The organism is Deinococcus aetherius, from assembly GCF_025997855.1.
GTDB lineage: Bacteria > Deinococcota > Deinococci > Deinococcales > Deinococcaceae > Deinococcus > Deinococcus aetherius.
The window spans coordinates 344,606-400,999 of the sequence record NZ_AP026561.1; the positions used below are offsets into that span (position 1 = coordinate 344,606).

The 56,394-nt window shown below is 69.8% G+C and carries 52 protein-coding genes (2 of these 52 only partly in view); 17 read left to right on the top strand and 35 right to left on the bottom strand.

Annotated elements, in window-relative coordinates; translation table 11 throughout:
* Positions 1-1,632: the 5' portion of an SARP family transcriptional regulator gene (locus DAETH_RS17745; protein WP_264778044.1), read on the bottom strand. The gene continues 246 nt to the left of window position 1, outside the view; only the first 1,632 of its 1,878 coding nucleotides appear in the window; it begins with the start codon at positions 1,630-1,632; its stop codon lies off the left edge, out of view.
* 46 nt (positions 1,633-1,678) lie between these two features.
* On the opposite strand from DAETH_RS17745, the gene DAETH_RS17750 reads away from it, so the two are divergent.
* A complete protein-coding gene (locus DAETH_RS17750) occupies positions 1,679-1,846 on the top strand; it encodes a hypothetical protein (protein WP_264778045.1) in 168 nt (55 codons plus the stop codon).
* 505 nt (positions 1,847-2,351) lie between these two features.
* Complete coding sequence (locus tag DAETH_RS17755) at positions 2,352-4,523, top strand: family 1 glycosylhydrolase (protein WP_264778046.1); 2,172 nt, start codon at positions 2,352-2,354, stop codon at positions 4,521-4,523.
* 69 nt (positions 4,524-4,592) lie between these two features.
* On the opposite strand, the gene DAETH_RS17760 is transcribed toward DAETH_RS17755, so the two are convergent.
* Genes DAETH_RS17760 through DAETH_RS17780 form a run of 5 tightly spaced genes read right to left on the bottom strand, consistent with a single transcriptional unit; the run spans position 4,593 to position 8,863 of the window.
* Positions 4,593-6,116: an ABC transporter substrate-binding protein gene (locus DAETH_RS17760; protein ID WP_264778047.1), complete on the bottom strand. Its 1,524-nt coding sequence runs from the start codon at positions 6,114-6,116 to the stop codon at positions 4,593-4,595.
* Between the two features lie 53 nt (positions 6,117-6,169).
* On the bottom strand, positions 6,170-7,039 hold the full coding sequence (locus tag DAETH_RS17765) for an ABC transporter permease (protein ID WP_264778048.1): 870 nt from the start codon (positions 7,037-7,039) through the stop codon (positions 6,170-6,172).
* The gene (locus DAETH_RS17770; RefSeq protein WP_264778049.1) at positions 7,036-7,989 is read right to left on the bottom strand and encodes an ABC transporter permease; all 954 of its coding nucleotides are present in this window, start codon (positions 7,987-7,989) and stop codon (positions 7,036-7,038) included. Before DAETH_RS17770 ends, DAETH_RS17765 begins: the two co-directional genes overlap by 4 nt.
* Positions 7,986-8,264: a cupin domain-containing protein gene (locus tag DAETH_RS17775; protein ID WP_264778050.1), complete on the bottom strand. Its 279-nt coding sequence runs from the start codon at positions 8,262-8,264 to the stop codon at positions 7,986-7,988. Before DAETH_RS17775 ends, DAETH_RS17770 begins: the two co-directional genes overlap by 4 nt.
* Before the next feature lie 11 nt (positions 8,265-8,275).
* A complete protein-coding gene (locus DAETH_RS17780) occupies positions 8,276-8,863 on the bottom strand; it encodes a helix-turn-helix domain-containing protein (RefSeq protein ID WP_264778051.1) in 588 nt (195 codons plus the stop codon).
* A 196-nt stretch (positions 8,864-9,059) separates the two neighbouring features.
* Between DAETH_RS17780 and DAETH_RS17785 the strand changes: the two genes are divergently transcribed.
* From DAETH_RS17785 to DAETH_RS17795, 3 genes are read left to right on the top strand one after another with little or no spacing between them, the layout of a single operon-like run.
* A complete protein-coding gene (locus DAETH_RS17785) occupies positions 9,060-9,533 on the top strand; it encodes a MarR family winged helix-turn-helix transcriptional regulator (RefSeq protein ID WP_264778052.1) in 474 nt (157 codons plus the stop codon).
* Entirely contained in the window at positions 9,530-10,813 is a 1,284-nt protein-coding gene (locus DAETH_RS17790) for a cytochrome P450 (protein WP_264778053.1), read from the top strand. Before DAETH_RS17785 ends, DAETH_RS17790 begins: the two co-directional genes overlap by 4 nt.
* Before the next feature lie 25 nt (positions 10,814-10,838).
* Complete coding sequence (locus DAETH_RS17795; RefSeq protein ID WP_264778054.1) at positions 10,839-11,849, top strand: alpha/beta fold hydrolase; 1,011 nt, start codon at positions 10,839-10,841, stop codon at positions 11,847-11,849.
* Between the two features lie 288 nt (positions 11,850-12,137).
* Here DAETH_RS17795 and DAETH_RS17805 read toward each other — a convergent pair whose 3' ends face one another.
* From DAETH_RS17805 to DAETH_RS17875, 15 genes are all read right to left on the bottom strand, one after another.
* A complete protein-coding gene (locus DAETH_RS17805; protein ID WP_264778055.1) occupies positions 12,138-13,055 on the bottom strand; it encodes an NAD-dependent epimerase/dehydratase family protein in 918 nt (305 codons plus the stop codon).
* Positions 13,052-13,828: an SDR family NAD(P)-dependent oxidoreductase gene (locus DAETH_RS17810; RefSeq protein WP_264778056.1), complete on the bottom strand. Its 777-nt coding sequence runs from the start codon at positions 13,826-13,828 to the stop codon at positions 13,052-13,054. Before DAETH_RS17810 ends, DAETH_RS17805 begins: the two co-directional genes overlap by 4 nt.
* Positions 13,821-14,840, bottom strand: coding sequence for an SMP-30/gluconolactonase/LRE family protein (locus tag DAETH_RS17815; RefSeq protein ID WP_264777460.1), 1,020 nt, complete (start codon positions 14,838-14,840; stop codon positions 13,821-13,823). Before DAETH_RS17815 ends, DAETH_RS17810 begins: the two co-directional genes overlap by 8 nt.
* The gene (locus DAETH_RS17820; RefSeq protein ID WP_264777461.1) at positions 14,837-15,964 is read right to left on the bottom strand and encodes an FAD-dependent oxidoreductase; all 1,128 of its coding nucleotides are present in this window, start codon (positions 15,962-15,964) and stop codon (positions 14,837-14,839) included. Before DAETH_RS17820 ends, DAETH_RS17815 begins: the two co-directional genes overlap by 4 nt.
* A gap of 11 nt (positions 15,965-15,975) precedes the next feature.
* Entirely contained in the window at positions 15,976-17,175 is a 1,200-nt protein-coding gene (locus tag DAETH_RS17825; RefSeq protein WP_264777462.1) for an FAD-dependent oxidoreductase, read from the bottom strand.
* A gap of 11 nt (positions 17,176-17,186) precedes the next feature.
* The gene (locus tag DAETH_RS17830) at positions 17,187-18,344 is read right to left on the bottom strand and encodes an alpha/beta hydrolase family protein (protein ID WP_264777463.1); all 1,158 of its coding nucleotides are present in this window, start codon (positions 18,342-18,344) and stop codon (positions 17,187-17,189) included.
* A 33-nt stretch (positions 18,345-18,377) separates the two neighbouring features.
* Complete coding sequence (locus DAETH_RS17835; protein WP_264777464.1) at positions 18,378-19,379, bottom strand: fumarylacetoacetate hydrolase family protein; 1,002 nt, start codon at positions 19,377-19,379, stop codon at positions 18,378-18,380.
* Positions 19,380-19,450: 71 nt separating this feature from the next.
* Complete coding sequence (locus tag DAETH_RS17840; protein WP_264777465.1) at positions 19,451-20,209, bottom strand: cyclase family protein; 759 nt, start codon at positions 20,207-20,209, stop codon at positions 19,451-19,453.
* 14 nt (positions 20,210-20,223) lie between these two features.
* Positions 20,224-21,255, bottom strand: coding sequence for a VOC family protein (locus DAETH_RS17845; protein WP_264777466.1), 1,032 nt, complete (start codon positions 21,253-21,255; stop codon positions 20,224-20,226).
* A 134-nt stretch (positions 21,256-21,389) separates the two neighbouring features.
* Positions 21,390-22,934: a GMC oxidoreductase gene (locus tag DAETH_RS17850; RefSeq protein WP_264777467.1), complete on the bottom strand. Its 1,545-nt coding sequence runs from the start codon at positions 22,932-22,934 to the stop codon at positions 21,390-21,392.
* Positions 22,934-23,311 carry a C-glycoside deglycosidase beta subunit domain-containing protein gene (locus DAETH_RS17855; RefSeq protein WP_264777468.1) on the bottom strand — a complete coding sequence of 126 codons (378 nt, stop codon included), beginning with the start codon at positions 23,309-23,311 and terminating at the stop codon, positions 22,934-22,936. The genes DAETH_RS17850 and DAETH_RS17855 overlap by 1 nt, the downstream gene beginning before the upstream one ends.
* Positions 23,304-24,308, bottom strand: coding sequence for a sugar phosphate isomerase/epimerase family protein (locus tag DAETH_RS17860; protein WP_264777469.1), 1,005 nt, complete (start codon positions 24,306-24,308; stop codon positions 23,304-23,306). Before DAETH_RS17860 ends, DAETH_RS17855 begins: the two co-directional genes overlap by 8 nt.
* Before the next feature lie 237 nt (positions 24,309-24,545).
* On the bottom strand, positions 24,546-25,370 hold the full coding sequence (locus tag DAETH_RS17865) for a carbohydrate ABC transporter permease (protein WP_264777470.1): 825 nt from the start codon (positions 25,368-25,370) through the stop codon (positions 24,546-24,548).
* A complete protein-coding gene (locus DAETH_RS17870) occupies positions 25,367-26,308 on the bottom strand; it encodes a carbohydrate ABC transporter permease (protein WP_264777471.1) in 942 nt (313 codons plus the stop codon). Before DAETH_RS17870 ends, DAETH_RS17865 begins: the two co-directional genes overlap by 4 nt.
* A 77-nt stretch (positions 26,309-26,385) precedes the next feature.
* Positions 26,386-27,633 carry an ABC transporter substrate-binding protein gene (locus tag DAETH_RS17875; RefSeq protein ID WP_264777472.1) on the bottom strand — a complete coding sequence of 416 codons (1,248 nt, stop codon included), beginning with the start codon at positions 27,631-27,633 and terminating at the stop codon, positions 26,386-26,388.
* 472 nt (positions 27,634-28,105) lie between these two features.
* Here DAETH_RS17875 and DAETH_RS17880 point away from each other — a divergent pair, with 472 nt between their 5' ends.
* Positions 28,106-28,792, top strand: a complete 687-nt coding sequence (locus DAETH_RS17880) for a GntR family transcriptional regulator (RefSeq protein ID WP_264777473.1) — start codon at positions 28,106-28,108, stop codon at positions 28,790-28,792.
* Between the two features lie 16 nt (positions 28,793-28,808).
* Here the strand turns inward: DAETH_RS17880 and DAETH_RS17885 are convergent, their stop codons facing one another.
* The 7 genes from DAETH_RS17885 to DAETH_RS17915 form a co-directional block, all read right to left on the bottom strand.
* Positions 28,809-31,211, bottom strand: coding sequence for a beta-glucosidase (locus DAETH_RS17885; protein WP_264777474.1), 2,403 nt, complete (start codon positions 31,209-31,211; stop codon positions 28,809-28,811).
* The gene (locus tag DAETH_RS17890; protein WP_264777475.1) at positions 31,208-31,816 is read right to left on the bottom strand and encodes an NADPH-dependent FMN reductase; all 609 of its coding nucleotides are present in this window, start codon (positions 31,814-31,816) and stop codon (positions 31,208-31,210) included. The genes DAETH_RS17885 and DAETH_RS17890 overlap by 4 nt, the downstream gene beginning before the upstream one ends.
* Positions 31,813-32,928 carry an LLM class flavin-dependent oxidoreductase gene (locus tag DAETH_RS17895; RefSeq protein WP_264777476.1) on the bottom strand — a complete coding sequence of 372 codons (1,116 nt, stop codon included), beginning with the start codon at positions 32,926-32,928 and terminating at the stop codon, positions 31,813-31,815. Before DAETH_RS17895 ends, DAETH_RS17890 begins: the two co-directional genes overlap by 4 nt.
* A 137-nt stretch (positions 32,929-33,065) precedes the next feature.
* Entirely contained in the window at positions 33,066-33,710 is a 645-nt protein-coding gene (locus tag DAETH_RS17900; protein ID WP_264777477.1) for a TetR/AcrR family transcriptional regulator, read from the bottom strand.
* A gap of 85 nt (positions 33,711-33,795) precedes the next feature.
* The gene (locus tag DAETH_RS17905) at positions 33,796-34,644 is read right to left on the bottom strand and encodes an SMP-30/gluconolactonase/LRE family protein (protein WP_264777478.1); all 849 of its coding nucleotides are present in this window, start codon (positions 34,642-34,644) and stop codon (positions 33,796-33,798) included.
* A 177-nt stretch (positions 34,645-34,821) separates the two neighbouring features.
* A complete protein-coding gene (locus tag DAETH_RS17910) occupies positions 34,822-36,846 on the bottom strand; it encodes a hypothetical protein (RefSeq protein WP_264777479.1) in 2,025 nt (674 codons plus the stop codon).
* 647 nt (positions 36,847-37,493) lie between these two features.
* Positions 37,494-38,675, bottom strand: coding sequence for a hypothetical protein (locus tag DAETH_RS17915; protein ID WP_264777480.1), 1,182 nt, complete (start codon positions 38,673-38,675; stop codon positions 37,494-37,496).
* Positions 38,676-38,845: 170 nt separating this feature from the next.
* Here DAETH_RS17915 and DAETH_RS17920 point away from each other — a divergent pair, with 170 nt between their 5' ends.
* The 5 genes from DAETH_RS17920 (at position 38,846) to DAETH_RS17940 (ending at position 43,977) form a co-directional block, all read left to right on the top strand.
* On the top strand, positions 38,846-39,295 hold the full coding sequence (locus DAETH_RS17920; RefSeq protein ID WP_264777481.1) for a helix-turn-helix transcriptional regulator: 450 nt from the start codon (positions 38,846-38,848) through the stop codon (positions 39,293-39,295).
* A gap of 4 nt (positions 39,296-39,299) precedes the next feature.
* Positions 39,300-39,710, top strand: coding sequence for a VOC family protein (locus tag DAETH_RS17925; RefSeq protein ID WP_264777482.1), 411 nt, complete (start codon positions 39,300-39,302; stop codon positions 39,708-39,710).
* A gap of 112 nt (positions 39,711-39,822) precedes the next feature.
* A complete protein-coding gene (locus DAETH_RS17930; protein ID WP_319993747.1) occupies positions 39,823-40,308 on the top strand; it encodes an iron chaperone in 486 nt (161 codons plus the stop codon).
* Between the two features lie 61 nt (positions 40,309-40,369).
* Positions 40,370-41,482: a transposase gene (locus DAETH_RS17935; RefSeq protein ID WP_264774679.1), complete on the top strand. Its 1,113-nt coding sequence runs from the start codon at positions 40,370-40,372 to the stop codon at positions 41,480-41,482.
* 269 nt (positions 41,483-41,751) lie between these two features.
* Positions 41,752-43,977 carry an esterase-like activity of phytase family protein gene (locus DAETH_RS17940; protein ID WP_406585122.1) on the top strand — a complete coding sequence of 742 codons (2,226 nt, stop codon included), beginning with the start codon at positions 41,752-41,754 and terminating at the stop codon, positions 43,975-43,977.
* Between the two features lie 291 nt (positions 43,978-44,268).
* Here DAETH_RS17940 and DAETH_RS17945 read toward each other — a convergent pair whose 3' ends face one another.
* Entirely contained in the window at positions 44,269-44,721 is a 453-nt protein-coding gene (locus DAETH_RS17945; RefSeq protein WP_264777484.1) for a DUF1772 domain-containing protein, read from the bottom strand.
* A gap of 98 nt (positions 44,722-44,819) precedes the next feature.
* Here DAETH_RS17945 and DAETH_RS17950 point away from each other — a divergent pair, with 98 nt between their 5' ends.
* The 3 genes from DAETH_RS17950 to DAETH_RS17960 all read left to right on the top strand — a co-directional run bounded on the left by DAETH_RS17950 (position 44,820) and on the right by DAETH_RS17960 (position 47,663).
* The gene (locus DAETH_RS17950; protein ID WP_264777485.1) at positions 44,820-45,401 is read left to right on the top strand and encodes a TetR/AcrR family transcriptional regulator; all 582 of its coding nucleotides are present in this window, start codon (positions 44,820-44,822) and stop codon (positions 45,399-45,401) included.
* Between the two features lie 189 nt (positions 45,402-45,590).
* On the top strand, positions 45,591-46,721 hold the full coding sequence (locus DAETH_RS17955) for an IS701 family transposase (protein WP_406585111.1): 1,131 nt from the start codon (positions 45,591-45,593) through the stop codon (positions 46,719-46,721).
* 228 nt (positions 46,722-46,949) lie between these two features.
* Complete coding sequence (locus tag DAETH_RS17960) at positions 46,950-47,663, top strand: IS6 family transposase (RefSeq protein ID WP_264777486.1); 714 nt, start codon at positions 46,950-46,952, stop codon at positions 47,661-47,663.
* A gap of 175 nt (positions 47,664-47,838) precedes the next feature.
* Here DAETH_RS17960 and DAETH_RS17965 read toward each other — a convergent pair whose 3' ends face one another.
* From DAETH_RS17965 to DAETH_RS17990, 6 genes are all read right to left on the bottom strand, one after another.
* The gene (locus DAETH_RS17965) at positions 47,839-49,437 is read right to left on the bottom strand and encodes an alkaline phosphatase D family protein (RefSeq protein WP_264777487.1); all 1,599 of its coding nucleotides are present in this window, start codon (positions 49,435-49,437) and stop codon (positions 47,839-47,841) included.
* Positions 49,438-49,482: 45 nt separating this feature from the next.
* Positions 49,483-50,613 (bottom strand): glycerophosphodiester phosphodiesterase family protein, encoded by a 1,131-nt coding sequence (locus tag DAETH_RS17970; RefSeq protein WP_264777488.1) that lies wholly within the window; start codon positions 50,611-50,613, stop codon positions 49,483-49,485.
* Positions 50,614-50,917: 304 nt separating this feature from the next.
* Positions 50,918-51,997: an NmrA family NAD(P)-binding protein gene (locus DAETH_RS17975; RefSeq protein WP_264777489.1), complete on the bottom strand. Its 1,080-nt coding sequence runs from the start codon at positions 51,995-51,997 to the stop codon at positions 50,918-50,920.
* Positions 51,998-52,032: 35 nt separating this feature from the next.
* On the bottom strand, positions 52,033-52,566 hold the full coding sequence (locus tag DAETH_RS17980) for a carbonic anhydrase (protein WP_264777490.1): 534 nt from the start codon (positions 52,564-52,566) through the stop codon (positions 52,033-52,035).
* Between the two features lie 92 nt (positions 52,567-52,658).
* Complete coding sequence (locus DAETH_RS17985) at positions 52,659-53,504, bottom strand: MerR family transcriptional regulator (RefSeq protein WP_264777491.1); 846 nt, start codon at positions 53,502-53,504, stop codon at positions 52,659-52,661.
* Between the two features lie 124 nt (positions 53,505-53,628).
* Positions 53,629-55,167 (bottom strand): Ppx/GppA phosphatase family protein, encoded by a 1,539-nt coding sequence (locus DAETH_RS17990; protein ID WP_264777492.1) that lies wholly within the window; start codon positions 55,165-55,167, stop codon positions 53,629-53,631.
* Positions 55,168-55,318: 151 nt separating this feature from the next.
* On the opposite strand from DAETH_RS17990, the gene DAETH_RS17995 reads away from it, so the two are divergent.
* The 3 genes from DAETH_RS17995 to DAETH_RS18005 all read left to right on the top strand — a co-directional run.
* The gene (locus DAETH_RS17995; protein ID WP_264777493.1) at positions 55,319-55,618 is read left to right on the top strand and encodes a hypothetical protein; all 300 of its coding nucleotides are present in this window, start codon (positions 55,319-55,321) and stop codon (positions 55,616-55,618) included.
* Complete coding sequence (locus tag DAETH_RS18000; RefSeq protein ID WP_319993748.1) at positions 55,615-56,160, top strand: polyphosphate kinase; 546 nt, start codon at positions 55,615-55,617, stop codon at positions 56,158-56,160. The genes DAETH_RS17995 and DAETH_RS18000 overlap by 4 nt, the downstream gene beginning before the upstream one ends.
* Before the next feature lie 108 nt (positions 56,161-56,268).
* Positions 56,269-56,394 carry the beginning of an HAD family hydrolase gene (locus tag DAETH_RS18005; protein ID WP_264777494.1) on the top strand. Its footprint extends 681 nt past the window's final position, so the window shows 126 of its 807 coding nt (coding positions 1-126); the start codon lies at positions 56,269-56,271; its stop codon lies beyond the right edge, outside the window.

Consider the following 56,394-nt stretch of genomic DNA (forward strand, 5'->3'; position numbering starts at 1 on the left):
GTCCTCCAGGTCGGGAAGGAAGGGGCCCCGGTACAGCGCCAGGGCGCGGGCCGTCTCCCCCCGCGTCAATGCCTCCCGCAGGGCGTGCAGGTCGAGGTCCACGTGGACGTCGCGGCCCAGGAAGTAGCGCGGCGCCTGGTGGGGCCCCTCGAAGCGGACGATCTCGGCACCCAGCCGGTCGCGCAGCTCCTTGAGGCACTGGCGCATGTACGCCGCCCCGCTCTTGGGGTCTTTCTCGGGAAAGAGGTCGAGCTGCATCTCCGCCCGGGTCCGCCCCGGACTCAGCGTGATGTACACGAGGAGGGGCACCGTGCCCCCGTACGTGAAGCGCACCTCCTCGCCGTCCTTGTGGACCGCCTGCCCCCCGAGGGTCTGCACCTGTACCGTGATCACGCCGTCCTCGGGCAGCGTGGGCGCCCCGGCCAGGTGCGCGAGGCGGTCGAGGAGCGGCTCCATGTACGGCGCGATCTCGGGTTCCAGGACCGCGTAGTGCAGCAGCTCGTTCAGCTCCTCCAGGTCGGGGCGGAACTCGCCCAATTGCCGCAGCCGCAGCATGTGGGTGAGGGCCTCCTTGAGGGCCGACGCGACCGCCCCCTCCTGCCGCAGCTGCAGGGCCGCCGCCGCGTGGTGAAGCTGCACCCGGACGAGTTCGGGCAGCCGGGCGGCGTTGCGGAACATCTGCGCGGCCCGTTCCAGGTCCGCCGCCGCGCTCGTAGGATCACCCCGTCGCCGGGCAAGCACACCGCTCGTTGCCCACATCTGGGCGGGCCACTCGGCGGGCACGCTGCCAAAGCTCAGCAGAGTATCCACGGCCTTTCCGTGCTGTCCGACCAGACTTTGATGCTCGGCCAGACGCGAGATGACCCAGACCCGGAGGTTGTGGTCCTGCAAGCTCTCAGCAAGAGGGCGAAGCTCCTCCAACACATGAACGTAAGAGGGATAGTCGCCATTGAGGCGTAACAACTCGGCCTCGCTGGTCATGAGCAGGGCTTGCAAGCGTGGCGAATTGGCATGGTGCAGTGTTCGTTTGGCCTCGGTCAATGTCGCGCGTGCCTCGGCGAGTTCGCCATGCGAAATTTGCAGTTCCAGGAGATTGCGTAAAGCGCTGAAGCGGGGAGCGGGATCGGGCAGGGAGGGCAACACGCTCACGGCTTCGGAAAGCAGGAGTTTGGCGCGGCGCGGATTCCCGAGAAGGGTGTACATCAGTGCCAGGGAGACGGTGACGCGAGCGGTCCACTCGTCGTTCCCCAGGGCAACATAACCATGCCAAGCGCGTTCCACACGCTTCAGGCCCTCGGCGGTCTGCCCAGACTGGAACTCCGCCACGCCCCACCAGCGCAGGCAACGTAACTGGAGTTCCCCTGTAAGATTTGGCACGATGGCTTGGAGACGCGCGGCCGCCTCATCGAACCGACCAAGGAGCCGAAGCACGTTTCCAAGCTCGACTTGCCCTTCGGGATCACCGAGCAGACTTGCCTTGGTGAGTGCGATTTCAGCTTCCTCCAACCGCCCTGTATTCAGCAGCGAGAGGCCCAACAAAGTATAGTCGCGCGCCGTCCTCGCATTTCCGGAGAGGAGCGTGACGACTGCCTCAAATCGCCCGGCCTCGAATTGTCCCTCGACGTCGCTCATACCACGTCCCCCAATTTTTATACGACTCTGCCTCTATCGTGGCGCTATGAAAAGCAACACCGGACGCAAAGTTCGCGCCATCCTGCTCACCGCCTTGACGGCTGTCCTGACGCTGGCACAGGCGGGTGGCGCTCATGATTTCGGCCAACGCGCCCCTGCTCAGACAGAACGTACGGTGCAACCTGGCGGTGGTGCCCACGACTTCGGGCAGTAACCATGCCGCGACCTCATCCCCCCCAGCCGAAGGACAAAGCCGTCCCGCCGGTGCCGCCCGTGCGGACAGCCCCTCGTCCGACCCTCCCCGTCATTCTGGGCGGTGCCGTGGACTTCGGTCAGCGTTAGGTCACACAGCTTCGGAACCCTCCCGGTGCCCCAGCGCCCGGGAGGGTTCTTCTGATGCCCCCCCGGGCGCCGAGGGCCGCTCATGCCCGGCGACCTTTCCCATGAGACACCTTCGTCAGGAATATTAAGTTTTTCGTTCGCCTCCCGTGTCCTATGGGGGGGCCCCGCACGGCACAATGCCCGACAGGTCCTCGCCCGGGAGGGATGGGGTCTAGGCCACCCGTGCCCGGTCTCCCTCCCGGCAACGCCGTCGAAACCTTTGGGGAGAGCCCCCAGGGAACGCTCGTTGCAACTCCGGTCCGGTATTCAGCCGGAGGGGACCGCGTTGCACATGCATTCAACCAGCAGGTCACGCGAAGAGGGCAGGGGGAAGTTCGATGGACAACTTGGAACTGTGGGTGGGCGTCGAACCCACCGTCAGCCGCGTGGGGGACGAGACGCTCGATCAGCTCGTTCTCAGCGGCTTCGACCGCCGTCTCGACGATATCGACCGCCTCGCCTCGACGGGGGCGAAGGCCGTCCGTTTTCCGCTGCTGTGGGAGCGCACCGCGCCGGGGAACCTCGCGGACGCGGACTGGCGCTGGGGGGACGAGCGCCTCGCCCGCCTCGCCGGGCACGGGCTGGACCCCATCGTGGGGCTCGTCCACCACGGGAGCGGGCCGTTTCACACGCACCTCCTCGACCCTGGCTTCGCGGACGGGGTGGCCGCCTACACCCGGGCGGTGGCCGAGCGGTACCCGCACCTGGGGATGTACACGCCCGTCAACGAGCCGCTGACGACCGCCCGCTTCGCGGCGTTGTACGGCCACTGGTACCCTCACGCGCGGGACGAGGCGAGCTTCTGGCGGGCGCTGCTCCACCAGCTCCGGGCGACGGTGCTGGCGATGGCCGAGATCAGGAAGGTGAACCCGGCGGCCCGCCTCGTGCAGACCGAGGACCTCGGCCACACGTCGAGCACGCCCGCCCTGCGGTATCAGGCAGACTTCGAGAACGAGCGGCGCTGGCTCAGCCTCGACCTGCTCATGGGCCGGGTGGACGAGCGGCATCCGCTGTGGGGCTACCTGCGCTGGGCCGGGGTGATTGAACGCGACCTGCGCTGGTTCGCCGAGCACCCCTGCCCGCCCGACGTCTTGGGTCTGAACGTGTACGTGACGAGCGAGCGTTTTCTCGACGAGCGGCTCCACCGCTACCCGCCCCACACCCACGGGGGCAACGGGCGACACCGCTACGCCGACGTGGAGGCCGTGCGGGTGCGCGGCGAGGGGCTGGGCGGCGCGGGCGAGCGGCTGCGCGAGGCCCACGCGCGCTACGGCCTGCCCCTGGCGATCACCGAGGCTCACCTGGGCTGCACCCGCGAGGAGCAGCTCCGCTGGCTGCACGACACCTGGCGGGCGGCGCAGGCCGTGCGGGAGGAGGGGGCCGACGTGCGCGCCGTGACCGTCTGGGCCGCCCTGGGTGCTTTCGAGTGGAACAGCCTCCTGACCCGCCGCAGCGGCCACTACGAGAGCGGCTTGTGGGACGTGCGGGCGCCTGAGCCGCGCCCGACCGCCCTGCTGGGCCTCGCCCGCGACCTGGCCGCCGGTCGGGAGCCCGCCCACCCGGTCCTGGCGGGCCCCGGCTGGTGGCGGCGCGGGGAGCGCCTCATGTTCCCGCCCCACGGCCCGGTGCGCGCGGAGAGCCCCGACGGTCCCCCGCTCCTGATCACCGGGGCGAGTGGCACCCTGGGCCGGGCCCTCGCACACGCGTGCGAGGGGCGCGGCCTGCCCTACCGGCTGCTCTCGCGCCGCGACCTCGACATCGCCGACCCGGCCTCGGTGGAGCGGGCGCTGGGGGAGCACCGCCCCTGGGCGGTCGTGAACACCGCCGGGGACGTGCGGGTGGACGACGCGGAGGGGGACCCCCGCGTGGAGCGTGAGAACGCCCTCGGTCCGCGACTGCTCGCCCGCGCCTGTGCGGAGAGCGGCGTGCGGCTGCTGACCTTTTCCTCCGACCTCGTGTTCGACGGGCGCAAGGGGGCGCCCTACGTGGAGTCGGACACACCGCACCCGCTCAACGCCTACGGCCGGAGCAAGCTCGCCGCCGAGGAGGCCGTGCTGGGTCTGCTCCCGGACGCCCTCGTCGTGCGGACGAGCGCCCTCTTCGGCCCCTGGGACGAGCACGACTTCGCCGCCCACGTCCGGCGGGAGCTGCGTGCCGGGCGCGTCGTGCGGGCGGCGGGCGATCAGGTCGTGTCGCCGACCTTCGTGCCCGACCTCTCCCACGCGGTCCTCGACCTCCTCCTCGACGGGGAGGGCGGCGTGTGGCACCTCGCCAACGCGGGCGCCGTGAGCCCGGCCGATTTCGCCCGGATGGTCGCCCGCGCGTCGGGCCTCGACCCCGAGCCCGTGGAGGAGGTGCCCACCGCCCGCCTCGGCCTCCCGGCGGCACGGCCCCCCTACAGCGCCCTGGCGAGCGAGCGCGGCTGGTTCATGCCGGACCTCGCCTCGGCCTTGGAGCGCTGGAGCGCGCATATGGAGAGCGCCGAGCGGGAGATGTTCGCCGCAGACTGACGGCGGGGGAGGCGGGGCAGGGGAGAGGTCGCCCCTGCCTGCCCGCCGGGCCGCTCACCAGTCGGAGCCCTACCTGAGCCAGGTCGTGCGGAAGCCCAGGTAACTCGTGTTAGGGAAGTGCTGGTAGCCCTGCACCCGCCTCGTCGCCGCCTCGTACTGGGTGCTGGAGTACAGGAAGACCATCGGGCTGAGGTCGACCAGCCGCCTTTGCACCTGGGCGTAGATCGTCTTGCGGGCCGCCGCCGCGCTCGTCTGCCGCCCCTGGTCGAGCAGGCGGTCGAGCGCGGCGTCCTTGAAGTTCGTCAGGTTCCCGCCGCTGTCGGACGCGAAGGGGGTGTAGAGGTAGTCGTCGGGGTCCCCCTGCCCGCTCTCGCCGAGGATGGTCGCCGTGTAGTTCTTCTTCAGGATGTCCGGGAGGTACACGCTCCACTCCAGCGCGGTGATGTTCACCTTGATCCCCAGGGGCGCGAGCTGCGCCTGGATGATCTCGGCGGGCGTGCGCAGGAAGTCGTACGTGCTCGTGACCTTGAGGTCGAGCGGGAAGCCGTTCGGGTAGCCCGCCTCACGCAGCAGGGCGCGGGCCCGCTCCAGGTTGGGCTTGCCGTAGTTCGGGTCCGGGGCCGCGTAGTAGTTGCCGTTCGGCAGGGTGGTGCCCCGCGCGGGCAGGCCGCCCGTGCCCAGAAGCGCGACGTCCACGATCTCCTGGTTGTTGATGGCGTAGGCGATGGCCCGGCGCACCCGGGGGTCGTCCAGGGGCTTTTTCGCCACGTTGAAGAAGATCGCCCGGTAGTTCGCGCTCGGCCCACCCAGCACGGTGACCTGCGGGTTGGCCTGGAGCGTCTTGATGTCGGTCGCGGGCACGTACTCGATCCAGTCCACGGTGTTCGTCCGCAGGGCCGTGACGCGCGCCGTGGGGTCCGGCAGGTACGTGAAGGTGATGCCGTCGAGGTACGGGAGCCGGTTCCCCCTCGCGTCCCGCCCCCAGAAGTTCGGGTTCTTGCGCAGTACCATGCGGGTCTGCGGCACGTACTCGACGAAGGTGAAGGGTCCCGTGCCGACCGGTTTCGTGTTCAGCGTGGCCGCCGCCTCGCGGGGCACGATCACGTTCAGGCTGAAGGCGAGTTTGCTCAGCAGCGGGGAGAACGGCTTGCTCAGCGTCATGACGACCGTCGTCTTGTTCGGCGCGGTCACCGACTTCACCAGCTCGAAGTCCCCACTGCGGGGCGACTTGGTGGCCGGGTTCTTGATGCGGCCTATGGAATAGACCACGTCGCTCGCCTCCAGCGCGCGGCCGTTGTGGAAGCGCACGCCGGGCCGCAACGTGAAGGTCCAGGTCAGCCCGTTCGGGCTCGCGGTCCAGCGGGTCGCCAGGGCGGGCACGATCCGGCCGCTGTTGTCGAAGGCGACGAGCGTGTCGTACACGTTCTCCAGTTGGTTGCGGGTGGAGGTGGCCTCGGTGACGTGCGGGTCGAGGCCCACTGGGTCGGCCTGCATCCCTGCGCGCAGGACGCCGCCGGGGGTCTGGGCCGCCGCGCCGCAGGCCAAACCGAGGGCGAGGAGCAGCGAGGTCGTCTGGACGTGGCGCTTGTTCATGGTGCCTCCTGGGCGCCCGGCGTGGGCGCGAAGACGGGGAAACAGGGGAAGGGTCAGCGGCCCAGCCGGGGGTCGAGGGCGTCCCGCAGGGCGTCGCCGAAGAGGTTGAAGCCCAGGACGACCAGCATGATCGCCAGCCCCGGGGCGATGGAAATCCAGGGATTCGTCTCCAGGAAGGGCCGCCCGTCCGCGATCATCTGCCCCCAGGCGGGGGCGGGCGGTTGGGTGCCCAGGCCCAGAAAGCTCAGGGCCGCCTCCGCCAGGATCGCGTAGGCGAGGCGCAGGGTGATCTCGACCAGGATGGGCCCGGCGGCGTTGGGCAGGACGTGCCGCCACAGCAGCCGCGCGTCGGTGGCGCCCAGGGCCCCGCTCGCCTCCACGAACATCGCGTGGCGGGTGCGCAACACGGCGGCGCGCACCACCCGGGCGAACGGCGCGGTGAACGCGACCGCAATCGCCAGCGTCAGGTTCCAGAAGCCGCCGCCCAGGAACGCGAGCAGCGCGATGGCGAGCAGCACGGCGGGAAAGGCCAGGAACACGTCTGTCACCCGCATGACCAGCGTGTCCACCCAGCCCAGGAAGTACCCCGCGAGCGCCCCGAAGCAGCCCCCCACCAGCAGGGACAGCCCCACGCTGATCGCGCTCACCGACAGGCTGATGCGGCTCCCGTAGATCACCCGGGAGAGCAGGTCGCGGCCGTACAGGTCGGTGCCCAGGAGGTGCCGCAGGCTGGGGCCCTGCATCCGGTCGGCGGGCAGGTACGCCACCGGGTCGTAGGGGGCCAGGAGGGGGGCCAACAGCGCGGACAGCACGGCGAGCACCGTCAGGGCGAGCCCGATCACCCCGGCGGGCGAGCGGAAGAACAACCGGGCGGCGCGCCGGGCGGGCGACTGGACCACGGGCGCCACCGGCACGGCCGTCACCCGTACACCACCCGGCGGTCGATCAGCCCGTACAGCACGTCCACGACCACGTTCACGAGCACGTAGCTCACCGCGATCAGCAGCACCGCCCCCTGCACGACCGGGTAGTCCCGCAGGTTGATGCCCTCCAGCGCGTACCGCCCCACGCCCGGCAGCCCGAAGATCTGCTCGATGATCACCGCGCCGCCGAGCAGGCTCCCCGCCTGGAGGCCAATCACCGTGACGACGGGGATCAGGGCGTTGCGCATCGCGTGGCGGTACACCACCGTCCGCTCCCGCAGCCCCTTGGCGCGGGCAGTGCGGACGTAGTCCTGCCCCAGCACGTCGAGCAGGCTCGCCCGCACGATCCGCGTGACGGCGGCGGCCAGCCCCAGGCTGAGTGCCAGCGAGGGCAAGAACACCGAGCGGAGATTGCCCCAGACGGACTCGTGGGGCGGCACGAAGCCGTTGGGGGGGAAAAGAGGCCACTTCAGGCTGAACAGCAGGATCAGCAGCAGGGCCATCCAGAACTCCGGCGCGGCGAGCCCGACGAGTACGAAGCCGCTCGACAGCACGTCCGCGAGCTTCCCGCGCGAGAGCGCCGCCGTCACCCCGAGCGGCACGCCGATGAGGAGGGCGATCAGCAGGGCGAGCACGGTGAGTTCCAGCGTCACCGGGAAGCGCAGCAGCAGGTCGCCGAAGACGGAACGCTCGGTCCGCAGGCTGACCCCGAGGTCCCCCCGCAACAGGGCGCCGAACCACGTGAGGAACTGCTGCCAGATCGGCTGGTCGAGCCCGAAGAGCCGCCGCATCTCCGCCTGCTGCTCGGGGCTGACGTTGCCCTCCAGCCCGATCAGGTTGGTCACCACGTCGCCCGGCACCAGCCGCAGCAGGGCGAAGACGAGCACGCAGACCCCGAAGGCCGCAAAGAGGGCCAGCCCCACCCGGCGCGCCAGCCACCCGGCGGTCACGGGCGCTCCAGCAGCACGTAACTCAAGGTAACGTCCTCCAGCACCTCCGCCCGGTGCCGCTCCCCGGCGGGGATGAAGGTGACGTCCCCGGCCCGGATCAGGTACTCGCGGCCCCCGCTCACCGCCCGCATCAGCCCGCTGTGGATAAAGGACACCTCGTCCTCCTCGTGCTGAGTCTCGGGCAGGACGGTCCCGGCGGGAAAGTGGAGGTGCCCGACCGTGGCGGGCAGGGCCTGAAAGCGGCGTCGGTCGCCCTGGATGCTCAGCCTCTCCATGAAGTCTCCGGTCACAGCAGTTTCGGGGTGCCGACCCACAGGATCAGGGCCTCCGCCGCGCCCGGGTTCTCCCAGGCGTGCGGGGTGGTGCTCGCGTGCTGGGCGCTGTCCCCGGCCCCCAGCAGGTAACACTCCTCCCCGACCCGCAGTCGAAGCTCCCCGCTCAGGACGTACAGGAATTCCTCGCCGAGGTGCGTGCTCGGCGGCGACGAGAAGTGGGGCTCGACGTGGATGAGCAGCGGCTCCATCTGAAGGCTGCCGCCCCGCCCGGCGAGGCTCTTGATCCGGAAGGGAATTTCACGGACGCTGAGGTAACCGTCCTCCCCGGCGCGCACGACCACCGCGCTCCGCTCCTGCCCGGGGATGAAGAAGTTCAGGCTGACGCCCAGGGCCCGGGCAATGCCCGCCAGGGACGTGACGGTGGGGTTGGCCTGGTTGCGTTCCAATTGCGAGAGATACGGGACCGACAGGCCGCTGTGCTCGCTGACCGTTTTCAACGTGAGCGAGAGTTGACGGCGACGGGCGCGAATGCGGGAGCCGAGTTGCAGGCGCACCTCCGTTCCCCTGCCGGGCGCGTGCGGACAGAAGGAATGGCTCACTCTAAGAAACTAAGTTTGAAATGTCAAAAAAATTATGATCGCGCTGATGTTGGCTCCCCTCCGCGCGTCGGAGCCCTCACCCAGTCCTCGTGACGAGCCGTATGCCCTCGTGTGGGGAAGAGCCCGGATCATGGGCGGCACGGACACTTAATTGCATTTTACAACGACTCACAGGCCGGTGCGGCATGGTGGGGCGGTGGACGCGGCCCCCTCCTCCCCGGCACCGGAACTGGCGTTTCTGACGGCGTTCTGGGAGGCCTGGCAGGCGCTGACCACCCTGGGCGAGGCCGAGTTGCGCGCCCGGCATGGCCTGGACCTGCGGGCTTTCATCGTCCTGGCCTATGTCCACGGCGGAACCGATCAGCCTGCGGCACTTGCCCACGAACTCGGCGTGCCCCGCTACGAGGTGAGCCGCGTGCTGCACGCCCTGGAGGCCCGGGGCGCCGTCACCCGCAGTCCCGCGCGGCCGGACGCCCGCCGCGTCACCGTGACCGTCACCCCGCAGGGGGCGGCGCTGTGGGAGGCAGCCCTGGACACCGTGCGCGCGGTCACCGGGCCCCCGCTCGCCACCCTGGGACCCCGGGTGGACCTCCTCACCCGCGACCTGCACGACCTGGCGCGGGCCGCCCGTTCCCTTCCCCGCCCCTCGTCCCCCCTGGAGTCCGAATGACCTCCTCCTCCGACACGCCCCGCTGCCCGTTCACCGGACGAACCGCCTCGCTGACCCGCCGCGACGACCCCTCCCCCGGGACCCGCCCGGGAGTCGAGGTGGATGACCGGGGGGTCTACCGCGTTCACGCCTTCGGGGCGGCGCAGGGCATCCTGCGCTCGGAGGCGGTGCGGCAGGCGGGCTTCATGGCCGAGGCCGCCCGGGAGATGGGGGGGCTGGGCCGTCCCCCCGTCCTGTTCGAGGAGGGGGAGACCCACCACGAGATGCGGCGCGGGGTCGCCCGGTACTTCACCCCCACCCAGGTTGCCGGGTACGGCCGGGCCATCGCGGCGCTCGCCGACGATCTCATCGCCGAACTCGCGCGCCGGGGCGAGATGAATCTCGACGACCTCAGCCTACGGCTCGCCGTGGGGGTCGCGGCGCAGGTCGTCGGGTTGACGGACAGCCGCCTCCCGGGTCTGGAACGCCGCGTCATCGCCTTCGTGGAGGGCGGGGGTGACAGCGAGCCCGGAAGTGCGCCGGACCGGGGCCGACTCCAGGGCCTGCGGCAACAGGCGCAGATGGCCCTCTTTTTCCTCCTCGACGTGAAGCCCGCCATCGAGGCGAGGCGCAGGGAGCGCCGGGACGACCTGATCGGCCACCTGCTCGACCGGGGGTACGGCGACGTGGAAATCCTGACCGAGTGCCTGACCTACGGCACGGCGGGCATGGTCACCACCCGCGAGTTCATCAGCGCCGCCGCGTGGCACCTGCTGCGCGACCCCGGGTTGCGCGCCGACTACGTCCACGGCACCGAGCGGGAACGCCACGCCATCCTGCACGAGGTCCTGCGTCTGGAGCCGGTCGTGACCACCCTCTACCGCCGCGCGACAGGGGAGATCACGGTGGAGGGCCGCACCATCCCGCCGGGGAGCCTGCTCGCCCTGAACATCCAGGAGGCCAACCTGGACCCGGAGGTAATCGGCGAGGACTCCGCGCGGCTGTGCCCGGCCCGCCCCCTGCCGCGCGGGGTCCAGCCCCAGGGGCTCGCTTTCGGCGACGGTGACCACCGCTGCCCCGGCGCGTTCCTGGCGATCAAGGAGTCGGACGTGTTCCTGCGCAGGCTGCTCATGTGGCGCGACCTGGAAGTCGTCTCCGAGCCCCGGGTCGGCTACAACGAGGTCGTGAAGGGCTACGAGCTGCGCGGCTTCCGGATTCGCCTGGGCCGGGGAGACGCGCGGCAGCGTGCCGCAGCCCGGCCAAATCCTGGGCACCGGCTCAAGGAACGCGCAGCCCTCTGATCCCCGGGGTCGTTTAGGCTCAGCCATGACCCCTTCCCGCCCTTCAGGACTCCGGCCCACGCCCGGCCGCGCCGCGTGGGTGTTCGGGCTGCCCCTGGTCGCCGGGCTGGGCTGGACCCTCTTCAGCCGCCTGCGCGTCCCCCACGACCTGACCCCGCCCCCGGCCCTGGACGCCGAGCGGCGCACGTTGAACGGACGGGCGGGGCCGGTCAACGTTTACGTGGCGGGGTCGGGCGCCCCCCTGCTGCTGATTCACAGCGTCAACGCCGCCGCGAGCGCCTACGAGGTCCGCCCCCTCTTCGAGCAGTACCGCACCTCCCGCCGCGTGTACGCCCTCGACCTCCCGGGCTTCGGTTTCTCCGACCGCTCCGACCGCGACTACACCCCCCGCCTGATGACCGACGCCGTCCACGACGTTCTCGACGAGATCGCTCTGGAGAGCGGGGAGAGTGTGGACGCCCTGGCCGTGTCGCTGGGCGGCGAGTTCCTGGCCCGCGCCGCCGCCGAGCGCCCCGACCGCTTCCGCTCGGTCGCCCTGGTGACGACCACCGGCTTCGGGAGGAACGAGCAGTTCTACGGAGGCCTGGGCAGCACCCGGGGGCGTCCGGGGATCAAGCGGGCGTACGAGAACCCGCTGTGGGCCCAGCCCTTCTACGACCTGCTGGCGAGCGCGCCCAGCCTGCGCTTCTTCCTGGCCCAGACCTTCGGCTCCTACGCGGCCGTCGACGAGGGGCTGCTGCGCTACGACTACCCGACCTCACACGTGCCCGGCGCCCGGCACGCCCCCTTCGCCTTCATCGGCGGGCTGCTCTTCGGCGCAGACATCGACCGGGTGTACGAGGCCCTGACCGTGCCGGTGTGGCTGGCCTACGGGACGCGCGACCGCTTCACGGACTTCGGTGACCTGAGCAACGTGGAGAGGAGGCCCAACTGGAGCCTGACGCCCTTCGACACGGGCGCGCTCGTGTACTTCGAGGAGCCCGCACGCTTCACCGCCGCTTACGACGCCTTTCTCGCCGGGGCCGGAGCGGGCTGAGGCCGCCCCCGGCGACGACCGGAGACCGGCGGTGAATCCCGGCAATCCGGGAGGACCGCTGCTCGACAGCCGTGGTGAGGTGATCGGGGGGAACACGCAGGGGCTCTTCCCGGCGGCGTCGCTCCGGGCGTGTGGATCGACTCATCAACCTCGTCGGGGGTCGGCTGCCACGTCTGCGGGCGAGAGAAGCACCGTGACCCTCACCTGATCCCGGCGGCGCGCGAGGTCCCGGGCCTGCCCAACAGAGGCCTCCCGGTGCTGGTGCTGGCCGCCTTCCGGTCCGCGTAGTCACCTGGCCGTCAAGGCTGCCCGAACGAGCCGCCGCGCGCTGCCGTCGTGGGTGAAGCCGAGCGCCTCCGCCTCGGGGGTGTGCAGGGGTGGATACCGGCCGAAGAGGGCCTCAATGCGCTCGTCCGGCTGGTAGGTCACGAGTGCCCCCCGGTCGTCCCCGAACAGCGTGCTCAGGGCCGTGACGACCTGCCCCACGGACAGGTGCAGGGCGGGCAGCGTCCACGTTCCCGGCGTCCCCAGCTCCCCCGCGTGCAGGAGGTTCCGGGCCGCGCAGGGGGCCGACATCCACCACGCCGCCCCGCCCGGCGAGACCGGGCAGGTGTACGGCTTCCCGGCCGCGAGGGAGCGAATCACGTCACTCATGAACGCCGAGCCGAAGCCCGAACTCTCGCCCGGCCGCGCCACGATCCCGGGCAGCCGCAGGGCCACGCCCCGCAGTTCCCCCCGCCGGGAAAAGTCCTCCAGCGCCAGTTCCATCATGCGCTTGTGGGTGCCGTAGCTGAGCTGCGGGTGCAGGGGGGTCCGGGCGTCCACGGGCGCTGTTCCGAGAGCACTGTAGACGGCCACGCTGCTGGCGTAGACCAGCGTGGGAGGCCGCGCCGCGTCCGCCAGCCCCTCGAACAGGTTCAACGTGGCGTCCACGTTCACCCTCCGCCCCAGCGCGTACTCCCGCTCGGCCAGGGCCCCCGGCACGCTGGCGAGGTGGAACACCACGTCCGGACGCGCGGCGAGGGCCGCCTCCAGCACCGCTCCCTCGCCGAGGTCCCCCTCGACCGCCCGCGCCCGGGGGTGGGGCGACGCCACCTCCCGGTCGAGCAGGGTCAACTCATCCCCCGGCGTCATCCGGTCCAGGAGGGCGCCCGCCAGATTCCGGCCCACGAAGCCCCCGGCTCCCGTGATCAGATACCGCGTCATGGGGTCCCGTCCGAGACGGTCGTGCCGCCGTCCACGACGAGGTTCTGCCCGGTGATAAAGGCCCCGGCGGGGGAGGCGAGCATCACCGCGACGCCCGCCACCTCGTGCGCTTCTCCCACCCGCCGCAGGGGTGTCAGGGCCAGGCGACGTTCCATCACGTCGGGCTGGCTCAGCATGTCGCGCGCAAAGGCGGTGCGGATCAGCCCCGGCGAGACGCTGTTCACCCGGATGTTGTGCGGGCCCCACTCCACGGCGAGGTTGCGGGCGAGTTGTGTCAGCCCCGCCTTGGACACGCCGTACACGCCCAGCGAGCGGTTGCCGCGCACCCCCGCGATGCTGGAGATGAAGGTGACGCTGCCCCCACCCCGGACGAACAGATGCCCCCGGGCCAGGGTGCAGAGGTGCCACGCCGCCTCCAGGTTGACCCCCATGGTCAGCCTCCACTCGTCCTCGGTGGCTTCCGCCATCGGCCCGAAGTGTGGGGCGACACCGGCGGCGTGAACGACGGCGTCGAGCCCCCCGAAGTGACGGACCGTCCCGGCGACCAGCATTGCCAATCCGCCCCGGTCCCGCACGTCACAGGGAACGGCAAGGGCCTGGATGCCCTGATCCTGAAGTTCCCGCGCCGTGTCCCGGCAGGCCGCCTCGTTCTCGGAGGACACCACGACGGAGGCCCCCGCTTCTCCCATCGCCCGCGCGGTGGCCCGGCCGATCCCGCTCGACCCCCCCGTGATCAGCGCGACCTGACCCCGCAGGCTGAAGAGGTCAGACACGCTCGCCCCAGTGGATCATCGGCGCCCCGGGAACCGGGCTGCGGAAGAAGGGAACCGTGGTGCCCCGCAGACTGCCCAGATACACCGTGCGGAGATCGGGGCCGCCGAAGGTCAGGCTCGCCATCCAGGGGCAGAGGGTGCCGCAGTTGGCCGCCATCACCCCGGGGGTGACGTGGCGGGCCGCGAAAGCCTGTTCGTAGGCGGCGTTCGCCTCCGCATTCCCGTCGTCCAGCAGCGTGAGGAGTTCGCCCTCCGGGGTGAGGGCCACCAGCCGGTCCGCGAAGATCAGCGTGATCCACAGGTTGCCGTGGGCGTCGAAGGCGAAGCCGTCGGGGTGACCGCCGAGGTCGGAGGGGCCGTACACCTCCCGGTCGGTCAGCGATCCGTCGGCCTGAGCCCGTAGACGCGAGATGCGCCGCCCGGTGCTCTCCACCACGTACAGCCATTCCTCGTTCGCGTCGAAACGAATCTCGTTGGTGCCGCAGAAGCCGTCGGCGACGATGCGGGCGCCGCGCTCGTCGATGAGCGCCACGTATCCGTCGTTGGCACGAGAGTTGAGCTGGTTCGTCCACGGCTGCTCGCGGGTGGTCACGCTGAACCAGATGCGTCCCTTGGAGTCCAGCAGCGGGAAATTCGCCTTGCCCAGCGGCTGCCCGTCGATCTCCGAGCAGACCGTCCGCACCTCCCCGGAGCGCGACATGATCTCGACGGCGTCCGTGCCCCAGTTGGCGATGATGAAGTCTCCCTCCCGGGTGAAGGCCAGCCCGTTCGGGAGGGAGCCCTGGGCCTGCACGTACCGGGTCTCGAAATCCTGGGAGGTCGTACTCGCTGTCCTGGGCACGATGAGTTGCTGGTCCCCGTCCGTCCCCAGCCGCATCACGCCGCCTCGCCCATCCGCCGTCCAGACCGTGCCGTCCCTTTCCGCCAGGATGCACTCGGGGCGTTGCAGGTCATGCCCCAGGAAGGCGATGTCCTCGCGCCGCACCTGCCAGCCCTTCAGGGGGTTGCTCATATCGGTTGCGCGGTGTAGTGCAGCATCTCCCCGATGACCCTGGGGTGGTTGAAGGTCGGGTCGTTCTCCATCTCGGCCCGGCAGATCAGCAGCGACTGATCCTGCACGTACTTCGCCCGGGCGAAGCGGCGGTCCATGAACTCCCGCAGCGTCTGCGCGAGCGGCTGGTCCTTTTCCAGCAGGGTACTCAGCACCACCGCGTCCTCAATCGCCATGCCCGCCCCCTGACCCATGTGCGGCGTGGTGGTATGCGCGGCGTCCCCGATCAACAGCACCCGGCCCCTGAACCAGTCCCCGTCGATGAAGGTCACCTCCATCGGGCGGTAGACCACCTCCGAGGGGTCGGTGATCTGCCCCCGCAACTCGGCGATACGTCCGACGAAGTGCTGGAGGCGGTCGCGCATCAGGTTCGCCAGTTCCTCCTTCGGGTGGAAGGGGTTGCCCGGCTCCTTGGTGGTCACGTACAGGTACATCAGGTTCTCGGAGAGCGGCACCAGGCCCGCCGAGTTGCCCCGGGTGTCCCGGAAGGTCTGCAAGGCGTCGTTGTCCGGCGTTCGCGGGAAGTTGTGCCGCCACACCGACTGACCCACGAAGTGAGGACGGTACCCGTCCCCGAACAGCAGCTTCCTGACCTTGGAGTACGCCCCGTCGGCCCCGATCACGAGGTCGTAAGGCCCGGTCGAGCCGTCGGTGAAGGTCACGTCCACATGCCCCTCGTGCTGGTCGAAGTCCTCCACCGTCACGCCCAGCCGCACGTTCGTCCCCTTTTCCAGCGCGGCCTCCTTCAGCGTCTCGTGCAGGGTGGAGCGGCGCACGCCCATGTTGGCGGGGTACTCGGCCCCGGCCAGGCGCTCGCCGGGGATGCGGGCCCGCCTCACCCCGTCGGGGCTGTAGAACTCCACGTCCTCGAAGGGGAAGCCCGCGCCCAGGTAGCGGTCGAGCAGGCCCGCCTGCGCCATCGCCCGCACCACGTTGCCCTGCTGGATGATGCCCACCCCGTAGGCGTTCCAGGCCCGGTTCATCTCCACCATGTCCACGCCGATGCCCCGGTCACGCAGCATGGAGGCCGCGACCAGCCCGGCGATGCCCCCGCCCACGATCAGGACCTTACTGACCTGTTGCATTGCGTTCTCCTTTACACCTTGCGGACGTGCGCTTCCGTATCCCGCAGGTAGCCGTCCCGAATGACCTTCCCCGGCACGCGGCTGTGGTCGAAGACGAAATCCCGCACCCTGCGGACGAGGGGTGGGGCGTGATGGAACAGGTTCCCCATGTTCTGCGCGTTCTTGATGACGCCGTACGTGTACGCCTCGCGCTGGGCCTCGTACCCCTCCAACAGGTCGTCGAGACGAATCCGGTCGGTCAGGTCACGCCCTCCCAGCGTCTTCGCCAGGAAGTACCCGTCCTCGATGGCGAGACCGGCGCCGTAAGCCGCATAGGGCGAGGCGGGGTGCACCGCGTCCCCCAGCAGCGTCGCGCGGCCCTTCGACCACTTCTTCAGGCGGGGCCGGTTCCAGATTTCCCAGCGGTAGATGTCGTCGTCCCCCGCGCAGGACTCCACAATTCGGGGGACGGGATCGGCAAAGCCCCGTGTCAGGTCGCGGATGTGCTCCTTGCGGCTGCCCTCGAAGGGTTTCCCGGCGGGCCACGCCTCCACGCACCACCACTCGAAGGCGTCCACGCCGTCCCGCTTCATGGGGTGGTAGCCGAACTGCACCCGGTCGGAGAAGAACATCCTGCCCACCGAGCGGTCGATCCCCTGCACGGCGGTGAAGCCCAGATTGACGGTGAGGTTCAGCGGGAAGAGTTCGGGGTCCCCCCACAGCTTCCGGGAAACCACCGAGCGGATGCCGTCGGCCCCCACGATGAGATCGGCGGCGGCATGGGTTCCGTCCGTGAAGATCAGTCGCACCTCGTTGTCCACGAAATCGAGGTCCTGCAACTCGTGGCCGGGGACGAGGAGTTCGGGGGGGATGTGCGCCAGCATGCGCTCGTAGAGCTGGGCGCGGAACAGGCCGTAGTTCCAGCCGGGGATGCCGGAGTAGTGCTCGACCTCCGGGCTGAAGGGCATGTCCACCCGCAGCCTGCCGTCCTTGTTGCACATCTCGGTCCTGGCCGTCACGCCGAGGTCGGTGATGTCCACGCCCATATTCCTCAGGCACATCAGCACGGACGTGTTCAGCAGGATTGCCCCGCCCATCGGCTTGATGACCGGGTTGCGCTCGAACACCCGGACCTCGTACCCGGCGTTGTGGAGGGCCAGCCCGGCGGAGAGGCCGCCCGGCCCGGCACCGATCACCGCGACCCGCTTGCCCCTGTTCTCCTCGTTGAACATACGTTCTCCTTTCAGGCGGTATGTCCGCCCAGCCGCTCGGCCACCCAGTCCGAGATGTAGTCCAGCCCGTACGCGCTGTTGTCCACGCTGCTGTGCTGGACGCCGCCTTCCTTCTCGGTGAAGATTTTCAGCTCCCGGTCCGGGCTGTTCACCAATTGCTCGTAGGTCTGGTAGGCGTACTTCAGCGGAATCTGGCGGTCCTGCTCCCCGTGCGTGACGAGGAAGGGGACCTGGATGCGGTCCAGCACCCCGTCGAGCGTAATCTTGGGAATCAATTCCATGAATTCGTCCATGCTGCCCGTGCCCCACACCCACTGCACATGCTCCCAGTAGTGCGGCACCGGACGCTCGCCCTCGCGGTTGAGGCGGGCGAGTTGCACCTCGCCCCAGTTGTGGTTCGCCCCCCACACGGCCCCGAGGGCGAAACGGGGCTCGAAGGCCACGGCGCGCGGCGCGTAGTACCCGCCCAGTGAGACGCCCTGCAACCCGATCCGTCTGGGGTCGATGTCGTCCCGCGTTTCCAGATAGTCCACGACCTTGCTCGCCCACGCCTCCGAGTCGTAGCGGGCGGTCAGGCCGTGCAGGCGCAGGGCTTCCCCGGTGCCGGGCTGGTCGATACACAGGGAGGAAATGCCCCGCTTGGCGAGGTGCTGCGGCAAACCGACGCGGTACAGCATCTCCTTGGTACTGTCCAGGCCGTTGATCTGCACGAGAATGGGCGCGGGGCCGTCCACGCCTTCCGCCCGGACGTACAGCCCCGCGAGGTGCGCCCCCTCATAAGGAATCTCGATGCGTTCGCAGTTTTCGTGAGCCAGCCGCACGCCGCGCTGGAAGCAGTCCTGGAACTTGGCGTAGAGCGCCTTGCGGGGCTCGTAGTCCCTGGCCTGCATCCGCTCGGCAGTCAGCAGATAGATGGCGGCGCGGCCCAGCTTGGTCCCGGCACTGATCAGGCGACCCCGCGCCTCGTCCTCCCACGCCTGACCGATCAGCTTGTCGCCCATCCGTTCCCAGGACTGGAGGAACATCCGCGTGCCCTCGTCGTCGCCGCGCTGCGAGACTTCGAGGAGGGGGCGGCACATCTCGTCGAGTTCGCCGATTTTGGCGCCCATCTCCATCGCCAGGTTGATGGCGAGGTTCCAGACGTAGTTCTTGGGGAAGTATTCGAACATGGGGCTCCTTCGGGGGGCGCGGGGCGGGTGGGGTCAGTCCCCGGTCAGGACGGCCTGCCGGGGCGTGGGCGTCCAGCCCTGCCCGTCCGGGTGGCCGATGCGGTTTCGCAGCACCCCGATGCCCTCGATGTCGAGTTCCACCACGTCGCCGGGCCTGACCTCGCGCCCGAGTTCCATGCCGCACCCGCGCCCCACCGTGCCGCTGCCCAGCAGGGACCCGGCCACGAGCGGCTCGCTCGCGCTGGCCCACGCGACCATCTCCTGCACCCTCCACATCAGGGTGGCGGTGCTCCCCTGCGACCAGACCTCGCCGTTCACCCGGGCGGTCATGCGCAGGCTGTGCGGGTCGAGTTCGTCGGGCGTGACGATGACCGGGCCGCAGGCCGAGGCGAAATGCTTGCCCTTCGACGGGCCGAGGCGGCCCTTCATCTCCCGGAACTGGATGTCACGCGCGGAGAAATCGTTCAGGACGGTGAAGCCCAGGATGTGCGCGTCCGCCTCCCCGGGGAGGATGTTGCGCCCACCACGAGCAATGACAATGCCCAGTTCGAGTTCGTAGTCCATCCGGGACCGCGCGTACGTCGGCCAGGGCATCTCGTCCTCCGGCCCGATGAAGGCGGGGGCGCTGCCGAGGTAGGAGATGGGGAGTTCGTACACCACCGGATCGACCGTACCGCCGCTGCGGCTGGAGGCGTTGACGATGTGCTCCTCGAAGGCGAGGAAGTCCCGAAAGGTGGCAGGGTCGATGGGGGCGAGCAGGGCTCCCTCCCCAGCCACGGCGTCCCCACTCGTATCGTGGGCGGCGGCGTGCAGGATGTCGAGGAAGAGGTCACCGTGGGTCAGGGCGGCGGCGAGGCTCCCCGGCACGACCTGACCGGCCAGAGCGAGGGCGGCCTGTGGGGTGGCGCCCCGGCGCTGCAAGGCGAGGCCGTAGTGGCGGCGCACGTCGACGAGGGGGGACTCGCGGGTCGCCTGGACGACGATCCGTGCCTGGGGCCCGTCGGGCGTTGGGATGGAGATTCGGGCGATGCGCATGGGGACTCCAGGGGGAGGGGAGGGGCCGCCGCGTCCGGGCAGACGGCCAGCGGCCCCGCAGGTGGCGGAGATCAGTTCAGGATGGCGACGACGCGGGCGGGCGCGGCGCTCCCGCCGACCAGCCGCAGGGGGAAGCAGGCCACCTGGAACCCGGTGGGCGGCAGGGCGCCGAGGTTGGCGAGGCGCTCGATCTGCGAGTAGGGAAGGTCCACCTGATGGGCGGCCCAGAAGACGCCGGGGGCGTTGTGCTCGCGGGCCTCGGCCGCCTGCCGGTCGAGCGGACGGTCCCAGCCCCAGGCGTCGATGCCCATGACCCGCACGCCCTGCCCGAAGAGCCAGCGGGTCGCCTCGGCGCTCACCCCGGGACCACGCAGCCAGTAGTCGGGCTGGCCGTAGAACTCGTCGCGCCCGGTGTGGATCAGCACGATGTCCCGTTCCTGCAGCGTGTGGACGACGCGCTCCAGTTCCGCCTGCACCTCCTCCGCCGTGATCGCGTCCCCGTCCGCCTTGTGCCGGAAGTCGAGCACCACGCCGGGCGCGAAGAACCACTCCAGCGGAAGCTGGTCGATGCTCTGGGCGGGCTTACCCCCAATGGTGGAGTTGTAGTGCAGCGGCGCGTCCACGTGGGTGCTCGAGTGGGTGCCGAAGTTGGTGAAGGTCTCGGTGGCCCAGCCCTCGCCGTCTCGCAGCAGCTCGCGGGACACGCCGAACATCTTCTCGATCTCGGCGCCGCCCTGCGCGTTGCCGCTGTAGGTGATGCTCACCCGCTGGAACTCGGGCACGCCGGGCGGGGACTCCTGGATGGGGACGGACAGGTCAACGATACGCATGGGCGAAGGGGGCCTCAGCCGCGTCCCTGTTTGGCGTAGGGGTTCTGGATCACGGCGGCGAGTTCGTCCTCGGTGCCGCGCAGGGCGCCTTCCTCGGTGGCGCTGATCCCGGGGGCGGGCGGGAAGCTCTCGGTCATGGAGTGCGGCATGGAGGCGTTCTTGTAGAAGCTGGCCGAGCCGTGGGAGGGTTTCCAATCGTAGGGCTCCCAGTCGGGCACGTAGTTGCGGTAACCCCCGGTGTTCAACTCGATCCGCAGGCCGCTCGGCTCGCGGAAGTACAGGTAGGTCTGCTCCCCGATGCCGTGGATCGAGGGGCCGTACTCGATGGGCGTGCCGCTCTCCAGCAGCACGTCGGCGGCGACGAGGTGTTCTTCGCGCGTGTCCACCCAGAAGGCGATGTGGTTAACACGGCCCGGCACGCCCGAACCGTCGAGCACCACGCCGAGGTCGTGCGACTTCTCGTTGGTAGTCAGGACGGCGAACACTGTGACGGGCGCCTCGTCCAGCGAGGTGTAGGCCATGATGCGGAAGCCCAGCGTCTCGCTGTACCACTTCGCAAATCCCTTCACGTCGCTGGCGCTGACGGTCACATGGTCGAGGAAGCGCGGGGCGACGCCGTGGTTGGTGCGCCGCGACGGACGGTCGGGGTACTGGGACTGATGCTGGCCTTCGGCCCTGTGCTTCTCGACCTCCCAGAACAGTTCCATGACGTGCCCGTAGGGGCCGGTGAAGCGGTAGGCGCGGCCGTGGCGGTGCTGCGCCTCACGCCACTCGCCCCGCACGCCGCTCGCCTCCACATGGCGGACGGCCTCCTCCAGCGCCTCGGGGCTGCTCGTGCGCCACGCCATGTGGGCGAGACCGGGCCCCTCGCCCCGGGTCACGACCAGGCTGTAGGTGTAATAGTCGCCCCAGCAGCGCAGGAACACGGAATTGCCGTCGCGCTCGACTTCCCGCATCCCCATTCTCTCCTCGTAGAAGCGCACGGAGGCGTCGAGGTCGGGGGTGGTGACTTCCAGGTGGGCAAGGTGGGACAGCAACTGGATCATAAACGTCCTCTCCGGTGGGGCGTTTTCCCACACCACTTGGCCTGCTTTTGATGTTTGATCAAATTAGCACGGTAAGAAACCCAGCGCAACCGTTGGCTTGTGGTGCGCCGCGCAACTCGGAACGTCGCGGCGCATTACCCCGCCACACGCTCCCCGGGACGCTCCGCCAGCAAGGAGGCGATCCCCTCGGAGGCCCGCACGGCGAGGGCCACGCTGGTGATCGTGGGGTTGCAGGCGGTCGAGGTGGGAATCACGCCGTTGCCCCCCACGAACAGGTTGCGGTAGCCCCAGACCCGCGAGTGGCCGTCGCAGACGGACTGCCCGTCGTCACGCTCGCCCATGCGGACGGTGCCCTGGTAGTGCAGCGAACTCCCGGAGGGCAGCAGGAACGGGCGGTCGTTCGTGAGCGGTCGTCCCAGGATGCGGATCGCCAGTTCGACCTCGGCCCTCGCCTGCTCGATCACGGTCTCGTCGGCGGGGGTCAGGGTGTGGTGAACGGTCATGCGCGGGAGCCCCAGGTAGTCCGTCTCGCTCTCCGAGAAGGTGACGTGGTCCTCGTGCCGCACCTCCCTGGCGCAGAACCAGCCCAGGCCGACGACGGGCGTGCCGGTGTCGTGCTCGACGGGGATGGGGATGGGGGAGGCTTCCAGCTCCATCACCTGACCGTGGTACGGGTGCTCGGGCGAGTGGAAGGGCACCCAGGACACGCCGCCCGCCGCCGGACCCGCGTTCTCGGGCAGGAGCGCCGGGTTCAGTTGCACCGCGCCGATCACCTGCGGCTGGTCGTTGAGGTAGCGGCCCAGCGCCGGGGGCCGGATGCCCGACGCCCACAACAGTTGCGGGGTTCGCAGCGCGTCGGCGGCCACCACGATCACCCGCGCCCGCACCTCGTACCGCTCTCCCGTGGGGAGATGTTCGAGGATGGCACCCGTCACCCGGTCGCCTTCCACCGTTAGGCGGCGGCAGAGCGTTTCAGCCCGGAGGGTGAAGTTGGCCCCGTGCCCCTCCTCCGCCAGCGGTCCCAGCACCGCGTCCACGCCCGCCCAGCGCCGCTCGTCGCCCTCCGTCCGCGCCGCGAGGGGCATGGGCTGAACGGGCCGCTCAGGGTTGAGCCTCTTCCCGAAGGCGTCCATCAGCGCCCTCCGGATCGCCCGCGCCGCGTCGGTGTCGGGGTAAGCCCGCTGCGTCACGCCGAGGATTCGGTTGGCCTCGTCAAAGGCCGCGCGCCACTCCTCCTCGGGGATGAATCCGATGCGCTCCGTATTCCCGGGAGGGGGGCAGGCGCAGGTCCAGTGCGCGCCCATGCCGCCGACGTTGGTGGACATGGCGGCGGCGGGCATCTCCGGGCTGCCCACCAGGAAGGTGCCGGGGCGGGCGAGCAAGCCGGGCCGCGTGGGCGCCCCTTCGCCCGCTTCCTCCCCCGCCTCGGTCCGCTGGGCAGGCGTCGGCGTGCCGTAAACGTACTGGGTCGGCCCCTGGGAGCGTACCTGCGCCCGCTCGCGCTCGGCGGGATCGGGGATGTTCTTGACGTGCAGGCCGGGGCGGGAGGTGAGTTGCGGCCCGGCGTCGATCAACAGCACGCCCGTCTGCGGCGAGCGTTCGGACAGCACCCGGGCGAAGGTGGCCCCTATCGGCCCGCTGCCGACGATCAGCACATCCGTTTCATGGGGCGTCGCCATCAATTCACCAGCTTCAGCGTCTTGGCGTCCTGCCCGACCATCGGGACGGGGAAGTACGAGATGCGCAGCCCGAAGTTCACCCCGACCTGATGTTCGCCGGGGCCCAGTTCGTGCGGCAGCCGCGCAGTGACGGTGACGACTTCCCCGAAGTTCCAGATGGTGTCGGTCTCGTCGTCGCGCTTCTCGAACGAGACCGTCCTGTCCCCCAGCGTGACCTCAAGGTGCTCTTCCGGCACACGCTCACCGTCCACCGTCACGTCCATCGTCTCGACCATCGAGAGGCCCAGGCCCCGGTAGTAGGGCAGCCGCACGCCGAACTGCACTCCCCCCGGAACACGCTTCAGGGTGTCCTCGACGACGATGTACTTGTCAAACATGGGCGACCTCCCGCTCCCCGATCAGGCGGGCGAGCATCCGCTGGTGGCGGCGCACCTGCTCCACGCTGTCCACCTCGAAGGCGTCCTGGATGTGCCGGTTGCCCTCGTACTCGCTGGCGAGGTAACCGCTGTAGCCGCCCTCTTTCAACACGGGAATCACTTCCTCGTACCCCAGGCTGGTCTCGCGGTCCTCCTCGTCCATCTCGTAGAACTTGGCGTGGACGTGGAAGATGCGGTCCATGTGTTCGAGGAGCCGCCTCGGGTTCGACCAGTTGTTGTGCCGCAGCATCTCGGCGGCGCGGATGTCCACCGGGTTGCCGCCCATGTTCCGCACGTCGCCGACCACGTACTCGGCCAGCACCCGGCGGTCGTACTGCTCCTTGATGTAGTCGATGATGTGCGGCGTGGCGCCCTGCCGCACCAGCCGCTCTGCCATCACGGGCGGGAAGTGCTTGGTGAAGATGCCCATGTCGGGGATGAAGCCCAGCAGCGGCGACCCCAGCCGGTCCATGAACTCGATGTGCCGCAGCACCCAGGGATGCTCGAAGTGCATCGGGGCGTGAATCTCCAGCCCCAGCCGCATGTTGTACTCCTCGGCGTACGGCAAGACCTTTTCCATCAACTCGGGCGACACGAAGTTCAGCACCCGGATCACCGTGCAGCCCAGGCGGCTCGCGTGCCTGATGTCGCGCACGAAGGACTCGACCTGCTCGTCCAGCGTCATCAGGCGGCCCCTGAACTTCTTGGTGTCGAGGAACATGTCGTGGCAGACGGACACGGTGCCGTACCTCGCCATCATCGCGTGCCAGCCGTCGTAAAAGGCGTCGTCCAGGTTGGGAAACCCCGGCATCATCTGCTCGGCCAGCGACTCGATGCCGTAGGCACCCATGCTGGCACAGGCGGCCACGCAGTCTTCGAGGGTCATCTTCCGCAGGAAAAACTCCTCCTGGAAGCTGTAGAGGCTCACGCCGCGTTTGATCTGTGCAGGCTGTGTCATGGTTCCTCCCTTTCTGCTGTTGGTTTGAGGTTGTTGGTGTTGCGCTTTTGCTCCTCCCCCTTGAGCTGCTTGCAGAGGGGGGAGGCTGGGACTTGCAAAGCTCGGCAGGAGAGGGGGTGAGGAATGGGTCATCCGCCTGCGTGTCCCCTCTCCCCGGCGCTCTGCGCCGACCCTCTCCCGCAAGGGGCGCGGGTGAATCCGTCACCAGAGCTGCCCGACTTGGCTCCCGCTCGCTCCCTACCCCTTCACCCCGCCCGAGAACCCCTGAATCAGTTGCCGCTGGGCGAAGATGAAGAACAGCAGCGCGGGCACCAGCGCAATCGCCACCGCCGCGAAGACGTAGTTCCACTGGGTCGCGTAGTTGCCCACGAACGAGTACACCGCCACGGGCAGGGGCGTCTTCCCGGTGCCGCTCAGGAAGACCAGGGGATTGAAGAAGTCGTTCCAGATCAGGATGCCGGAGAGGATCGCCACGGTGCCCGTCACGGGGCGCAGCAGCGGGAAGACCACGTGCAGGAAGGTGTACCAGACGCTCGCCCCGTCGATCTGCGCGGCCTCCTCGTACTCGTGGGAGAGCTGACGCAGAAAGCCGGTGTACAGGAAGACCGCCAGCGGCAGCCAGGTGGAGACGTTCAGCAGGATCAGCCCGGTGTAGGTGCCCAGCAGGTGCAACTTCTTGAAGAGCGAGTAGATCGGGATCAGCCCCAGTTGCGAGGGCAGCACGATGCCGATCAGGAAGAGCAGGCCCATGATGACGGCGATGCGCCCCTCCCGCCGCGCGAGCGTGTAGGCCGCAACGGAGCTGAGGGCCACGATGCCCAGCACGCTGCCGCCCGTGATGACCAGGCTGCTCACGAGCGCCGAGCCCAGGTGCCCGCTCTGCCAGGCCCCGGCATAGCTCCCCAGGTCGATGCGGCTGGGAAGCTGGAGGGCCGAGGAGAAGAGTTCGGCGGTCGGCTTGACCGAAACCACGATCAGGAAGAAGAAGGGAATGCTCCAGATCAGGGCGAGGACCCACAGCCCGACTTCGCGGGCGAGGGGCCCACTGTGGCGGCGCCTCATGCGTTCCTCCGTTCGGTCGCGCGGGTGGTGAGTTGCTGGATCAGGGCGGCGGCGACGATCAGGATGGTCAGCAGCAGGGCGAGCGCCGTCCCGTAGCCGTAGCGGCCGAACACGAAGGTCTGCTTGTACACCTGGGTCGCCAGCGTCTCGGTCGCCCCCAGCGGCCCGCCGTTCGTCAGGGCCATCACCGTGTCGAAGATCGCCAGCCCGGAGATCACCGAGAGCTGGATGCTGATGGCGAGGGCGGGGGCGAGCAGCGGCAGCGTCACACGGACGAGGCGCTGCCAGGAGGACGCCCCGTCGATCTCGGCCGCCTCCTCGACCTCCTGCGGGATGCCCTGGAGACCCGCGAGGAGAATCACCATCGCCAGGCCGGAGAACTGCCACACCAGCACCACGACGACCGCCCAGAAGGACCAGGTGGGGTTGGCGAGCCAGGTCTTCTTGAGGGACTCCAATCCCAGCGCCCCCAGGACCCCGTTGACCGGCCCGGAGTAGTCGAAGAGGAAGCGCCAGATGAAGGCGGTGGCGAGTTGGCTCATGACCACCGGGGCGAAGAAGACCGTGCGGAGGAGGTAACGGGTTTTGAGGTGCTGGTTGAGCGCCACCGCCAGGAACAGCCCGACCAGATTGGTGAGCACGACGAAGCAGGCGGCGAACTTGACCGTGTTCAGGAGGGCGCCGCGCGCCCCCTCGTCGGTGAAGATCTGGCGGAAGTTCGCCAGGCCGGTGAAGTTGGCGGTCGGCGTCAGCCCGTTCCAGTCGGTGAAGGCGTACCAGCCGCCCGCGACCGCCGCGACGTAACGGGCCAGGAACACCAGGAGGACCGCCGGGACGGCCCAGGCCCACGGTGGCACGTGGCGGGGCGGGTTCGGGCGTTTGCGCTCGCCTGAGGGCCGAACCACCCCTAGAACGTTACGGGAGTTTTGGCTGGTCACGGGGACTCCTCCGGTGGGTTGGGCTTCGTCTCAGAAGAAGGCGGGGCACGGCCGATCACCGCACCCCGCCCTCTTCCTCACTTCCGGTTCCAGGCCGCGTCCATGCGGGCCAGCAGCGCGTCCACGGTGAGCTGCCCGGTCAGCAGGCCCTGAACGCCCTCGCCGAGGGTGGTGTAGACCTGCGGGTTGCTCCACTCGATCTGGATGAGCGGGAAGACGCGGTTCTTGCGCGTCAATGCCGGGGCGATGCCCGCGAGTTCGGGAGGCAGATTCTTGCCCGTCGCCGCCTGCTGGGTGGAGATGTCCCCGGTCGCCTTGGTGTAGAGTTCCGAGCCCCCGCCCGTGGCGATGAAGTCCGCGAAGGCCAGCGCCGCCGGGAGGTTCTTCGAGTTCTTGGACACCGCGATGGCGTCCGTCGGCGAGACGGCGAGGACGGTGCTCGCGGCGGTCGGGCCGGGCAGTACGAAGGCGCCCAGGTTGAGCTTCGGGTTGATGCTCTTGAGGGCCGAGATGGCGCCGGTCGGAATCACGAAGGCGAGGGCCTGGCCGCTTGCCATCGCCGGGGCTGCCTGGGGCAGGTCCGCGCCCTCGACGCCGGGGATGAAGCAGCCCGCCTTCTGCATGTCGAGCAGCGTTTGCAAGGCCTTTTTCCAGCCCGCCGTCCCGGCGAAGGTCACCTTGCCCGCCGCGCGCTTGGCGTTCCACTGCGGATCGCTGCCCAGCACGTAGTTCTCGGCCAGGGTGGCCGCCAGCAGGCCCGCGTTCTGCGGGTTGGCGCCCGCCAGCGCGAACATGCTCTTGCCCTTGCTGCGGATAACCTGGCAGGTCTTGAGGAGTTCCGGCATCGTCCTGGGGATGCTCACGCCCAGTTGCCCCAGCAGGTCGGCGTTGTAGACGGCGGCGATGGGGGTCATCCCCAGCGGCACGGCGGCGAGCTGGTTGCCCTTCCAGTACAGGCCCCGGGAGGCGGTGGGAATGACCGTCTTCGCCCAGGGGCGCTTGCTCAGGTCGGCGACGTAACCCGCGTCCAGGAAGGGCAGCACGGAGACCTGCCCACCCGACCCCGCCGTGACGTAGAAGAGGTCGGGCGCGTTCCCGCCCTGAAGCTGGGTGCGCAGCACCTGCGGGTACCCGGTGCCGATGGGGAAGAACTCGGTCCTCACCTTCACGTTGGGGTACTTCTTCATGAAGGCGTTCACCAGGGCCTGCATGGTGGGGTTGCCCTGTTCGCTCGCCTGGGCGATCAGGCGCAGTTCGCCGCTCTGGGCGAGGGCGGGCGAGGCGAGCAGGGCCGTCAGGGACAGCAGGGCGAGGGTGCGCTTCATGTCAGGACCTCCAGCGTGGGGGAACGGGGGACGAGGGAAACACCGGTCAAAGCCGACGGAGAACCGCCCGGGGCTGGCCTCACGCCTGCCCCCAACTACTCTTCTTTGATGTTTGATCAAACATAATCCACGTTCTGATTTTTTGCAAGTCTGTCTTGGAGCGCTCGTCATCCCCGGAAGTCGGGAGGTTGACGTTGACCGGCGCCAGGTGGCGTCCTAAAGCAAGTGCAAAGTCGCAGCGCAGGGTGGGCACAGCCCGGTTTGACCCCTCTGCCATGCAGCTCTGCGAGTCCGGCCCTGCGGGCCACCTCTGCTTCGCAACTTTGCAAGTCCCCTCAAAGGGAGGCAACAGCCTCGGCTTCCTGGAGGGCAAAGGCGGTACCTGGTTCCCCTCTCAGGGGAGCTGTCAGCAAAGCTGACTGAGGGGTCGACCAGACGATATCTGATCAAATCTAGTGCTAGACTGCTCGCCATGTTTCCCAGGACGGTCAAGACCTCTCTCGTGAACATGCTGCGCGACGAGATCGTGCGCGGCACGTTCGAGCCGGGCGAGCGGCTGCGGCTGGAGGACCTGGCCCAGCGCTTCGAGGTCAGCACCATGCCCATCCGGGAGGCGCTGAGCACCCTGGAGTCCGAGGGTCTGGTCACCATCCAGCCGCACCGTGGGGCCCAGGTCACCCGCTTTTCCGCCGACGAGATCCGCGAGATCTACGAGATGCGGGCGGTGCTGGAGGAACTGGCGACCGTCAAGGCGGTGCCGAACCTCACCGAGGAGGATTTCTCCCGCCTGGACGCCCTCGTCGCGGAGATGGAACACCCGGAGGGGCAGTTCGACATGGCGCGCTTCTCGCAGAACAACATGGAGTTCCACCGGGTCATCTACGACCGCGCCCGGCGCCCGCATCTGGCCGCGCAAATCCGCGACCTGCGTTACCGGGTGCAGCACTACCTGCACAAGCACCTGGAGAGCACCAACTACAGCCTGTCGGGCAACGTGGAGCACGGGCGCCTCGTCGAACTGATGCGCGCCGGGAAGGCCGAGGAGGCCGGGAGGGAGATGCACCACCACATCCTGAGCACCGGGCTCAAGATCGCCGACCTGATGGACGCGGAAGAGGCGACGCGCCCGACCACCAAGGGGCAGGTGCGCCGGGGCTGAGGGGGCGGGCGAGGGTTCAGAGGGTCAGCGGCCCCGTCCAGCGGATGTCCCCAAGCGAACGCCCCACCTTCACGGTCCGCGTCCCCGGCGGGGTCGCCCACCGCCCCCCGGCCTCCGACCAGCGGCGGAAAGCACGGGTGGGAATGGTTAGGGTCACGGCTCGCGTCTCCCCGGCGGGCACGACGGTCGCCGCGAAGGCCGCGAGTTCGGGATGCGCCGGGACGCCCTCGAACTCCGGCTGCTCCAGGTACACCTGCACCACCTCCTTGCCCGCCCGGCCCGAGGTGTTGGCGACCTGCACGACCACGAGGACTTCGCCGTCGGGTTGCGGCTGCATGGTCACCTCGCCGTACTCGAACTCCGCGTAGCCCAGCCCGTGCCCGAGGGAGAAGGCGGGCGTGATCCCCCGGGCAGCGAAGGAGCGGGAGCCGATCAGCACGCCCTCCCCGTAATGCAGGTCGCCCTGGGCGTCCGGGGTGAGGTCGAAGGCGGGGTAATCCGCCTCCTGCCGGGCAAAGGTGACGGGCAATCTCCCCCCCGGCTCGCGCAGGCCAGCCAGAACCTCGGCCAGGGCGGCGCCGAATCCCTGCCCCGGGAACCAGACGTGCAGCACGGCGGCGGCCTGGGCAGCCCAACTCGTGTCGACCGCGTGGGCGGCGTTCACCACCACGACCGTCCTCGGGTTGGCGGCGCAGACGCGGCGGATCAGTTCGAGTTGGGCCCCGGGCAGCCGCGTGGTCGTGCGGTCGCGGCTCTCCACCCCGGAGTCGGCGGTCTCTCCCACCACCAGCACCACCTGCTCGGAACGGGCCGCCACTTCCTCGGCGCGGGAAAGCAGGTCGGGCACCCCCGGCGGCCGGGCGCCGTACCACAGCCCCTGGGCGCGGGCGGGCCCGAAGGTCATGACGAACTCCAGCCTGACCTCCTCGCCCGCCGTGAGTTCCAGGTCCACGTAATCCGACTCGCCCCGCAGCAGGTGGCCCATCACGTCGCCCGACACGACCGGGGAGGGGCGCCGACCGCGTTCCACCCCATCCACCAAGAACGTCACGTCGCCCGTTCCGCCGTAGAACAGGCGGTAGACCCCGCTGCGCTCGGGCCTCAAACGGGTCCGTGCCCGCACCGTGCCGGGCCTCTGCGTGCTGAGGCCCCCCGGCATGTCGCTGAACCAGACCAGGGTGGAGGTCCGCCGCACCTCGCTGAAGCTGGGCGACCCGCCCGGGTCCGTGTCGGGGACGTACTCCACCGTCAGGCCACGCTCACCGCCGTCCGCCGTGATCGGCAGGGCGGGAAGGGGCGGCAGGCGGTACTCGGGGGGGACGCCCACCTCGTAGGTCACCTCGGCGAACTGCCGCCGCAGGGCCTCCAGCGGCGTCGGCACGTCTTCCGCGAGGGCGATGCGCGCGAAGGTCGCCCCCTGGTAGCAGGGCACCGAGGCGTTCGGGCCGATCACGGCGAGGGATCGGTCGGCACGCAGGGGCAGGACGGCCCCCTCGTTCCTGAGCAGCACGAAGCCCGCCGCAGCCGCTTCTGTCAGCACGGCATGGGCCTCCACCTCCACGCGCCCCGGCGAGCGGTCCACCTGCCGGGCCCAGCCTGCCACACGCCGCGCCGCTTCGGCGACCCGTTCCCCGGGCACCTGGCCCTGCGCCACCAGCTCCGCGACCCTGGGCCCCATCTGGCGCGGCGGGCCGGGCATCTCCAGGTCGAGGCCCGCGTTCAGGCTGCGGGCGCCGTCGTGGGTGCCGAACCAGTCGGACATCAGCACGCCGTCCCACCCGAAGTCCCCCCGCAGGATGCCCATGACGTGCGCCTGCTCGCTACAGGTCACACCATTGCAGCGGTTGTAAGCCATCATCATCGCCCACACACCCGCCCCGGCGGCCATCTCGAAGGGCCGGAGGTACACCTCGCGCAGGGTCCGCCCGTCCATCACCGAGTTCATGGTGTGCCGCTGCGTCTCCGAGTCGTTGCCGACGACGTGCTTGGCGACGGCGGAGACCCCGTGGGCCTGGAGGCCCGAAATCCAGGCGGCGCCGATGGCCCCCGTCAGGAACGGGTCTTCCGAGTACGTCTCGAAGGCCCGGCCAGCGAGCGGGCTGCGCGGGAGGTTCAGGTTCGGCCCGAGGAGGGCCTGCACCCCCCGGCGGTGGCATTCCCCCGCGAGCACCTCGCCGACCCGGCGCGCGAGATCGGTGTCCCAGGAGGCGGCCAGAGCCGTGCCGCAGGGCATCAGGAGCGACACGTCCCGCTCGTCGATGTGGGGGCTGGCGACCCCCATCGGGCCGTCCACCATGCGCACGGGGGGGACGCCGCGTCCGGGCAGGGCGGGCGTGGACCACAGGTCCGCCCCGGCGGTGAGGGTCGCCGCCTCGTCCAGCGTCCACTCTGCGGTCGGGGCGGACGGCTCGGCGTTCACGCGGGCACCCCGGACGGCAGACCACGAAGGGCGGCGGTCGCCCGCGCGAACTGCAGGACCTGCCCGGCGAGCGTGGCGAGCCCGGCGTCGGTGGCCGGGTCGGTGCAGCTTCCATCGGGAGCAAAGGCCTGCACGGCGACGGTGTTGATGGTCACGCCGAGCGGCGTGGGCCAGCCCCGCAGGGCATGCACGATGTCACGCAGGGCGCTGAGCGTCACCCCGGTCCCCTGCCAGCCCGCCGCCACCACGACGCACCCCACCGCCCGCCCGTCGAGGTAGGGCCGCTCGTCACCCCGCAGGTCTTCGAGCAGGTCGAGCGCGTTCTTCACCAGCCCCGACACGCCCCCGTGATACCCGGGCGTGGCGACGAGCACTCCGTCGGCCTGCCGCACGGCCTCGACCAGCGCGACCTCGGCCTCGTTGCGCTCCTGTTTCTCGGGGGCGTACAGGGGGAGCGCGGCGAGTTCGGGGCCGCCGAAGAGCCGGGTGCGTGCTCCGGCCTTTTCCGCGTGCGCCAGCGCCACCCGCAGCGCCTTCTCGCCGCTGGAACCGGGGCGGGTGGTGCCGCCGATCCCCACGATGAACGGCCTCGTTCCGGCGGTCATACGCGGGCCAACTCCGGCTGCTTGAAGTGCGGCATGACCCGCTCGGCAAAGAGGCGCATGGACTGCTGGCCCAGCCGCAGGCGCTCGCCCGTCAGGGGCCCGTTGGTAAAGCCCATCAGCACGTTCCCGATGCCGAGGTCCTGGTACTCCTGAAGGTGCGCGCGGACCGTCTCCGGGCTGCCGTACAGGCACCACGTCCCGATCCAGTCCTCGCTCAGCGCGTTCGGCGTCTCGTGAATCTTCACGTCGCTGATCTCCTCGGCCCGCTTGTTGTAGACCGTCTCACGGTCGATAGCCGCCTGGTAGCCCTTCAGGATGACCTCCAGTTCCTCGCGAGCCTGTTCGTCCGTCTCGGCGACGTGCACGCACTGGTAGGTGTGGGTGGTCCACGAGAGGGCGGAGCGCACCACCTCTTCAGGATGACCGGCGGCCAGCAGCGCGTCCCGGTAGACCTTGAAGTACTTCCGGACGTGGGTGAAGGGCTCCGTTCCGCCGATCCTGGGCGGCGTGAAGGCGGGGATGAAGGCGGGGTAGCCGCTCCGGGCCGCCCGCAGGGCGCTGGCCTCACGCAGGGCCACGCTCATCAGGGGGGCGTGCCGCTCGCCGTAGGGGGCGGGGACGATGCGCTGGATGACGGCCCCCTTGTAGTGCCCGGTGTCGAACACCACGGGATCGTCGTCCAGCCCCTTGTTCCACAGCCGCTCGGCGACGTCGAGGTTCTCCTGGGCGATGCGCGAGGTTTCCTTGTAGTTCACCCCGAAGCCGATCATCTCCTCGGGGGTGGTGCCGCTCCCGATCCCCACCAGCAGGCGCCCCTCCGTGAGCTGGTCGAGCAGGTTGACCCGCTCGACGAAGCGGACGGGGTGGTGCAGGGGAACGGTGGTGACCGACATGCCGAAGTGCATCCGCCTGAGCTGACCCGCAAGGTACGCCGCGAAGACGAAGGGGTCGCTCGACATGGGCGCGTACCCGGTGAAGTGGTGGTCGGGCAGGAAGACGGCGTCGTAGCCCAGCCCCTCGGCCTCCCGGGTGTGTTCTACGAGCGCCTGGATGATCGCGCGGTCCTGTTCGGGAGCGGTGGAGCGGCCGACGAGAAAGACGGAAAAGCGCATGGGTCCTCCGGGGTGGCGTGGTGCGGGCACTCGCCGCCGATCCCCCACGCCGGGCGGGACGGCAACGGACCAAAACTAGAATTACCGTTCTAGTTAAGAGTGCGACGGATTTGATCAGAAGTCAAGCGGCAATGGATTCAGCGGGGGAGGCAGTGGCGCAAGAAGAGCAGGCCCATCTCGCCCAGGTCGTGCTTCAGCTCGTCCCAGTCCCCCTCACCGGCCACGTCCGCCGCCGAGCCCAGCCCCAGGTAACGGGCGAAGGCGGCGTACGCCAGCGAGAAACACGCGTGGACGGCGTGTTCGGGTCTCGGGTGGCCGATGTCGGCGCGGTGTTCGAGCAGGATGGCGCTCCAGCCCTCCTCCAGCTTGCGGAAGGACCGCTTGCCCACGCTCGATACCGCCGGGTTGGAGGGCGCCCGCGACATCAGGGGGCGCAGCAGGTTGGCCTGGGCTTTCAGGAACTCGCCGAGCGCCCCCACCATCTGCGGGACCAGGGCATCGAAGGGCAGCCGCCCGGCGCGTATGCCCGCGAGCATCTCGGCCTGCTGGCGCTCCACCCGCTCCAGAATCCGCATCCGGGCGGCGTCGAGCAGATCCTCCTTGCCGCGCACGCGGCCGTAGATCGCCCCGGTGGAGACGCCCGCGCGCTGGCTGACGCTCGCCAGGGTGAGCTGCTCGAACCCCTCCTCCCCGAGAATTTCGATGGCCGCCTCCAGCACCCGCTCGAACGACTGCCGACTTCGGTCCTGCTGCGGGGTGCGGAATCCTTCCAGTTCGGTCATACGCTGCCGCACAGGCTAGCGCGTTTCCCGGGGCGCCCCGGGCACCTCGCGTGCCGCCCGCTTCCCACCCCCTGTGCCTGGCGCCCTACCCGGCGAACTCCCTCGCTGGCTGCCCTCTGACGCCGACCTCCGCCCGGAAGAGGGCCCCGGCCAGCGGGTCTTCCCCCGGCTCCAGCCCCTCGCGCGAGGTGGTGATGTAGAGCGTGCCCAGCCCCGGACCACCGAAGGTGCAGGCCGTGACCTTCCTGGCGGGAACCTCGACCACGCCCGCCAGCCTGCCGTCCGGGCGGTAGTGCCGCACCGCGCCGCCGCCCGCCAGGGCCACCCAGACCCCGCCCCGGGCGTCCACCGTCAGCCCGTCGGGCGCCAGCTCCTCGCCCGCGAGGTCCGCGAAGGTGCGCCGCCCGGTGAGACCGGCCTCCCGGTCGTAGTCGAACACGTCCACGCGGCCGGTCGCGGTGTCGTTGTAGTAGGCCCGCGTGCCGTCCGGGCTCCACTCCAGGCCGTTGGAGATGGTCACGCCCTCCAGCACCACGTGAACCGACCCGTCCGGGTCGAGGCGGTAGAGCCTGGCCGCGCCGGGTTTCTGGTCGTAGGCCATCGAGCCGCAGTAGAAGCGGCCGTCGGGGTCGCAGCCGCCCTCGTTCATCCGCACGCCGGGGTCAGTCCAGACCTCCGGCAGCGGTCTCACCGTGCCGTCCGCATCCTCCAGCGCGAAGCCCCGCTCCACGCCGATGACGGCCCCACCCCCGCGACGGGGGCGCAGGGCGGCGGCCACCCGCCCGACGTGGCGGCGCCCGACCGTTCCGTCCGCCCCCAGGGACAGCACGTCCCCGGCGAGCATGTCCACCCAGCGCAGGCCGCCCCAGCCTTCCGACCACACCGGACCCTCGCCGTGATAGGCCACCGGGTCCGTCACCTGTTCCGCGCGCATCCCCCACCTCCCTGTGTTCGCCCTCCTTTGTAACCTTTGTAACCGGATCGGGAGGGCGGGCGCCCGCGCGGCTCCGGCCCGCATTGGAGCCCTGGGCGCCCGACGACGTCCATCAGGGCAAATCGCAGGGAGGGTGTGGGGCAGCGGTCACCTTTCCGGGCGTCTCCCCGCCGCTTCTCACTTCCCGTCCTGCAGGCTGTAGTCGCGCCCACCGAGGTGCACAAAGCCCTTATTCGGCTGCCCGCCCTTCATCTCGGGCAGGAAGGCGAAGGAGCGCGACACCCGGCCGTCCGCGTACTTCAGTTCCAGGGTGTTCCCCGCGAAACGGTACGTGCCGCCGTTGCTGCGGCTCCCCGTGGCGGTCACGCCGCCCGTGGTGGTGCCGGACGACGTGCCGTTGTCCGTGAAGGTCGAGCTGGCGCCCCCGGCGGCTTCCCGGGAGAAGCGGCCGTCGGGCAGGAAACGCAAGAAGACCTCCGAGAAGCTGCTCGTCATGCCGCCGGGGCTGACCGAGCCCGAGAAGCTGCGGTACTTCCCGCCCAGCTTCAGCCCGGTGACGGGGCGGATGGCGGTCAGGGTGGTGCCGTCCAGGTCGTAGTTCCCGTCGGCCTTCTTCCTCAGCGGCTCGGGCTTCCCGTCCCCGATTGTGAGTTGCCCGCCCCGGAAGGAGTACACCTCGCACACGGGCAGGCCGTTGGGCCGCGTGCGCGAGCAGTCCGCGTCCTCCAGCCCGGTCTCGGGCTCGTCGGTGTACACGTAGCCGTTCTTGTCGAAGATGTAAAAGCTCCAGCACAGGCCGCCGCAGTACCCACCCACGTCCGCCTGCCAGCTCGCGTACGCGCCCGAGAGCCCGCCCGAGCCCCGGGGCGGCGTCGGGGCCTTGGCCGTCCCGTAGCGGGGAATCGGGGTCGGCTTCACCACCAGCCTGCACGTCACCTTGGGCCGGAAGACGCTGAACTCGCGCTCGCCGTCCTCCCCCTCGCTGTAGGAGCCGCTGGCGCCGTCCAGGGACCCGCCCGCGAACTCCAGGTCGCTCCAGTCCTCGTTCTGGTCGCTCAACAGGTCCACCGCGTATCTCCCCTCCCCGCCGCCCAGGCGGTAACGCCCCCCCGGCAGGATCTCCAGCGTTCCGGCCCCCTTGTTGCTCCCGTCGCCGGTCACGCAGGGGTACTTGCCGGGCTTGGGCGTCTTGAGCGAGAACTCCAGCCGGGCGAGGTTCTCCCGCGCGCCCGCCTGGTAGCACTCGTAGTCGCGCTCCTGGGGCCCGACGTCGCCCAGGCTGAAGTCCTGCCCGTGGTCGCCGAAGCCCAGGTAGCCCTCCGAGGAGCCGCCCAGGGGACCGCCCTGCCAGCGGACCTTGCGCAGGCTGCCGTCCTTGCGGACGCTGAAGGTGCCGCCCCCGCCCGAGGTGCGGTACCCCCCGCCCGGCAGGATCTGCACGGTCAGGTGGGGCCGCGCCACGTCGTCGCCCCGGCGTTCCTCATAGCAGCGGAACTCGCCGGGGATCAGGGTCTCCCGGGGGTTCCCGCCCGCCTTCACGAACTCGGCGGCGTTCAGGGTCCTGACGGCGGGCAGGGTGGCGCCCGGGGAAGGGGTGGGCGACGGGGTGGGCCGGGTGGCCGCCCCGGCGGGCGTCGGCGGGCGCGGCGTCGGGGCGCCGGGGGTGGCGGCCACCGCCGTCCCCGCCAGGTCCACCGAGTCGGCAAGGGCATTCAGGCCCGCCTGGTACCGCCCCACGAGGTCGAGGCTCGACGCCTGGTAGAGCAGGAACACCGCGCGCCGACCCGCACCCTGGCCGAACTCGCCCGCCACGTAAAAGCGGTACTGGGGCTCGCCCGAGCCGCCCACGACCACGGCGCCCTGCGAGAGGACGGTCGAGCCGTCCTTCGCCCTGGCCGCCTCAACCGCCGTCGTGTTCAGCACCCGCACCTTCCCGTGCAGGCCGCGCACACGGGCCTCGAACCAGGGGCGCAGCTCCCCGGTGAGGGGCGCGTCGGGGGACAGCAGGATGAAGGCGGTCTGGCCGGACGGCAGGTCCCTCGGCGTGAGGGTGAGCACGCCGTTCCGGGTCTGGGTGGTCCAGCCCGGGGGGACGCGGTACGTCAGATTCCCCAGCCTGGCCGGGGTCTGGGCGAGGGCCAGGGTGCTCACCCACGCGAGGAGCAGGCACCACACTGAGCGGGAACGCCGCGTCGAATTCATCGTCTTTCCTCCAGGAGCGTGAGTGATCCGTCAACGGTAGCGGCCCGGCGTCTGCCTGCGGTGAGAAGCCGGAGCGGGCAGACCCCTGTTCCAGACTGGGTGGAGAATGCGCGGCAGGCCGGGTCCTCCCGAGCATCCTGCCGGACGTTCTCCGACGCGGGACTGCCACCGAACCGATCCGGGGGAGTCTCGGCGCGTCCTGCCCGGGTCGTCCTCCACCCGCGACAGGGCCGCAAGCACGGGCATGAACAGGAGCCGGGGACGCGGGTCGTCCGGCGTTCGGGCGCGAGCAACAGCTTCGCGTCACGGTACGCCCCCTCGGTCTCCTGCACCTGTCGCGCCCACGGGTCAGGAGCCGCGCGTTCTCGCCGCCCGCCGTTCCGCCCTTTTTGGCGTCCTGAGGAAGCCCGGTGAGCTGGTCCCCGCTGAACTCCCTGCGGCTCATGCGGTCATCCTCGCTTTCGGGTCAGGGTGAGGGGAAGTTCCCTTCCCGGCCGGGAGCGAGCCGAGGGTTTCCGGTCGTCTTCGTCCTGGTGTTGGGGGCGGACCAGGAGGAGACGCCTGGAGTCCCCTGAACCCCAGGCAGGCTCACCACGAACGCTGGCCTCCTCGTCAGGCCGTTCGCCCGAAGCCTCCCCTCCCGGCGCTCACGGGACCTGCCGCGCGAGGACGAGGTGGGTGTTGCCCCGCCGTTCCCGCCACGCCAGCGTCACGCGGCCCCGCCCGTCAAGCCCCACGTTCGCGAAGTCGGCGTCGTGCCCCGGGGCGCCCACGCTCCCGGCGACGAGGGGCCGCCACCCCCGCCCGTCCCAGGTCCTCGCGTACACGCGCCGCTTCCCCTCCGGCCCCTCGGCCCACGCGACCACCACCCGGCCGTCCGCGCCCAGCGCGAGCGAGGGGCGCTCGGCGGGCTTGCCCGCGTCCACGTTGAGTGCCCCGCCCAGGAGCCGCCACGCGCGGCCCGTCCAGCGCTTCACGAACAGAGTGTCGATCCCGCCCCGGTCCTCCAGCCACGCCACCACCGGCCGGTCCTCCTCGTCGAGGCGCAGCACCGGGGCGAAGGTGTAGGTGCCCGGGCGGACGTTGAGCGGACCCCCGACGGGGACCCACGCCGCGCCGTTCCAGCGTTTCACGAGCACGTCGCTGGTGGCGGCGTCGCCCTCCAGCCAGGCCACGACGGGTGCCCCCCCTCCGGTGAGCGCGACCGACGGGGAGAGCGCGACGTGGCGACCGCTGTTCAGGGCGGGCAGCCGCGCCCACGTCCGGCCGTTCCACGTCTGCACGTACAGCCGGGTGCCGGGCAGGTCGGTGTCCTGGACCCCCCAGGCAAGCACCGGCTCACCCGAACGCGCGGCGAGGGCGCGCACCCTCGCCGCGTAGGTGAGGTCCTGGCCGAGCCGCCGCACGTCCCAGCTCGTCCAGCCCGTGCCGGTCCAGGCACGGAACACATGGATGTCCGCGTGCGCGAGATTCTCGTTCCAGGCGAGCAGCGGTCGTCCCGCCTCGTCGAGGGCGAGGTCGAGGGTGGTCGCGTCGCGCGGGTGCGAATAGTTGAGGTTGCCCCCGAGCGGCGCCCAGCGCCCTCCGACCAGCCGTTTCACGAACACGCCCTGCCCGAAGCGCTCGCCCGGCCGGCGGGTGTCCTCGGTCCAGGCGACGGTCACGGCACCGTCTGGGGCGACCGCGAGTCGCACCTCCCTGACGTCGCGGGCGCTGTCGACGTTGAGCGGACCGAACACCGTGCCCGGTTCCCGTCCACCGGCGGTCGCCGGTCCTGTCAGCACGAGCGCGACCACGGACAGGGCGCATGTGTGGCGCACAGTGGGCATAGGCTCCCAGTCTGCTCCCCGAACGCATGCCTGACAACGCGGGGTCACGCTGCCGCACCCACCACCCGACGGGTTGACAACCCGTACAGGTTTCCGTCGCCTTCCGTGTCGTGCTCCTCTCGTGATCAGGCCAGCTTGAGCCATGCGGCGCGACGTGGCACGATCATGGCGTGACCAGCAGACCGGCCGCGACGCCGCACCTGCGCGACCTCGCCCGGCTGCGCCGCGTCCGGGACCGGATCGACCGGGAGTACGCGCGGCCGCTCGACGTCGAGGCGCTCGCCCGGGGCGTGAACATGTCGGCCGGGCACCTCAGCCGCTCATTCCGGCGCGCCTTCGGCGAGTCGCCGTACAGCTACCTGATGACGCGGCGCATCGAGCGCGCGATGGCGCTGCTGCGCCGGGGCGACCTCAGCGTCACCGAGGTCTGCTTCGAGGTCGGCTGCTCGTCGCTGGGCACCTTCAGCACGCGCTTCACCGAACTGGTCGGGGTGCCGCCCAGCACCTACCGGGCCCAGCCCGGGGGCAAGGCGGCGGGACTGCCGCCCTGCGTGGCGAAACAGGTCACCCGGCCGATCAGGAATCGAGAAGCGCCGGACCCCGGGCCGCGCCTAGAGTGACCCCATGGACCTCACCATTCACCAGACCTTCCTCCCGCACGACGACCCGGACGCCTCCCTGGCCTTCTACCGCGACACCCTCGGCTTCGAGGTCCGGGGCGACGTCGGGTACGGCGGGATGCGCTGGATCACGGTGGGCCCCGCCGACCAGACGGACACGTCCATCGTCCTGTACCCTCCGGTCGCCACCCCCGGCCTCACCGAGGGCGAGCGCCGCACCATCGCCGAGATGATGGCCAAGGGCACCTACGCCACCATCATCCTGTCCACCGCCGACCTCGACGGCACCTTCGAGCGGGTGCAGGCCAGCGACGCCGAGGTCGTCCAGGAGCCGACCGAGCAGCCGTACGGCGTGCGCGACTGCGCCTTTCGCGACCCCGCCGGCACGCTGATCCGCATCCAGGAACGGCGCTGAGCCTTCTGGAGAGTACCGCCGCAATCCGCACGGACGGTGCCGAAAGAGCCGGCACACGACGCTCGTGGCGGCCGTAGGGCCGCCGTCACCCACCCCGACTGGAGGAAGCACCATGACGGCAAAGACACCCAGGAAGCCGGCGAAGTCCGCCACGAGCGGGGCCGCGCCGGACCGGACGGCTCAGGAATTCACGAAAGAGGAACGGGCCGCGATGAGGGAGCGTGCCAAGGAGTTGAGGGCGGAAGCGCGCGTGAACAGGGACAGGGCGGATGGGGAGAGCGCCGTGCTCGCAAGGATCGCCGAGCTGCCGGAACCCGACCGTGCCCTGGGCGAGCGGCTCCACGCGCTCATCACCGCCAGCGCGCCGGCCCTCTCGCCGAAACTCTGGTACGGCATGCCCGCGTACGCCCGGGACGGCAAGGTCGTCTGCTACTTCCAGGCCGCGCACAAGTTCAACTCGCGGTACGCGACGCTCGGCTTCAACGACACGGCGAACCTCGACGACGGCGCCATGTGGCCGACCTCCTTCGCGCTGACGGGGCTGACCGCCGATGACGAGGCCAGGATCGGCGCCCTCGTGAAGAAGGCGGTGGGTTGACTGACATCTTGCAGTTGAGGGAAAGGACGTCTGGAACGCCCTTTTGGCCCCATTGTGGGGTGTGAACCCAAAAGAACAGCGTTCCAGACGGTTGTATTCTGACATCCTGCCCTGCTTTTCCCGCAAGCAGCATCGGGAGTCGTTCGAGGTCTTCCTCGACCTGCTGTTGGATGGTTCTGGTAGACCGCTACCCCAACGGGCCACCGTCAAATCTCCCTCAGCTCTCAGCCGCTTCCTCAATCACGCGGTCTGGGACACCCGGCACCTGTGCCGAGTGTTGCGTCAGCACGCCCTGGAGACGGTGCAGGACTGGTGGCGACAGCAGCCCCACCAGCGCCCTCGGCTGGAACTGCTGGTGGACCTGACCAGCCTGGAAAAGACCGGCAAGTTCAGCGAACTTGCCGACTGGGTTCACACCTTCAACAGCGTCCACGGCGTTCACCTGGTGGTGTTGTACCTGTGCTGCGGGCAGCTTCGTCTGCCCTGGGCTTTTCAAATCTGGCGGGGGAAGGGGACCCCTTCCCCCGCGCAGCTCGCGTTGAAGCTGCTCCGCACCGTTCCTTCTGCCCTGATGTCTGGAAAACGGCGTCCCCGTCTGCATGCAGACGGGGGCTTCGAGAGTGCCGAGTTTATTCGGGGCGTTCTCGCCCGTGGCCTCGACATCGTGGTCGGCGTGCGCTGCACCCGGAAACTGGAGGGTGGGCGGCAGGTCCGTGACCTGATGGTCCGGGGGAGCCTGGTCAAGCCCACAGGGCTTGACCACACCATGTGCGTCTCCTGGGTCTGGCTCTACCGCAACAAAGAGCCTGAACAACGCTTCGTGATGTCCAATCTCGATCTGGGGGGCAAGTACCTGGCTCGGCTGGGGAAGTGCCGGTGGCGGATCGAAGCCTTCTTCAAAACGGTCAAGGGACGCTTTGGGCTCGAACGCTTCGCCCAGCACAGCAAACAGGGGGTGATGCGCTGGTGGTGCCTCTCTGGGACAGCCTTCCTCCTCTGCCATCTCCAGAACCTCGATCTGCCTGTGGGGAGAGCAGGCATGTGGCCCGACTGGGGCGATCTGGCGAGAACCGTACGGTTCTCGTTCGTCCCCGATGTGCGTCGTCAAGCACTCCAACTGGAGCTGGACGCGCTCGACGCCTTCCAGCATGCACTTCCCGTCCCCTCAACCTAAATTGCAAGATGTCAGTTGAGGCACAAACTCGTCGCAAGAGGTCTTCTGCGAAAGTGGGCCTCCCTCAGTTGTGCGGCTCTTCCGCGGTCCCGATGCAGCCCTGACAGCGGTGGTCAAGCTTCCAGCGGTCCGCTCCCCCGGCCGCCGAGTCAGAGCCCGGTGAGGTCGGGTGAGCAGACGGCGCCTCGCCCACCAACCTGACCGCGCCCTGACCCCGCGCCGACCTGGGGCTGACGGGAACTTCAAACACTGCGGGAGTGAGACACACCCTGGTCCGCCTGACGGCCCTGCTGGGCCTGAGCCTGGGCAGCACCCACGCCGCCACGCTCGTCGGGTACGCGGAACTGCCCGCCGACACCTTTGCCGCGGGCCCGCCGAGCGGCGCTTTCGGCGCCCAGGGACTGCGCGGCCCGGCGCGGTTCAGCAGCCAGCCGGTGCAGGGCTTCTCGGGGGTGCGGCGCGCCCCGGGCGGCGGGTACGTCTTCCTGAGCGACAACGGCTTCGGCAGCAAGGCGAACAGCGCGGATTACCTGCTGCGCCTGTACCGGGTGAACCTGACCGCCAAGACCGCGCCTGGCGGACAGGGCCGCGCCGAGGTCGGGACCTCTATCCAACTGCGCGACCCCGACCGCAAGGTGACCTGGCCCATCGTGAACGAGGCCAGCCCCGAGCGGCTGCTCACCGGCGCCGACTTCGACGTGGAGGGCTTCGCCTTCGCCCCCGACGGCACGCTCTGGGTGGGCGACGAGTTCGGCCCCTTCCTGCTGCACTTCGCGGCCGACGGGCGGCTGCTCGAAGCGCCCATTCCCACGCCGAACCTGCCCGGGCTGCCCACCCTGCGAAACCAAGCGCCCATCGTCATCGGCCACCGGGGCAGCAGCGGCACCCGCCCCGAGCACACGCTGGAGTCGTACCGCGTCGCAATCGAGACGGGCGCCGACTTCATCGAGCCCGACCTCGTGGTGACGAAAGACGGCGTGCTGATCGCCCGGCACGAGCCCGTGATCGCCGCTGTGGACGCGAGCGGCAAGGTCACCGAGGCGACGACCGACGTGGCGAGCCACCCCGAGTTCGCCTCCCGCCTCACGACCAAGAAGCTCGACGGGGTGGACGTGCGCGGCTACTTCGCCGAGGACTTCACCCTGGCGGAACTCAAGACCCTGCGGGCGGTGGAGCGCCTGCCCGCCCTGCGCGGGAAAGCCTACGACGGCCAGTTCGAGGTGCCCACCCTCGCGGAGGTCATCGCCCTCGTCAGGGACGTGGAGGCGAGGACCGGGCGCAAGGTCGGCATCTACCCCGAGACGAAGCACCCGACCTACTTCGCGGCGCAGGGCCTGAACACCTCGCAGCTCCTGATCGACACCCTGAAAAAGGAAGGCTTCACCGACCCGGGGCGCGTGTTCGTCCAGTCCTTCGAGACCGCGAACCTGCGCGACCTGAAGACGAACATCATGCCGAGGGCGGGCGTGAATCTGCCCCTCGTGCAGCTTGTCAGCAGTCCCGACGAGGCGCCCTACGACTGGGTGGCGAGGGGCGACGCCCGCAAGTACGACGCCCTGACGACCGACGCGGCCCTGCGCGACATCGCCACCTACGCGAGCGGCGTGGGGCCGTACAAGCGGTGGATCATCGACGACGGGGGCAAGACCACCAACTTCGTGACCCGCGCCCACGCCGCCGGGCTGCTCGTCCACCCCTGGACCTTCCGCAACGAGCCGCCCTACCTGCTGCCCGTCTACGCGAACGACCCCGAGGCCGAGATGCGCCAGGCCCTGCGTGCGGGCGTGGACGGCCTGTTCACCGACTTTCCCGCCACCGGGGCGCGGGTGGTGGGGCAGTACACGGCCGCCGAGGTCCGCAGCCCCCAGAACCCCGCGTTCGCGCTCGTCGCCCCGGCGCCGGGGCAGCCCAGCGCGGCGAACCTGGGGAGCAGCGGCGGCTTCGAGGGCGTGAGCCTCAGCCCCGACGGCAAGACCCTGTACGCCCTGCTGGAAAAGACGGTCGTGGGCGACCCGGCCGGGCAACTCCGGCTCCACGCCTTCGACCTCGCCTCCCGCAAGTGGACGCTCGCAGGCCGTTACCTCCTCGACGACCCCGCCAACGCCATCGGGGACCTGACGCCGGTGAATGCGGACGAGTCCCTGGTCATCGAACGCGACAACGGCAGCGGCCCCACGGCGAAGGTCAAGCGCGTGTACCGGGTGAGCCTGCGTGAGAAGAACACCGACGGCACCCTCAAAAAGACGCTGGTGGCCGACCTGATGAACGTCTCCGATCCCCAGGGGCTCGCGCCCAGCACCCGGAATGGGGTCTTCACCTTCCCCTACGTGACCATCGAGAACGTCCTCGTCCTCGACGCGAACACCATCCTGGTCGCCAACGACAACAACTACCCGGGCATGGGCGGACGCGGCGCGGACGTGAAGGACCACACCGAGTTCCTGTGGCTGCGGCTCGACGCGCCGCTCACCCTCGCGCCCGGCGTGGGGCGGTAGGCGGGGACTTCGACCGGGGTCGTTGCCCGGAGGCCGCCCCACAAGTCGTCGCTTGTGGGGCAGTCTTCTTTTCGGCGGCAGGTGGTCCCGCCCGCCTTCACCTCCACGCGGCAGAGGAAGGAAAATATAACCTGTTTTAACAGGACTTTGTCACTTCAGGGCGGCTGAGCGCCGCCCCTCGTCGTGCTGACCGAAACGGACGGTATGCTCATCCCACACCACTGGCGGCGCTCCTTCCTATAGAGCGCAGAACGGTTGCTGCCTCGGCGTAGGCACGCCCAGCTCAGGCCGCTAGGCCGCTACGCCAGCCAGGACCAGCAGCACGAACGCGGCAACGATGATCCCCACCCGGATGTAGTGCAAGCCGTCCCAGCGGCCAACCTGCTGCTGCCAGTCGACAGGGACGCCCTCCGAGGACCAGCGAGCGACCCGGGCGTTGATCGGCACAAGCAGCACGATGGACATCACGACGCTCACCACCAGCAACGCCGCAGCCACGGCAACCGTCAGCGCTTGCGGACGACCCCATGCCTGGGCGGCCCAAATTGCCCCGAGGAGGACGGACCCGATATACCAGAACGGCATCACCCGGCCGAGCACCCGGGCTCCATCGCTTCGGGCCGCAACTCCAGCGTCGTTCGGGAGTCGGCCGAAGATTGGATTGACGAAAGCTGCCACCGAGAGTTCCACGCCGACCATCAACCCGACCAGCACAATGGTCACGACCACCAGCAATTCCTGCATACGTCCTCCCGTCCTCAAATCTTTACTAGCGTCGCTAGATACTAGTGCAATGCTAGGTCTAGCATTGCCAACATGTCAAGCGATGCTAGCCTCACGGCATGACTGTACATCAACGCAAGGAACGCGAGCGCTCCGAACGCCACCGGTTGATCGTCTCAGTGGCTCGCCAACTCGCCGAGACCGAGGGCTGGGACGCCGTGACCGTACGGAGGCTCGCCGAACGCATCGAGTACAGCCAGCCGGTGCTCTACAGCCACTTCCGCGGCAAGGACGAGATCGTCGGGGCCGTCGCGCTCGACGGCTTCGCCGAGCTGACGGCGGCCATCCGCAGCGCCGTCACCACCGGGGCCGCCGGGCGTGCGGCGGTCGCCGCGCTGGCCAGGACCTACCTGGCCTTCGCCGAGCGTCATCCCGCTGTCTACGACGCCATGTTCAGTCTCAGCAGCGGACTCCCGTTCGCGGATGAGGCCACACCCGCACCGCTGCGCGAGGCGTTCACGGCCCTGCTGGACACGCTGGGTGGAGTCGCCGGTGGGGTCGCCCCGGGACTGTTCACCGAGGTCTGTTGGGCGGCGCTGCATGGCCTGGTCACCCTCACCCGCGCCGGTCGGCTGCCCCCCGAGCAGACCTCAGAGCGGCTCGAGGTGCTCGTGAATTGGATGGTCGGGGAAGAACGTTGATGCGCCCAACAACACGGGCGGCGGTGTGGGCAGCAAGCGCGTTGTGCGGTGGAGCGTGGTGAGAAGGGGAAGCAGGACATCTCGGCCTCCCGTGACCGGTGGTGTGGGACGGGCCTACGGTCCGTTTCAGCCAACAGACGAGGGGCGGCGCTCAGCCGCCCCTCGCCGTGGTGACTGATCCTGGCGAGTGTGTCCGTCCCCCGCGACTGGCAGCGGTCCTTTTCCGACTTCCTCTCTCCCTGTTTGAAAATCTTCGACCACGCTAAGCAGCGCGCCTGTCTCCCCAAGTACCTTCGCGGCCTCCTTGCTCCGTTGGAACGGAAGAGCACCGAGCCCATCGCTGAGCACGTCGGGCTGCCGTATCAACGCCTCCACCATTTCCTAAACGTCAGCCCCTGGGAGACTGACCCGCTCGACCGCCTCCTGGCTGAGAGCGCTCAGTCCCTCTGTGGTGGGAAGAATAGTGTGCTGATCATTGACGACACCGCTCTGCCCAAGAGTGGCGAGCACAGCGTCGGCGTCGCCCATCAGTATTGCGGTGCGCTCGGGAAACTCGCCAACTGTCAGGCGCTGGTGACCCTGACCCTGGCCGACCAGCGCGTCTTCGCGCCGCTCGGCATGCGGCTGTTGGACCTCCAAACGTATAAGTCCAAGGCCGACCTCGCCCTGGAAGAACTCGACCGCGTGCGAGCACAAGGTGTCACGTTCCGGGTCGTGCTCGCTGACGCCGGGTACGGCGTCAGCAAAGAGTTCCGTCAGGCGCTCACCACCCGCGGCCTCACCTGGGCTGTCGGAATCGTAGGCCACCAGAAGGTGTTCGGTGAACACGTCACCGTGCACGATCCACCACCGAAGGCCAAGGGAAAGGGGCGGCCTAACAAACACCCGGTCCCGAGTAAGCAGGCACGGCCCGTCAGGGCCATGCTGCATACCTTGCCGCCGCACCACTGGCATACGGTCAAGGGCGGCAAAAAGTCGCGCTGGGTGATCGTGCGAGCACGCATCGCCGATGGCGTTGAGGACGCGCGTGGGTGCCACCTCCCTGGCGAGTTGGTGTGGGTAGTCGGGGAGAAGCGTCGAGGTGGTGAGATCAAGTACTACGTCACCAACCACCCGGCGAGCACTTCCAAAGCGCAAATTGTTCGGGACATTAAGGCGCGCTGGTCCTGCGAAACGCTGCACGAGCAGGCCAAGGAGGAACTGGGACTCGACCATTTTGAGGGGCGGTCGTGGCGGGGCCTGACGCACCACGTGGTGTTGGTGATGTTGACAATGCTGTTCTTGCAGACGGTACGCGCCGCGACCTGCGGCACCGCGTAGGTCGTGACCTTGCCCCAGGCACGGCGAGCAGCGAGCCGGACCCTGGAGGAGGTCCGGCTCGGTCGCTGTCCGCATTGCGGGGAACAGGTGCGAGGAGCGTCCCCATGAGCCCCAATAGAAGTGACAAAGTCCTGCTACTGGGCTGTCAGCTTCGGTCTGTCACTCCCGCCTCTCATTTTCATCGATCCTCTGGCCGGTTGTGGCAAGTTGTTGAGGTAGGGTGACGCAGTGCTCAGCGGTCAGAAGCTCCCCGGTTACCGGTTCCCCCCTGCGGTTATCGGCTACGCCGTGTGGCTCTACCACCGGTTCACCCTCAGTTACCGGGACGTCGAGGAACTTCTGCTGGAACGAGGCATCGCCGTCACCCACGAGTCCATCCGCACTTGGTGCCTCAAATTCGCTGATCTCTTTGCTCAGGATCTCCGCCACCGGGAACCCCGTCGGGGTTCCCGGTGGCACCTTGACGAGATGTGCGTGGACGTGGGGGGTGTCAAACAGTGGCTGTGGCGGGCCGTGGACGAACACGGAGCCGTGCTGGAAGTTCTCCTTCAGGAACACCGCGACACCGAGGCCGCCAGATCGTTCTTCCAGCGACTGCTGGGGAAATACGACGTGCCGGAGATTATCCATACCGACAAGCTGTGGAGCTATGGGGCAGCCCTGCGTGAGCTTCCCGTGCTCCACTCGGTGGAGCACGTCCAAGTCGTGTCTACCGCTCGCTGTAACAATCTGATCGAACAGTCCCACCGCCCGACAAGACGGCAGGAACGTCAGCAGCAAGGTTTCCGGTCATGGCAGCGGGCGCAAGGTTTCCTCGACCTTCGTGCCCGCATCGCGAATCTTCACCACCCAGCTCGGTCCACCGTTCCCGCACGTCATCGTCGGCACCATCAACAAGCCGCCTTCAAGACCTGGCAAGACACTGTGTGGCAGGCGGCCTGAAGTTCAGGCCGCTTGCCTTCCCACACCCCCTCTGCTTTCTAGAAGCCAACAACTTGCCACAACCAGCGGAACAGGTTTTATTTTTCCTCCTCTGGCGGCCCGGCTGGGAACGACGAAAGACGCCGCCGGGTGGCAGCGTCCTTTCGAAAGGGACCTCGCAGGGCCGGGGCTTACGCTAGGCCCGCTGCGCTCCTGGCCTCCCGTTCTCGATCACGAAGCTCGCGTCGGTCGTCACGGTCGAATTCGGCGAGGTGATGCCCGATACGGCCCGGAAATCGGTGCGCCAGGTCTCCCGCGTCAGCTCGCACACGGCGTAGCCCCGCGCGGCCCCGTTGAAGTAGCGGGTGTGGGGGTTGTCGGCGAGCGCGGCGGTCGTGCCGGGGATGGCCGCCGCCGGAAAGTCCGCGCTGATGGAGGTGGTGATCAGTTCGGTCGCCAGCACCTCCGAGTCCGGGCGGGCGAAGTCGGCCCTGAGGTCGTGGACCCACGCCGAGTGGATGTCGCCCGCCAGCACGACTGGGTTGCTGGGCCGCCGCGCCTGGAGGTAGCCCAGGATGCGGTTCCTGGCCGCCGGGTACCCGTCCCACTGGTCCATGTTCAGCACCTGCGCCGGACCCGCCGCCCAGTCGTAGGGCGCGAACATCACCTGCTGCCCGACGATGTTCCACCGCGCCTGCGACGCGCCCAGCCCGTCGAGCAGCCACCGTTCCTGGGCGGGGCCGGTCAGGGTCGCATTCGGGTCGGCCACGGCCGCGCAGGGGGGTTTGAAGCCGTCCCCGCACGGCTGGTCGGTGCGGTACTGCCGGGTGTCGAGCATGCTGAACTGTGCCAGCCGTCCCCAGGTCAGGCGGCGGTAGAGTTGCAGGTCGGGCCCTTTCGGCAGAGACGACGCGCGCAGGGGCATATTCTCGTAGTACGCCTGGTATGCGGCGGCCCGGCGGGCGAGAAAGGCCTCGCGGGTCACGGGCGCCTCGCCGGAGGCGCGCTCCTCGGGTACGTCTGCGGCGTAGTTGTTCTCGACCTCGTGGTCGTCCCACACCACGATCCAGGGGGCGGCGGCGTGCGCGGCCTGAAGCTGCGTGTCGCCCTTGTACAGGGCGTAGCGGCGGCGGTAGTCGTCGAGCGTCACGATCTCGGGGCCGTTGTGCTGGCGCACGCCCCGGGGGTTGGGGCCGTACTCGTAGATGTAGTCGCCGAGGTGCAGCACGAGGTCGACATCCTCGCGCCCGAGGTGCCCGTAGGCGTTGAAGTACCCGTTCTGGTAGTCCGAGCACGACACGAAGGCGAAGCGCAGGCGCTCCGGGTCGGCGTTCATGGCAGGCATCGTGCGGGTGCGGCCCACCGGGCTGACCTCACCGCCCGCGAGAAAGCGGTAGAAGTACGCGCGGCCCGGCTCCAGCCCGTAGACCTCGGCGTGGACCGCGTACCCCTGCTCGGGTGTGGCGGGCACGGTGCCCCGGCGCACCACCCGCGTGAACGCCTCGTCGTGCGCCACCTCCCAGGCCACGAGCACGGCGGAGACGGGCAGCCCCGCGCCGGTCGGCCCCAGCGGGTCGGTCGAGAGCCGGGTCCACAGCACCACGGAGTCGGGCCAGGGGTCGCCCGAGGCCACGCCCAGGGCGAAGGGGTTGGCGGGAAAGCGGACCGTCTCCAGCACCCGGGCGCAGCCCGACAGGCTGGCGAGCCCCACCCCCGTGACGACCGAGGCGGCCTGCAAGAGGGCGCGGCGGGTGAGCCTGGCGTCTGAAGAGCGGCTGTGCGCGCGGTCGTTCATGGTGTCCTCCCGGGAAGATGGCGGGCCTGGCGGGCGGGGAGACGATCAGCTCTGGCAGCTCACCCGGCTGTTGGCGGGGTCCTCCTTGATCAGGCGACACAGGGCCGCCGGGTCGAGGTGGCGCGGTGTGGGCAACGCGAAGCCCCGCTCGGCCAGCGTCCGGCGCAACTGGTCGAGATAGTCGGTGATGATGCCGTCCACGCCCGCGTCGATGAGGGCGTCGTAGGTCCCGCGGTCGTCCACCGTCCAGGGCACGACCCTCATCCCAGCGGCGTGGGCGTCCCGAACGAGTTCAGGGGTGGTGAAGGGCACATAGCCCGGCGCGCCGAAGCGCCCGTTCTGGGGATCGCCGTGCACCGGCGAGAGGACGTTCGTGCCGAAGGACCGCGCCGCCGCCACGTACTTGGCCTGGAGGGTCTGCCCCGGGAAGTCGTCGATGTCGAGGCCACCCAGCCAGGGGGACTTGCCCTCCTGCCCCGCTTGCAGGAACTGTTGCCCGTTCGTGAGGGCGACGATGGGTAGATCCGGCTCCAGTTGCCGCACCAGCATCAAGGCGCCCCAGTCGAAGCTCTGGACCGTCACCTGCCGTCCGATCCCCGCATCCCGGATCTCCCGCAACACCGTCCGCACGAAGGTCTCGCGCGGCGCGGTCTCACTGGGAGCGCCCGCCTCCACCTTCGTCTCGATGTTCAGGATCACGTCGTCCGCCCGGTAGGCGCGCACCAGCCGGAACACGTCGCGCAACTCCGGCATGGTGATGCCCGGAACGAGCCGCTGGAACGGGAAGTCGGCGAGGCGTTGGGAGCCGCAGTCAAGGGTCTTGACCTGGGCGAGGGTCAGGTTCGTGATGAACTTGCCGACGTAAGGAAAGTCAGGGTCGCCAGGCGTGGCAGGCGACGTATCCCGGCACTTCGCCCCGGAGACTTTGCGGTCGTGCGTCACGACGACCTTGCCGTCCCGGGTCACCTGGGTGTCGAGTTCCAGGGTCGTCACCCCGAGTTCCAGGGCATTCCCAAAGGACGCGAGGGTGCTCTCGGAGACCAGCCCGAGCCCGCCCCGGTGGGCCTGAAGGTCGAAGGCGCGGGCGGCTGGACCGGTGGGCGCCGCGCCCGGGGTCCCGCACGAGGCGAGCGTAATGAGACCTCCAAGCAGCAGGCCGGCGCTCCGAATGTTCATGGCGCGAGCGTAGGGGGCGAACGTCAGGAGACCGTGATTCGGCCGGGCCCCCAGGCAGGCGAACCGACCTCGGCGGCTGCGCCCGCCTGAAAAGGCCTAACCTGGCGAGGGTGTCAGCAGCGGCAAGGTCAGGTTCAGGCAGCGTCGAGCGGCAGGTGCCTGCTCAGGCTGAGGGTGAAGGTGCCGTAGGGGTAGACGTGCCGTAGGGTAGACGTACTGCCACTTCAACGCCGATGAGGCCCGCATGTCCGTCGCAGCGGCCCGGTGAGCGCGGACCAGATCGGGTTGTCGAGCGGGTGCAGGGTCAGTCTCCGGCCAGCGCGGACCCTGGAGCAAGGGCGTGCCCCCGCTGCCACTCGGCCGAGTCGGCGCTGAGACTCGCCCGGCCCGCCTCCGAGAAATCGCCCGGTGCGAGGTGCGGGGCCGTCCGAGGAGCGGGGCGCAACATCCAGGCGGTCAACTGGGCCATCAACCTGAGTCCTGTCCCAAGTCGGCGCGCAGCTTCCAGGTTGGATGCCACGTAGCGCCGGGCGATGGTCTCAAAGTCCTCCGGCTCCCGGCCCGTCAGGGTGCGCACCACGTCGGTCGGGGCGTTCACAGCGAAGGCGCCCCGCTGGTAGTCGCGGACGTACTGGGTGTACTGCGCGGTGGCGAACTCGGAGAGGCCCATTCCACGCAGCACCTTGGTGAAGACGCCGATGGGCGCGTCCACGTACCGTACCCGGTGGCCGAGCACCCGGCCCAGCGCGGAGGCGAGGTCGTGTGGCGAGAGCAGCGTCGGCCCGGTCGGGCGGTACGTCCGGCCCGCGTGTCCTTCGGGGCGCATCAGAATCTCGGCGGCGACCCGCGCCAGATCCTCGTTCGACGGGGGCGCGTTCCGGCCCGAGCCGTAGGGCAGCATCAGTAGTCCGAACTGCGCCGCGAAGGCGAGCCCCGCGAGGTCGTTGTCAGCGAAGAAGCCGGGGTTGAGGGTCGTGACGCTCTTGCCCGGCAACAGGGTGAAGAGGCGGTCGGCCAACCACGTCTCGCGGGTGTGGAGCGACGGGTGGCTGGGGTGAGCGAGCCACTGGCTCATCACGACCACCGACTCCAGCCCGTGCTCGGCAGCCACGGTGGCGAACACGACCGCCGCACGCAGGGCGCCTTCCTCCAGCGGCGTACAGAAATACGCGCGCTGAGCGCCCGTCATGGCGCGGCGCATGTCACTGGGGTCGGTGATGGAGCCGACTACAATCGTCGCCCCCTGAGTCTTCAGGCGTTCGCTGCGCGCGTCTTCCCGGCGCACGAAGGCGGTCACGGGAAAGCCCTCGCCCAAGAGGTGCAGGGCGAGGGGCAGGCCCGTCTTGCCAGCGGCGGTCAGGACGAGAATCCGGGGCTTGTTCATGATGGCCGTTCCTTTCGCAGTGTGGGCGGAATGACTCACGGGGCGCTGGGTTCGGGCGGCACGACGACCTCGACCCGGCCGGTGTGCACGTCGTACACCAGACCGGAGACCACCCAGTCACGCGGCAGGCGGGGGTTGGAGCGGAGCAGGGCCACGTCCACGGCGACCGCCGCCCTGGGGTCGCTTACCGACTTGGAGGGAAGGGCCGCCGCCTCGACGCCGAAGTACCCCGCGAGCTGTTCGGGCTGGCTTTCGAGCGAGGTGATGCCGCAGTCGGTGTGGTGCAGGACGATGAGGTCGAAGCCTCCCCCGGGCCGCGCACCATGCGCGCGGGCGACCTCTTGCAGCATCGCCATCTCCCGCACCGCCCCAGGCGTGACGCGACCACCGACATTGCGAAGAACGGCGGCTTCACCGGGGTTCAGCCCCAGCACGAACACGGGATCGACGCGCGGATCGACACAGCCGATGATCATCGTCCTCAGGCTCGGCATGATGGAGAGGCCGGGGCCTTGCGGCTGGGCATCCGCCTCCTGGTGTCGAGCGGTGAGCGTTTCTACGGCACTCATGGGGCTCCTCCTGTGCGAGAGCCTCGCTGCCGAGGCTCACGTGATCGTTGGCCGATCACCCCCGCAGCGTGAGGCTTGCCGTGACGTGAAGGTCAAGCGCCTGGCTGGGAACGGGCTACAGGCAGTTGCAGTTCGACGACTGCCTCGCTCTGCGGGCCTTCCAGCGGGAGTTGCATGAGGACCTGTCGTCCGGGGCCGAGCACCTGCCAGCCGTGCGCCTCAAGCCATCCAGCGAGCAGACCGTAACTGCGGTGTGTATCGCTCGTCGGCCCGACGTGCACGAGGGTCGCGGCCAGGTCGAGCCTGGGCAGGTCGCGCACGTTCAGCACGCGCTCCTCGGGCAGCCGGACCTCTGGCCGGACACTCCCAACGAGCGGGTACCCGATCTCAAAGTCGAGCGCGCCGGGCTCGAAGGCGGGCGCGTGAATCACGAGCGTGACGGGCCCGAGGTTCGACGCTCCCAGGGTCCTCGGCACCACGGAATGCAGGTGCTCGACCAGCGTGCGCACGGCACCGACATCGGGCAACACCTCGCGCAGGGACAGGAAGGGCTGGGCGGGCACCGACTTCATCACGACGTCCGGCGCTTGGGGGCGGCCTTCGTCCTCGATCTGCCGCAACCTCGACTCGACGATCCGCAGCCGTTCGGCTTCCGCCTGCACGGCCTGTTCGATCTGGGCCTTACGTAGGGTCAGCATCCCACGCAATTCACCCACCGAAAGTTCCTCGTCGAGGAGGCGCGCGATCTGCTCCAAGGTAAAGCCCAGCTCCCGGGCGGCGAGGATGCGATTGAGGCGCGGCAGTTGCGCGGCGCTGTAGAAGCGGTACCCGGACTGTGGGTCGGTGAACTCCGGGCTGAACAGACTGATCTCGTCGTAGTAACGCAAAAGGCGCCCGGAGACCTGGGCGATGATGGAGAACTCACCAATCTTGTACATACCTGACCCTCCCGCCGCCGGAGTGTACGGATTGACGTGGCGGGAAGGTCAAGCGGCGGAGGCTCGGCGGGCGCAGGTGCTATGACGTGGAGAACCATTCACTTTGCCGCTGGTGACACGCCCGCTAGGTTAGGCCCTGAAAGCTCAGGGGTCCGAACTCGCGGGCCCACAGGTCGGCCTTCTCGCGCGCGCCCACGAGGTCGAGGGGGGTCGCGCCGCCCACCTCCAGGGTCCACCCGCCCTCCTGACGCCGCAACCCCGAGAGCCGCGCCCCCCCGGCGTGCGAGCGGTCCAGGCCGTCGGCCACGCGCAGCACGGCGGCGAGGCGCGACACGAGCGAGCGGTCGGCGGGGGGCAGCGCCGCGTACTCCGGGTGGCTGGCCTTGGGCGCACTGCGGCGGTGGTAGCGGGCGAGCTGGGCCACGAGTTCGGTCTCGCGCGGCGTGAACCCGCGCAGCCCCGCGTGGCGGATCAGGTATGCCGCGTGCTTGTGGTGAGCGCTCTGTGCCACGATCTGCCCGACCTCGTGCAGCCCGGCGGCGGCGGTGAGCAGGCTGTGCGCCTCCGGCGGGAAGGACTCGCCCGCAGCAGCCAACCGGGCGAGGAGGTCCTGCGCGAGCGCGGCCACCTGCCGGGCGTGCGCGAGGTTGGCCCCGAAGCGCTCGGCCACCTCCAGCACGCTGCGTTGTCGGGCGCTCAGGCCAGCGGCGAAGGCGGCGTGCCGTCCGAGTTCCTCGATCAGCATCCCCTCGCGCAGCGCCCCCTCGCTGACCGTCGCCCCCGCCACCCCCAGGGCCTCCAGGGCCGCGTGCAGCACGCCGAGCCCGGCGACGATGGTGTCCGCCCGGCCCCCCAGTTCCGGCAGCCGGGCGCGCCGGGCGGCGCTCAGGCCCCGCAGCCGGTCGAGCAGCGCGCCGAGGTCGGCAGTGCTCACCGGCAGGCCGTTCACGCTTCCCGGGGCCGCGCCCTCTCCAGCGGCCAGGAGCGCGGCGGCGGCCTCGGCGGTGCCGCTCGACAGCACCATCCGGGTGCCGGGCCGCGCGGCGAACCGGGAGACGTGGGGAATGAGGGCCGCTCGCACCGCGTCCCCGAGCGCCCGCAGCTCGGCCCGGGTGGGCGGGTCGTGCCCCAGCCAGGCCCGGCGCATGCGGATGGCTCCCAGCGGCAGGCTGAGCACGTCCGCCGCCGCCTCGGGGCCGCCCCGCGCGAGTTCCAGGCTGCCGCCGCCGAGGTCGAGGAGCACGTTGTCGGGCCCGAAATCCACGCTGTGGGCCGCGCCCAGGTAGGTCAGCTCGCCCTCGCGCTCCCCGCTGATGACCGCCGGGTACACGCCGGTGCGCTCGTGCGCGCGCCGGGCGACCTCCGCCCCGTTCGGGGCCTCGCGCAGGGCGCTGGTGGCGTAGACCCGCAACTCGGGCACGCCCGCCGCCTGGCTCAGTGTTCGGAAGGAGGTCAGGGCGCCCGCCAGACGGTCCTCGCCCTCGGGCGTCAGGTGGCCCTGCGGGTCCAGGCACTCGCCCAGCCGGGTGCGGTCCTTGAGGGCGTCGAGCACCCGGTAGCCCAGGGAGTCGCCCGGCGTGTCCCCGCCTTCCACCCGGGGCCGGCTCTGGGCGATGAGCAGGTGGCTGGAATTGGTGCCCACGTCGGCGACGGCGACCCTCATGGCGGCAGGGTAACGGGTCCGTGGGGCGGGAACGTCAGGGGGCGCGGGTCGGTCACCTCCCCTGCCCGGAAGCCCGGCGGGGCCCCACTAGATTCGGGCGCGGGTCACCGCCATGACACAACCCGGCCCTCCGGCTGGCACACTGGCGGGCATGGTCACGGTGGAGCTGACGGATGAGCACATCCTCGACATGCAGCTCGCCGACCGGGAGATCGTCATGAGCCTGAGGGGCGTACTGCCCCCCCTGCGGCCCGGGGACCGGCTGCGCTTTCCCAGCTTCGGCCGCTGGACCGTCCTGCGGGTCGGGCTCCACCCGCCGCACGCCTCCGGGGTGGAGGTGACCCTGCAGCTGGACGAGGCCGGGGACGACGTTCCCCGTGACGAGGCGCGCGCGGGCACCGAACGGGGCGGGCCCGCCGAGTTCTCCCACTGCGGCCGGGTCGAAGAATGACCCCGGAAGGAGAGGCGGGCGCGTCCCCCGACCCCGGCGCTGTCACCGAAGGCGCCCTGCCCGAGCACGTCTTCCTGAACCGCGAGCTGTCCTGGCTGGCCTTCAACGACCGGGTGCTCTTCGAGGCGCTTCCCGGGCGCAACCCCCTGCTGGAACGGCTGCGGTTCACGGCCATCGCGGGAGCCAATCTCGACGAGTTCTTCATGGTGCGCGTGGCCGGCATCCACCAGCAATTGAAGGCGGGCGTGACCGCGCGCAGCCCGGACGGCCTAACCCCGCGCGAGACCATCGAGGAGGTCCGGCGGCGCACGCACACCATGCTGCGCCGGATCGAGGGAGCCCTGAACGGCCTTCTGGGGGACCTGGAGGAGGTCGGCGTCCGGGTCACGCGGGTGCAGACCCTGGACGCCGGGGCGCGGGAGCGGCTGCGGAAGGTGTACCTGCACCAGATTCACCCGGTCCTGACGCCGCTGGCGCTGGACCCCAGCCACCCCTTTCCGTATCTCAGCATCTCAGCAACCTCAGCCTCAACCTGGCCGTGACCCTGGCGGGACGGCCCAGGCGACCTTCCTGAGCCGCCGGGACGTCACGGCCCCCGGTTCGTGACCTCGGCTGAATCCCCCGTGACACCCCACCCTTATCCTGCCCCCATGTTGTTCGCCTTCGACCTCGACGGCACCCTCGTCACGCGGGAGCACGTGCTGCCCGAGCCCATCCGCGAGGCCATCGTCGCGGTGCGGGACGCGGGGCACCTCGTCACCGTCATTACCGGCCGC

Excerpts from the sequence above, each read along its gene's own strand:
- DAETH_RS17750 (WP_264778045.1), top strand. The coding sequence starts at position 1,679 with ATGAAAAGCAACACCGGACGCAAAGTTCGCGCCATCCTGCTCACCGCC.
- DAETH_RS17755 (WP_264778046.1), top strand. The coding sequence starts at position 2,352 with ATGGACAACTTGGAACTGTGGGTGGGCGTCGAACCCACCGTCAGCCGC.
- DAETH_RS17760 (WP_264778047.1), bottom strand. The coding sequence starts at position 6,116 with ATGAACAAGCGCCACGTCCAGACGACCTCGCTGCTCCTCGCCCTCGGT.
- DAETH_RS17775 (WP_264778050.1), bottom strand. The coding sequence starts at position 8,264 with ATGGAGAGGCTGAGCATCCAGGGCGACCGACGCCGCTTTCAGGCCCTG.
- DAETH_RS17790 (WP_264778053.1), top strand. The coding sequence starts at position 9,530 with ATGACCTCCTCCTCCGACACGCCCCGCTGCCCGTTCACCGGACGAACC.
- DAETH_RS17795 (WP_264778054.1), top strand. The coding sequence starts at position 10,839 with ATGACCCCTTCCCGCCCTTCAGGACTCCGGCCCACGCCCGGCCGCGCC.
- DAETH_RS17805 (WP_264778055.1), bottom strand. The coding sequence starts at position 13,055 with ATGACGCGGTATCTGATCACGGGAGCCGGGGGCTTCGTGGGCCGGAAT.
- DAETH_RS17815 (WP_264777460.1), bottom strand. The coding sequence starts at position 14,840 with ATGAGCAACCCCCTGAAGGGCTGGCAGGTGCGGCGCGAGGACATCGCC.
- DAETH_RS17820 (WP_264777461.1), bottom strand. The coding sequence starts at position 15,964 with ATGCAACAGGTCAGTAAGGTCCTGATCGTGGGCGGGGGCATCGCCGGG.
- DAETH_RS17825 (WP_264777462.1), bottom strand. The coding sequence starts at position 17,175 with ATGTTCAACGAGGAGAACAGGGGCAAGCGGGTCGCGGTGATCGGTGCC.
- DAETH_RS17830 (WP_264777463.1), bottom strand. The coding sequence starts at position 18,344 with ATGTTCGAATACTTCCCCAAGAACTACGTCTGGAACCTCGCCATCAAC.
- DAETH_RS17835 (WP_264777464.1), bottom strand. The coding sequence starts at position 19,379 with ATGCGCATCGCCCGAATCTCCATCCCAACGCCCGACGGGCCCCAGGCA.
- DAETH_RS17840 (WP_264777465.1), bottom strand. The coding sequence starts at position 20,209 with ATGCGTATCGTTGACCTGTCCGTCCCCATCCAGGAGTCCCCGCCCGGC.
- DAETH_RS17845 (WP_264777466.1), bottom strand. The coding sequence starts at position 21,255 with ATGATCCAGTTGCTGTCCCACCTTGCCCACCTGGAAGTCACCACCCCC.
- DAETH_RS17850 (WP_264777467.1), bottom strand. The coding sequence starts at position 22,934 with ATGGCGACGCCCCATGAAACGGATGTGCTGATCGTCGGCAGCGGGCCG.
- DAETH_RS17855 (WP_264777468.1), bottom strand. The coding sequence starts at position 23,311 with ATGTTTGACAAGTACATCGTCGTCGAGGACACCCTGAAGCGTGTTCCG.
- DAETH_RS17860 (WP_264777469.1), bottom strand. The coding sequence starts at position 24,308 with ATGACACAGCCTGCACAGATCAAACGCGGCGTGAGCCTCTACAGCTTC.
- DAETH_RS17865 (WP_264777470.1), bottom strand. The coding sequence starts at position 25,370 with ATGAGGCGCCGCCACAGTGGGCCCCTCGCCCGCGAAGTCGGGCTGTGG.
- DAETH_RS17875 (WP_264777472.1), bottom strand. The coding sequence starts at position 27,633 with ATGAAGCGCACCCTCGCCCTGCTGTCCCTGACGGCCCTGCTCGCCTCG.
- DAETH_RS17880 (WP_264777473.1), top strand. The coding sequence starts at position 28,106 with ATGTTTCCCAGGACGGTCAAGACCTCTCTCGTGAACATGCTGCGCGAC.
- DAETH_RS17890 (WP_264777475.1), bottom strand. The coding sequence starts at position 31,816 with ATGACCGCCGGAACGAGGCCGTTCATCGTGGGGATCGGCGGCACCACC.
- DAETH_RS17895 (WP_264777476.1), bottom strand. The coding sequence starts at position 32,928 with ATGCGCTTTTCCGTCTTTCTCGTCGGCCGCTCCACCGCTCCCGAACAG.
- DAETH_RS17900 (WP_264777477.1), bottom strand. The coding sequence starts at position 33,710 with ATGACCGAACTGGAAGGATTCCGCACCCCGCAGCAGGACCGAAGTCGG.
- DAETH_RS17905 (WP_264777478.1), bottom strand. The coding sequence starts at position 34,644 with ATGCGCGCGGAACAGGTGACGGACCCGGTGGCCTATCACGGCGAGGGT.
- DAETH_RS17910 (WP_264777479.1), bottom strand. The coding sequence starts at position 36,846 with ATGAATTCGACGCGGCGTTCCCGCTCAGTGTGGTGCCTGCTCCTCGCG.
- DAETH_RS17915 (WP_264777480.1), bottom strand. The coding sequence starts at position 38,675 with ATGCCCACTGTGCGCCACACATGCGCCCTGTCCGTGGTCGCGCTCGTG.
- DAETH_RS17925 (WP_264777482.1), top strand. The coding sequence starts at position 39,300 with ATGGACCTCACCATTCACCAGACCTTCCTCCCGCACGACGACCCGGAC.
- DAETH_RS17930 (WP_319993747.1), top strand. The coding sequence starts at position 39,823 with ATGACGGCAAAGACACCCAGGAAGCCGGCGAAGTCCGCCACGAGCGGG.
- DAETH_RS17945 (WP_264777484.1), bottom strand. The coding sequence starts at position 44,721 with ATGCAGGAATTGCTGGTGGTCGTGACCATTGTGCTGGTCGGGTTGATG.
- DAETH_RS17950 (WP_264777485.1), top strand. The coding sequence starts at position 44,820 with ATGACTGTACATCAACGCAAGGAACGCGAGCGCTCCGAACGCCACCGG.
- DAETH_RS17965 (WP_264777487.1), bottom strand. The coding sequence starts at position 49,437 with ATGAACGACCGCGCGCACAGCCGCTCTTCAGACGCCAGGCTCACCCGC.
- DAETH_RS17970 (WP_264777488.1), bottom strand. The coding sequence starts at position 50,613 with ATGAACATTCGGAGCGCCGGCCTGCTGCTTGGAGGTCTCATTACGCTC.
- DAETH_RS17975 (WP_264777489.1), bottom strand. The coding sequence starts at position 51,997 with ATGAACAAGCCCCGGATTCTCGTCCTGACCGCCGCTGGCAAGACGGGC.
- DAETH_RS17980 (WP_264777490.1), bottom strand. The coding sequence starts at position 52,566 with ATGAGTGCCGTAGAAACGCTCACCGCTCGACACCAGGAGGCGGATGCC.
- DAETH_RS17985 (WP_264777491.1), bottom strand. The coding sequence starts at position 53,504 with ATGTACAAGATTGGTGAGTTCTCCATCATCGCCCAGGTCTCCGGGCGC.
- DAETH_RS17990 (WP_264777492.1), bottom strand. The coding sequence starts at position 55,167 with ATGAGGGTCGCCGTCGCCGACGTGGGCACCAATTCCAGCCACCTGCTC.
- DAETH_RS17995 (WP_264777493.1), top strand. The coding sequence starts at position 55,319 with ATGGTCACGGTGGAGCTGACGGATGAGCACATCCTCGACATGCAGCTC.
- DAETH_RS18000 (WP_319993748.1), top strand. The coding sequence starts at position 55,615 with ATGACCCCGGAAGGAGAGGCGGGCGCGTCCCCCGACCCCGGCGCTGTC.